This is a genomic window from Gaetbulibacter aestuarii (assembly GCF_039537665.1).
Classification (GTDB): Bacteria; Bacteroidota; Bacteroidia; order Flavobacteriales; family Flavobacteriaceae; genus Gaetbulibacter_A; species Gaetbulibacter_A aestuarii.
This window is the reverse complement of the sequence record NZ_BAABAY010000001.1, coordinates 1,441,789-1,499,099: the sequence shown is the minus strand read 5'-3', so window position 1 is coordinate 1,499,099 and position 57,311 is coordinate 1,441,789. Positions and strand designations below refer to the sequence as shown.

Below are 57,311 nucleotides of genomic sequence, written 5' to 3'. Positions count from 1 at the left end.
CTTTCGTGGTCATTTCTTCCCAGATCTTTGCCCCTTTGGAGTTCATCTGCATAGAAACCTCCGGCTTATTGGTTTGACCAAAAGCTTGACGAGCATCGACAATTACAGAACCACTTAATTCAGGAACATCATCACGATTTCCAACTAAAGCATATAAATTGATAAGTTCGCTGTCATCTTGTGCTTTTCCAAAAGCAAATTTAGTATAGCGTTGTTCCGGAGGCAATAAAGAACGGATCTGCGGCATATTTAAATAACGCTTCACCTTATCTTTATCCTTCTCGTTGATCATTGCTATGGCAGCTGGATTTGGCGTTTGGAACAATAAACTTGTTAGCGGATTGCTTTCGGGTTTTACAGCTGTAGAATCTGTAGCTGCTTCACCTAAAAGATCATCAATAGTTGAATCTTGTCCGGCATCCTCAGCATCCTGTGACTTTTTCGCTTTTTCTTCATCCTGATTGCCTACAATATCTTTTAAAGCTTCGTTAGCCTGTGATAAGAATGTATAAATTGCCTGACTTTTATTTACCTCCCAAAATTCTAATTGGGCAGTATTTTGTAATAAACGTATGGCACGCTCCTTATCCTTCACTCCAGGTAATTCTACAAGAATTCGACCTGAAGTTCCTAAACGCTGAATAGTTGGTTGGGTAACACCAAATTCATCAATACGCTTACGTAATACCTCAAAAGCAGAAACGATAGATTCATCAACTTTTTTCTCGATGATCGTTTTCACCTCATCATCAGTCATGGTTCCGTTAATTTCACCATCCAAAGCTTTGGTATAAAAAATATCAGGTGAAGCTAATTTGGTATCTCCTTTAATTTTGTCAAAAGCTATAAAGAAATCCTCTAAATAGGTATTCTGACTGTTCTTTTGCATTTCGCTAGCGTCATCCAAGGCTTTATTAAAAACCGGATTTTTAGAATGGTTTGCCAGACCTAGCAAAATATCTTTCACCGAAATCTGCAGCGTTACACTTACACCACCTTTAAGGTCTAAACCTAACGGCATAGCCTTTTCTTTAACTTGATTATAAGTAAACTTAGCGATTCCGATGTTAAATACGGTATCGTTGGCGATGGAATCTAAGTACCGGGCCTCTTCCTTACTTCGCAATTCGCGATAATTGGCTTCGGAAGCAGGAATTTTATTGATGGCTACATTCTCAGCCTCATTTTCTATAGCACTATTTTTGAAGGTAAATGATAATTGGTAGATACTTACCAAACCAAACAAAATAGCAAATAGTCTTACTAATCCTTTGTTTTGCATTGTTTTATATTTTGTGTCAAATTTTTTTAGAAACGCGCAAATATATAGTTTACGCTACGATTTGACAATAATTATTTTGTAATTAATGATTCGTTGTTTTTTGTACTGAAGTCGTTGCTTAAGAAAGTCTATTTAGAAAATTTTCAATACGAATTTTCAAGAGAGACCTTGTTATTAGCAATTAGGTCCGGCGCGAACCTGAGGTGTTCTTTGTGAAACGTGGCGCTTTAACTTAGCGCTATAATCAGCCGGTTTCGGCGTATTTTTGTTGAAATATGATAGTTGGTAAGGATCATCAAAATGACAAGTCAATACTTTATTTGGTTCAAAAAAATGTTCTGTTTTTAATTTTAGAACAGGTACAGACACACCATTTAAATCCAGATGATTTGGATCTTGCTTTTGAATCTCAAAAATATCAAGCTTATAGGATAAGGTATGATCATTTACGGGCGATTGTGGAGCCTCTTGATTTTCTGCAGATGCGGTAACATCAACATCTAAGGCCTCATCTTCAGAAAAAGTTTTCCTTACATCAGCAATGGCCTTTTCGCTATGGTAACAAATGTGAAGCGTTCCATTTTCCTGATCCTTGATTTTAATATTGGTAACGCCTAAATGTTCCAGCTGCGCCTTAATACCTGCAATGGTACTTTGGGCGGCATCTGAATGAATAGCTACGTCATGAAATTGAATGACAATCTCTTGATTAGGCGCCTGATTTTTGTGCAGAGATAGCACGCCTAGAACCGCCAATAAAACAATTAGAATGTAGCTTTTTAATCGCATGGGCCAAATATAAAAAAATAAAGACTGTATTTCTACAGTCTTTAGTTAAATATTATGAAGGGTTTTAGTGCTTATTAAACATCTAATAAACCATTTGTTTTTCGAACGCCTTCTGCACTTGTTTGCATGTGTTCTTTCTCTGCATCACTTAATGGCACATCAACAATTTTTTCAATACCATCTCTACCTAAAATCACAGGAACACCAATACAAATGTCATTCAAACCGTATTCACCTTCCAGTAAGGTAGAACAAGGGAACATTTTCTTCTGGTCGCAGGCAATAGCTTGTACCAAACCACTTACGGCAGCTCCGGGAGCATACCAGGCAGAAGTTCCTAAAAGTTTAGTTAAAGTAGCACCTCCTACTTTAGTATCTTCAGCTACCTGATTTAAGCGTTCTTCACTTAAAAACTCGGAAACTTTAATACTATTTCTTGTGGCATGTGAGGTTAAAGGAACCATTCCTGTATCACTGTGACCTCCAATTACCATACCGTCTACATCGCTAATCGGAGCATCCAAAGCTTCTGCTAAACGATATTTAAAACGAGCTGAATCCAAGGCACCACCCATTCCAATAATTTTGTTCTTTGGTAAATTGGACGTTTTGTGTACCAAATAGGTCATGGTATCCATAGGGTTACTCACTACAATAATCACCGCATTTGGAGAGTTCTTGATCAAATTAGAAGATACATCTTTAACAATGCCTGCATTAATTCCGATAAGTTCTTCCCGTGTCATCCCTGGTTTTCTTGGAATCCCGGAGGTAATAACACAAATATCACTATCAGCTGTTTTACTGTAATCGTTGGTTACGCCGGTAATTTTAGTATCAAATCCGTTTAAAGAAGCACATTGCATTAAATCCATGGCCTTTCCTTCGGCATAGCCTTCTTTAATGTCTAATAATACGACTTCGGATGCAAAATTCTTCAATGCAATATATTCTGCACAACTGGCACCAACAGCACCGGCACCTACAACTGTAACTTTCATAAAATGTATTTTTATATGTTTTGATTAATATACGTTTAATTGGCGACTTTTGCATTGCTTAAAAACCGCTGAAGCAGCGCCATGTAAAACAACGAAAGTCATGCAAAATTACGAATTAATAAGCGTTAAATAAAAAAAGGCACAAGATAAAAATCCTGTACCTTTTAATAAGTAACAATAACTAAACTAACTAAAACTAATAATCATTATTCATGAAAATTAAAACTAAATATTTTATCTAAAACCGAAGTGTAATCCAACGGAAACCGCATCGAAATCAGAGATGTGATATTCTGCGTTTATTCTGAATACACTCAGCTTTAATTTTACGCCTACCGTGCCCCGAACATCTGATACTTTACTTGATACGGAAAACGGATCGGTCGTGCTTGTTGGTATGCCCAAAATAGGGTCGTTAAATGTATACGTACCTAATAAATCAGTATTTGACTTACCTGAAATATATCCAAGACCACCATAAACATTAAATACAGGCAACTTGGTTGAGGCAATTAATTCTAATAACACCGTATTAGTACCTGTTTCTAAACGCTGGTTATTACCGCTAACTCCTGATGACTCGGTGATATCATACTTGCCATCTAAATGCGTATAGGCCACCAAACCTGAAATAGCCACAGGCAATATTTTATCAGCCGGTAACCATTTGGTAAATTCCATTTGCAAGCCAGCACCATACATACTAATATCTGTATCCTTGGTTTTTATTTTTGGTAAAAAACGGGCTTTTACTTCAATACCTTTAATTAAACCTACAGCACCTTGAATAAAGGCAGTAGGCAAAAGTTTACCTGTACTGTTTCCAATACCATCCGGAAGGGTAATTGTTTCTGTTCGGCTAAGGCCTGTGTTGGAATCGGTGTATGTAACTTCAATATCAACATCAGGATTATTTTCTCCTAAAGCTGTGGACACCATTTTTGTACTGGAACCATCTGCAAAGGCTACGGTATAATCTTGATTTGGATTATTATAATCTGCTATATCCATTAAAAAGGATTTATGCTTGTCCTTATACAGAGCAGCATTGGTAATAATAGAAATCTCAAATCCACCCAGGGGTTTAGCATCAGCAGTATTAAACCAGTTGGCATTCATACTGTGAATAAGCCCATTTGTAGCAGGGGCCAAATAATCGTTCGCAAATCGAGCGGCATTTTCCTTTCCGGCAGTTAATAACTCATCAAAATTTTGAGCTTTTACAGAAAGTGTTGCTAAAATCAGCAACGAGAACAAACATAACTTTTTCATTTATAACATAGATTTGGAGATACAAACATAGTAAAAATTTCTTTCAAAACAACATTTTATCGAAAAAAATTGCGTTTTACCGATGTTTTTATCAGATTAAACATAAAATTTGACTAGTCAAGTCATTTTCGGCGAAAGCCTTTTTAAGGTATTTGTAGGTTAAATTTTTATTGATAAGCCAAAAATATAATAGTTTTCAAAATACTTACATACCTTTAGGCGTTTTATATTTACATTTTAAAACCTCAATCGCGAAAATTGCGTAAATGTTACGGATTGAAACAGTAACCTGCCAAGCAGAGAGCTGTTTGTAATATTTAAACCCGAACCAAAATGAAACGTAAACTCTTTGTTCTTTTTTTAGTTCTTACTGTATTTTACAGTTGTTCTAAAGATGAGCCAATTAGTAGTCAGGGTGGGACCACCGTTGTTAATAAGGCCATCAATAGACAAACCACCGGGAGTTCTGCCCACGACTTGTTATCTGACGATAAATTTACCAGCATGGTTGTTGAATTGGTTTATGTAGAGGGTTATGAGCCCAGCACGACAACCGAGACCAATTTTTTAAACTTTTTGCAACAACATACTTATAAACCCTCAGGAATTACAGTTAAAAAACGTTCCATTCCTTCACCGGGACAAGAGGTTTACACCATTGACGATATCGCCCAGATTGAACGGGATAATCGTCTTTATTATAATTCTGATAAAACTGTAGCGGTTTGGGCCTATTTTTCTGATGGCAAATCCGATAAGGATGCCGCCGATGGAAGTACCGTTATTCTAGGAACAGCCTACTGGAATACCTCTTATGTTATTTACGAAAAAACAGTTAAAAGTTTAAGTGGGGGACCCTTTGCTCCCAGCCAATCCTTATTGGAATCTACTGTTATTTTCCACGAATTTGGTCATCTTTTTGGTTTAGTGAACCTCGGATCTCCTATGCAAACCGATCATGAGGATGTTCCAAATCATCCGCATCATTGTACAGACCAATCCTGTTTGATGTATTGGGCTACAGAATCCTCAATAGGTATTTCGAACATAAGTAATACCCCTCCGGATTTTGATTCTCAATGTTTAGCTGATATACAAGCTAACGGAGGTAAATAAAATTTAATAAGATAAATCACATCTCATTATCATAAAAAAGGCTATCATTTCTGATAGCCTTTTGTCTTTGTAATTATCCTTGATCTCTATACATCAATATTCGCATAAATAGCATTTTTCTCAATAAAATCACGACGCGGTGGTACCTCATCACCCATGAGCATGGAGAAAATTCTATCAGCCTCGGTACCGTTATCGATATTCACCTGACGTAGTGTTCTAAATTCAGGGTTCATCGTAGTATCCCACAATTGCTCTGCGTTCATCTCACCAAGACCTTTGTAACGTTGGATACCGGCGCTTCCACCAAATTCCTGATTGATCTGGTCGCGTTCCTTATCACTCCATGCATATTGTTTTTTCGAGCCTTTTTTAATTAAGTATAGAGGCGGTGTTGCAATATACACGTGGCCGGCTTCAATAAGCTCTTTCATATATCTGAAGAAGAAAGTTAAAATTAAAGTAGCAATATGCGATCCATCAATATCGGCGTCACACATGATCACGATTTTATGATAACGTAGCTTCGATAAATTCAGTGCTTTGCTGTCATCTTCCGTTCCGATCGTTACGCCCAGTGCCGTGAAAATATTTTTAATTTCTTCATTTTCAAAAACCTTATGGGTCATGGCTTTTTCAACATTCAGGATTTTTCCACGAAGTGGAAGAATGGCCTGGAATTTACGGTCCCGTCCTTGCTTAGCTGTTCCGCCTGCAGAATCACCCTCTACAAGAAACACTTCACATTGTGCAGGATCTTGTTCTGAACAGTCACTTAATTTCCCGGGTAAACCACCGATGCTCATAACGGTTTTACGCTGTACCATTTCACGAGCTTTCTGAGCCGCATGACGCGCCTGAGCCGCTAAGATTACTTTTTGTACTATAATTTTAGCATCATCCGGATGCTCTTCCAAATAATCTGTAAGCATTTCGGAAACAGCCTGACTGACAGAAGCAGATACCTCACGGTTTCCTAATTTTGTTTTAGTCTGGCCTTCAAATTGTGGTTCGGCAACTTTTACGGATACGATCGCTGTGAGCCCTTCACGGAAGTCATCACCCGCAATGTCGAACTTCAGTTTATCCAACATCCCGGATTCATCCGCATATTTTTTAAGGGTATGTGTTAATCCACGACGGAAACCTGATAAATGCGTTCCTCCTTCGTGGGTATTAATATTGTTCACATACGAGTGTAAGTTTTCAGCGTAAGAGGTATTGTAAACCATAGCTACCTCAACAGGAACCCCATTTTTCTCTCCTTCAAAGGCAATCACATCACGCATTAAAGGCTCACGGTTGCCATCAAGATATTTGATAAATTCTTTAAGACCTTCTTCCGAATAAAATATTTCTCCCTCAAAAGAACCATCTTCTTTTTTCGAACGTCTGTCAATGAGTTCAATTTTGATGCCTTTATTTAAATATGCTAATTCACGCATTCTACTCGCGAGGGTGTCATAGCTGTATTCTAAAGTTTGGGTAAAAATCGTTGGGTCTGGTTTAAAGGTTACTACCGTTCCGCGAAGATCAGTATCACCAATAGGTTTCACAGGATATAATGGTTTCCCGCGTTCGTATTCCTGCTCCCAGATCTTTCCATTTCTATAAACCGTGGCTTTTAAATGTTCAGACAGCGCGTTCACACAACTCACACCAACGCCATGCAATCCACCGGACACTTTATAGGAATCTTTGTCGAATTTACCACCGGCACCAATTTTTGTCATGACAACCTCGAGTGCTGAAACGCCTTCTTTCTTGTGAAGGTCAACAGGAATTCCACGACCATCATCTTCCGTGGTAATGGAATTGTCTTCATTGATGGTAACCGAGATTTTATTACAATGGCCTGCTAAAGCTTCGTCTATGGAGTTATCTACAACTTCATACACAAGATGGTGCAATCCGCGTACACCTACATCACCAATATACATGGAAGGACGCATACGTACATGCTCCATTCCTTCTAAAGCCTGAATACTATCAGCAGAATAATTATGCTTATTAAACTCTTCTTTTGGTTCGCTCATCTTTTATAATTTATCTTTATTTTAGTTTGTCTTTTTTCAAAAAAAAAGATGCTGCTCAGCATCCTTTTGAATACAAACAAATATAAGAAATTATCCTGCTTTTTTAAAGCTTTTTATCGCTTCTTAAATATAATTATCAACATTTGTTAATTACTTAAAAGTGTCTTAAATCGCTTAAAAAGTGGCTTAAAATGGATTTTGTTTGATTTTATGGGTTTTGTCACCGTGTGCTTTTTAGTAAATCGCTTAGATCTCTTCTAAGCCATTTTCAAACCTTTTAAAAGCAGTCTGAAATCATCAAATATTGTCAAAAACATTCGGTTTTTAAAAGGCTTTTATTACGAAGGATTTTTATTCAGGTTTTAATAAATTATTAAAAATAGGGTAAACGATAAAATTCTTAAGTATTCCCCATTAAAATTCATAATAATGTAACTATTTGTAATTCATATTCAAAAGACCATAATCTGTTTTATTTTTAAATGTGATAAGTTGTTTACTCCTTAAAAACTTTCGTAATTTTACCCTCTTAATTAAGTTTAGAATCTAACACAGAAAAAAGACATGAGTAAGATGATGACCGTCGACGTTTTGTCGAGTATTAAAGGAGCGAAGCCCAGCGCGGCTGTAAACAAATTATTTGAAGTGATTAAAAATGCACAAACAAATAATAATCCCTCTTTTAATAATAATCAGAATAATCATGTATCCGTAAATGCCTTGAGATCTGATATGGTTGTTGAGAGTTCTGAACTTGAAAAAGCGATCATTAAAGAGAACTTTCCAAAAGAGAAAGATGGTTATTTAGTTGTTTCAAAAGTTATTGAAGAATAATCATGGAATCTCAAATATTGAAAATTCATCAACAATTGATGAATAAGGAATTGTCCTGTACCGCATTGGTCCAGAACAAATTAGATGCACTTGCTGCCAACACCCATCATACTGTAAATAGTTTATTACCGGATTACGCTTTAGAACGTGCAGCCCAAGTAGACGCTAAAATCTCAAATGGAGAACCTATCGGAATTTTGGAAGGTATCCCTTTTGGAATAAAAGATGTTTACATGCTGCAAGGAACATACACTACCGCAAGTTCCAAATTATTACAAAACTATAAATCAGCGTACACCGCAACTGCCATTCAAAAACTTTTAGATGCCGGGGCAATACCAGTTGTTAAGGAAAACTGCGACAGTTTTGGTCATGGTTCTTCCAGTGAGAATACCATTTTTGGTGCCGTTAACAATGCTCGGAATCCGGAGTTAGTTGGCGGTGGTTCCAGTGGCGGTTCTGCAGTTAATGTGGCTTTAGGTTATACGGTATTTTCTATTGGTGGTGATACCGGAGGTTCCATTCGGCAACCTGCGGGATACAATGGCGTTTATGGCTTGAAACCAACTTACGGACGAATTTCCCGTTATGGTTTGATGGCCTATGCTTCCTCAACGGACTGTGTTGGACCTATCGCGAAATCAGTTGAAGATATTCGATTGGTACTCAACGTTATGAGCGGAAAAGATGTTAAAGACCAAACGAGTTACGACGCCACAGAAATTTCCAAAGAAAGTATTCAGGACACCAAAGCAGTAAAATCTGTTGGCTATTTTAAAAACTTTATCGATAGCGAGGCGATCAACCCAAAGATTAAAGCTGATTTTTTAAAAGTTGTTGATACTTTAAAAGAAAACCATATTGAAGTTAAAGCTCTGGATTTCTTTGATTCCGAAACTTTAGTTTCAACCTATTATACGCTGGCCATGGCGGAGACGGCCTCTAACCTATCGCGCCTGGACGGTACCAACTACGGCAATCGTATTGAAGCCGAATCGCTTAAAGAATCCTATGCGGTAACCCGTTCTGAAAATTTTTCAGAAGAAAGTAAACGTCGTATTGTTGGAGGCAACCAGGTGTTATCTCAAGGTTTTAGTGATGCCATTTATTTGAAAGGTCTAGCCCTGCGCGATGCTATTGCGAACAACTTTGAAGAAGATTTTAAAGCCGTTGATATTATTCTTTCGCCCGTAACACCAAATACACCGCCTAAAATCGGTGATAGTTTGAAGGATCCATTGGCCATGTATCTATCGGATGCCTATACCGTTGGTTTTAGCCTTGGGCAATTACCAACTCTTACGGTGCCTCAAGGTCCTGAAACCGGTTTACAGATCACAGCCGCCAAAACAAAAGACACCCTTGTTTTGCAATTTGCTAACACATTAAAAACACTATTGTAATGGAGTTAGAAGCAATTGACAAGGCATTGAAAGCCCACGACCTGGAACTCGTTATCGGTTTGGAAACCCATGTGCGCCTGAACACGAAAACAAAATTATTCTGCTCTTGCGCCAACACGGAAACCGAAATTCCAAACACGAATATTTGTTCGGTTTGCACAGGGCAAATGGGTGTTTTACCAGCTATTAACAAAGAAGCGATTATTAAAGCCATTTATTTTGGAAAGGCCGTAAAATCCTCGTTCGAAAATGATGTGATCTCCTGGGACAGGAAACATTATGAGTATCCGGACAACCCAAAAAATATACAGATAACGCAGTTTCACAACCCGATCATCCCGGACGGACAGGTTTCTTGTTTCCGAAATGATGGTTCACAATTTACGGTGAATTTAACGCAGGTTCACATCGAAGAAGATGCTGCGAAGTTGCTGCATGAGAAGAAATTTTCTTTGGTGGATTTCAACAAAGCCGGTGTGCCTTTAATTGAGATCGTAACCGAACCTTGTATTCGTCATATTGAAGACGCTTCTATTTACGCACAGTATATTCAACGTATCGTCCAGAATCTGGGCGTTTCTGAGGCGAATCTTGAAAAGGGAGAGTTCAAATCTGATGTGTCGGTTTCCCTTCGAAAAAAACACAGTTACAGTTTAAATCCGCGGACGGAAATAAAAAACCTAAACTCTTTCAAGTTTATGATCGAGGCTTTAAAAGAGGAAGTTGAGAAACAACTCAACTATTACTTTGAGCATAAGGAATTCAGACCGGATCAAACCACCGTATTGTTCGATGCAGAATTGAAACAAACCCGAACGATGCGTAAAAAAGAATTCGAAGCAGATTATCGCTTTATCAGTGAACCGGATCTGCCATTTGTTTCCATCAAAGAAGCTGTGGAAGCTATCCATGTTGATAATTCAGCCCTACCCTTTGCTGTAGAATCTATTCTTATTAAAGGCGGCGTTTTACCGCAAGACGCTAAGTTCTTTACTGCCGACGCTTTACGTTCTAAAACGTTTATGACGCTTAACGATGCTATTCAAGATCCTTCTTTTGTAGCGAAAACGCTGGCCAATAATATCAAACCGGAGGATTATGATAAGATCCAAAATCCTAATGATTTCATCGCCATATTTAAAAGTTTTAAAGACGAAGAAGTTACTGCCGTTTTGGTGCAACATGCGCTTAGCGAATTATTAAAAGATCCGGATTTTGATTATCAGACTTATTTTGAAGAACATAGTATTTCTGAAACTAAAATTCAGGAAGCTATTCAAAAAGTGATCACTGAAAATAAAGAGATTGCAGATGATATCGCTTCAGGAAATCATGGTAAAGCAGGAATTCTTGTAGGTAAAGTTATTGGCATTATTGGTAAAGGCGCTCCTGGAAAGATCATTCGTGAACGTATTATAGCAAATTTATCCGGAGATAAAACTGCGGAAACTACAAGTCAGATTTCAGAAGAAAAACCAAAAAGTAAAAGCCCCAAGGCGACTTCAAAACCTGAAGAAAGCTTACCTGAAATACCTTTGGTTATCAAAGATAGTTATCGCACGCACCTGGCCTCCCAACTTTCAGAGGAAAGTATCGGACAGAAAGTTACCTTATCCGGCTGGGTATCCAGTGTTCGAGATCACGGTGAACTTATTTTTATTGATCTACGTGATTCCAGTACTGAAATTTTTCAAGTGTGCTTACGCCGGGAATCCTTTCCAAATTTAGACGAATTAGTAAAGCTAAAACCGGAGTCGGTTATCATGGTTTCAGGAACGATAGTGCAACGTGAAGCTGATGATTATAACAAAGCGCTTCGTACAGGAACCATTGAATTGGAAGCGGTAAGTTTAGACATATTAAACTTATCCCGCACCTTGCCTTTTGAAATTAAACGCGCCACCAAAACTAATGAAAATACACGTTTTCAATATAAGTTTTTAGATCACAGAAACGACGATGTGCGTCGTGCTATTGTGAATCGTCATAAAGTGATCAAATTGCTTCGTGATATTTTGGATAACGAGGATTTTCTGGAAATTGAAACGCCTATTTTAAGTGCAGGAACTGATGAAGGTGCTCGGGAATTTATTGTGCCTACCCGCAAACAGGCCGGAGCATTTTACACGCTTCCACAAGCCCCGCAGCAGTTCAAACAAATGCTAATGGTTAGTGGTTATGAAAAATATTTCCAGATTGCACGCTGTTTTAGAGACGAGGATTCCCGGGGTGATCGACAGCCGGAATTTACCCAGTTAGATCTTGAAATGGCGTTTGCCAGTATGCAGCAGATCATAGATTTGAACACTAAAATGTTCAATGAGGTTGTTACTAGAATTTACGGAAAAAAATGGCAACTGAAGCCCTTTGAGATCCTAACGTATCAGGAAGCTATGGATCATTACGGCTGCGACCGTCCGGATCTGCGTTTTGGGTTGAAACTTCAGGACATTACTGATATTGTTAAAGACACAAGCTTTCAGGTATTTAGTAAACCAATCGATGAAGGCGGTATTGTAAAATGCATAAAGGTAACAGCTGAAGAACAAGGTAAAAAACGCTTATCAAAGGGTCAGATCGAGAAACTTACAAGCATTGCACAGCACCATGGTTTAGGTGGTTTAGCTTATATTATTGTAAACCCCAATGATTTACAATCGCCAATCATTAAGTTTTTAGGCGAAGACATTGCCGCCGGAATCATAGAAAGAACTAAAGCTGAAGTAGGCGATATTGTATTTTTCTCTGCTGCGGATTACGGCACAGCGAACAAAGCTTTGGATGCCGTCCGACAGGAACTTGGTGCCATGCTTAAATTGATCAATCCTAAAGAATTGCGACCTGCCTGGGTAATTGATTTTCCAATGTTTGAAAAAACGGAAGAAGGCCGTTGGACCTTTACACACAACCCCTTCTCCATGCCTGCGGTACAGGATATCGAAAAACACATGAATGGTAAGGATGACGAAATAGGAAGCATCATTGCCCAGCAATACGATCTTATTTTGAATGGTTACGAAATTGGAGGCGGCTCTATTCGGGCTCATAAACCGGAAATTTTGGAAGCCACTTATCGCAATATGGGCTATTCGAAAGAAGACATGTTAAAAAGTGTCGGGACCATGTATAAGGCCTTTCATTATGGCGCACCACCACACGGGGGTATCGCCTGGGGAATTGACCGGTTGTTGATGATCCTGGAGAAAAAAGTTTCGATTAGGGAGGTCATGGCATTTCCAAAAACAGGAACCAGTGAAGATCTTTTATTTGGCGCACCATCACAACTTTCACTCAAAAAAATTGAGGAAATGAATGTTACTATCAAGAAACCAAAATAATTTTCAAAAACTTTTAAGACCTTATAAAGCTTCAGTAAAAACTGAAGCTTTTTTATTTGATTTTCAACCGTGTACTTCCAAACTTTAACAGTATAACGTAACTTTTATAAAAACTTTAAGAAAAATAACATTTAATTTTAGACCAACTAAAAAATCAATTCTTATGAAAAAAACAAAACTAATTACCACGATCACCATGGTATTTGCCATGTTAACAGCCTTAAATGTTCAGGCTCAGGATTTTCCTAAATTAGATGCAAGTCCTATGGATGCTGCTGCTTTTCCTTCCAGTTACAAGGAATCCAATAAACTGATTAAAATTATTTACAGTAGACCACAATTGAAGGACCGTGATATAAATAAACTTGCACCAGCTGGAAAAGTATGGAGAACCGGAGCAAACGAAGCTGACCAGCTTACGCTTTATACCGATATGAAATTAGGTGACACCACTATTAAAGCCGGTACTTATACTTTTTATACTATTCCGGGAGAAGATGAATGGACCGCTATTGTGAATACCGATTTAAACACCTGGGGTTCTTATTTTTATGATGAATCAAAAGACGTGGCTCGAATTAAAATTCCTGTTACAACGAGTGATGATTCTGTTGAAGCTTTAGGAATTATGTTTACAGCTTCGGACAACGGTGTTGATATGCATATTGGTTGGGGTAAAAAACGAATCACAGTTCCTTTTACTAAGGCATAAACAAAATATAGAAACTAAAAAAGGTTCAAATGAATTACTCATTTGAACCTTTTTTTATTTGTGCTATACACACTAAGGGATATTCAAATACTTGTGTGTTTGAAGTGATACTTTCCATTTTGGATGTTTCATCACATAATCAACAATCTCAGGAATCACCTTATCACGTTTACTCCACTCCGGTTGCATGTATAAAATACAGTCCTTATTCACCTTGGCAGCTTGTTCTTCCGCGAAGCGAAAATCATCTTTGTTGTATATAATCACTTTCAGTTCATTTGCTTTGGCGTAAACTTCTTCCGTAGGTAATTTTAGTTTTTTAGGCGATAAACAGATCCAATCCCAGGTTCCGGTAAGCGGATAGGCTCCGGAGGTTTCAATATGCACTTTCAATTGCTTTTCCTTGAGCAAATTGGTAAGTAAGGTCATGTCCCACATGAGAGGTTCTCCTCCGGTAACCACAATAGTATCACTGTATTTTTCAGCATTTTCCACAATATCCTTCGCGGCTGTTGGTGGGTGCAGATCTGCGTTCCAACTTTCCTTAACATCGCACCAATGGCAACCTACATCACAACCTCCCAAACGAATAAAATACGCCGCTGTACCCTTGTAATATCCTTCACCCTGAATGGTGTAAAATTCCTCCATCAAAGGCAGCATTTCGCCTTTATCTACCTGTATTTGCATTGCTTTATTCATAGGGCGCAAAGATACGGTATTGCCCTGAATTTATTCAAAGTTTTACATATCTTGTTCCTACGAATTCAAGGAGAATAGTTATTTTTATAAAAAAATTAACCAATGCCAAATACTGAGGACTTTTTTAAGTACATCACCGAGGGCTATACCTTTAAAGGTGAGTACATTCCAGTGGGTGCAGCCATGTTAGACGGTGAAACCATTACCGGAGCCCACGTTAAGATTCCATTAAAAACCATGAACCGTCATGGTCTTATTGCCGGCGCTACAGGTACGGGAAAAACAAAATCATTGCAGGTTTTAGCTGAAAATCTCAGTGATCGCGGTGTTCCTGTTTTACTTATGGACATTAAAGGTGATTTGAGTGGTTTGGCAGAACCGAGTCCGGGACATCCAAAAATTGATGAACGCCATGAAAAGATCGGTTTGCCTTTTGAAGCTAAAAAGTTCCCCGTAGAAATATTAACGCTTTCTGAGCAGAACGGTGTACGTTTACGCGCCACAGTAAGCGAATTTGGTCCCGTATTATTATCGCGCATTTTAGACTTAAGTGATGTTCAGACAGGGATTGTTGCCGTTATTTTTCAGTATTGTGATGATAATAAATTACCCATTCTAGACCTTAAGGATTTTAAAAAAATATTACAGTACGCTACTGATGAAGGCAAAGAAGCATTTGAAAAATCGTACGGACGAATTTCAACAGCCTCAACCGGAGCCATCCTAAGAAAAGTTGTTGAACTGGAACAACAAGGAGCCGATCTCTTTTTTGGAGAAACCTCATTTGAAGTAAATGATCTTCAGCGTATTGATGAGAATGGCAGAGGGTATATTAATATCATTCGATTGACAGACATACAAGATCGGCCAAAACTCTTTTCAACCTTTATGTTGAGTTTATTAGCTGAAATTTATTCGACCTTTCCGGAGCAAGGCGATAGTGATCGTCCTGAATTGGTAATATTTATTGATGAAGCGCATTTAATTTTCAGTGAAGCCTCCAAAGCCTTACTTGATCAAATTGAAAGTATCGTTAAACTCATCCGTAGTAAAGGTGTTGGATTGTATTTTGTAACCCAGAACCCCACAGATGTTCCAGAAGATGTTTTAGGTCAATTAGGTTTAAAAGTGCAACACGCCTTGAGAGCCTTTACGGCGAATGATAGAAAAGCGATCAAAATGACCGCACAAAACTATCCGGATTCCGATTATTACGATACTACAGAAGTTTTAACTTCTCTAGGAATTGGCGAAGCTTTGGTATCGGCCTTGGATGAAAAAGGCAGACCAACACCTTTGGCAGCAACCATGATGCGAGCACCTATGAGCCGTATGGATGTACTTACAGATTCTGAATTGAAAAACCTCTTGTCTGAATCGAGTTTGGTAAAAAAATACAACGAAACCATCGACCGTGAAAGTGCTTATGAATTACTAAATGAAAAAATAGCTAAAGCTGATGCTGAGGAAGCGAAAGCCAAGGCTAAGAAAGAACAGGAAGAACTTGATCGAACTTCGTCACGTTCTACAAGTCGTTCGAGGAGTCAATATCAACGAATGAATCCTGTTGTAAAAGTACTTACCAGTGCCACTTTTATCCGCAGTGTTTTTGGTATTTTAACCAAAGTGATGAAAAAATAACTTAAAGAATAATTAATTATATAAAACTATTTATGCGACAATCCATTTATGGCATTATCCTTATTGCCTTAGTAACTATTAGTTGTAAACGAGAACAAGATCCTTTTGAAATTGGTAAACACCATGTTGGCTTGCTTACAGACTCTACCCAGGTAAAAGACCTGAAGGCTGTTTTTCCTAACGACTCGATAGTGACCCACACCGGTGGTGATGAATTTATGGGCGCCAAGAATGATTATTATATTTTTGAAAAAGGCGGAAAAAAACTACTGGTATTAACACCGAAAAATGCTTTAGATTCGACATCCGTTATTGAGAATGTTCAAATCATCGATCCTCGTTATAAAACAGTTTCAAACATTACAACGCAGAGTACTTTTAGGAGTATAAGGTCATACTATAAAATTTCAAAAATCAATAACATGATCAACACCATACTGGTGAGTGTTAATGAATTGAATGCCACGTTTTCTATTGATAAAAAAGAACTTCCGGCAAATCTGAGATTTGATATGAACCTAAATATTGAGGAAACACATATCCCGGACGACGCTAAAATAAAATACTTTTTTATAAACTGGAACAACTAAAAGCTATGGCAAAATATACCATACAGAAAAACCCTTTTGTAGTGCCCACCAACGATGGTAAAGTCATCGAGGAACATTTTGGTTTGGCTTCAGATGGAAATTCTCAAATAAGTATTGCTCATATGATTGCTCCCGCAGGTTGGAGTGAGCCTTTTCAAATTCCGGAATTTGATGAATATACCTTCATCATAAAAGGTAAAAAACAATTTATTATTGAAGGTGAGACGATCGTTCTGGAAGCCGGTCAATCAATCAAAATTGAAAAAAACACCCGAGTTCAATATTCAAACCCTTTCACAGAGCCTTGCGAGTATTTGGCGGTTTGCACTCCGGCTTTTTCTATGGATCTGGTAAACCGAGAGGACTAAATGAAACCCTATCTTCCTAAAATTATTGGCTTCATCATTAATGTCATCGGTATTTTTTCCAAATCATTAGCAGCACGATTGGCCATAAAACTTTTTGGCACACCGCTTAAAGGGAGGTTTAGTGAAGATGAGCAAGCTTTTTTAAAAGAAGCAAAATACGACACTTTTGATTGTCGGGGTTTTGATATTCAAACCTATAAATGGCAAGGAACCGGAGACACCGTTATTTTAGCTCATGGTTGGGAAAGCAATACGTACCGATGGCGGGATTTGATCCATGCACTCACTGCTCTGGACTTTACCGTAATTTCTTTGGATGGTCCTGCCCATGGTAATTCTTCAGGAAAACGTTTTAATACTCTGGATTACAGCGCTTGTTTGGCTGAAGTGGCTAAAAAGCATAAGGCCGACAGCATCATTGGGCATTCCGTAGGTGGTATGGCAACCGTTTTCAGTATTTCTTTTCATAAGGTTTCAGGACTGAAAAAAATTGTTTTACTGGGAGCTCCATCCAATTTCACCGGAATTTTAAAACGTTATGGGCAAATGATGGATTATTCCTCCAGAGTCATGAAAGCTATCACGACCAACATAGAAAAGGAATTTAAACATCCTCCGGAATTTTTCAATGCGTTTGAATTTTCAAAAGACATTTCCGCCGAAGGCCTCATCATTCACGATCAAAAAGATCCTATCATTCCTTTTAGTGATGCTAACGATTATAAAACACATATGTTGAATGCCAAACTCATTGAAACCAAAGGTTTGGGACATGGTCTAAAAAGTGAAGCGGTTTATAAGCATATTACCGAGTTTTTAATGGCTTAAGTTTGTTGTACTTTTGTGAATACTTATGGGTGATCAAGAACTAACACGAATAAATAAATTTTTGAGTGAAGCGGGCTATTGCTCTCGCCGCAAAGCGGATAAGCTCATCGAAGAAGGCCGGGTGACCATTAACGGCGTTGTTCCTGAAATGGGAACAAAGATCGCCGTTGGTGATGTTGTGGCCGTTGATGGTGAAATTATTAAAAACACTACGGACGCCTTTGTTTATCTTGCATTTAACAAGCCGGTTGGTATTGTATGCACTACCGACACGCGTGTTGAAAAAGATAATATCATCGATTACATCAACTATCCAAAACGAATCTTCCCTGTGGGGCGATTGGATAAAATGAGTGAAGGCTTGATCTTTCTGACGGATGATGGCGATATTGTAAATAAAATTCTAAGAGCCAGCAATAATCACGAAAAAGAATATATTGTTACTGTAGATAAACCAATATCTCAAACGTTTATTATGAGAATGCGTGGTGGTATTTACCTGGAAGATTTAAAGCAAAAAACGAAAAAATGTAAGGTTGAAAAATTAGACAGCTTTACTTTTAAGATCGTACTCACCCAGGGATTGAATCGTCAAATACGACGCATGTGTTCCTATTTGAATTATGAAGTACAAAGTCTGAAGCGTGTGCGCATTATGAATGTGACCCTGGATGTTCCTGTTGGGAAATATCGTGAGCTCACAAAAACAGAACTTCAAGAATTACAAAATCTGATCAGCGATTCATCAAAAACACATATTCCAAAAAAACCTAAAAAATAACGCTATGAAAACCACGCTTTCCCCCTTTCATTTAGCTATACCTGTTCATGATTTAGCAGCATGCAGAACTTTTTATCGCGATGTACTTGGTTGTGAAGAAGGTCGCAGTGATGACCATTGGGTGGATTTCAATTTTTTCGGTCACCAGATGGTGATCCATTATAAACCAAAGGCTAATGATTCAACGCTTCACACAAATCCAGTTGACGGACATGATGTTCCGGTACCGCATTTCGGTGTAATTTTAGACTGGGATGTTTTTCACACCTTCGCGGAAGACTTAAAATCGAAAAATATTGAATTTGTGATTGCTCCTTATATCCGATTTAAGGGAAAACCGGGAGAACAAGCTACCATGTTCTTTTATGACCCTTCAGGAAACGCTCTGGAATTTAAAGCGTTTAAGGATATGAGTATGATTTTCGCTAAGTAAGATGATTTACTAGGAATGACGTTCTCTGGCGAGCAGCGTATTCTTTAATAGCATAGCCCGTGTCATAGGGCCTACACCTCCGGGAACGGGTGTGATATAACTTGCTTTTTTGCTTACGCTCTCAAAATCGACATCTCCGGCTAAACGGTAACCGCGTTTTTTAGTATCATCAGGAACGCGTGTTATACCAACATCAATAACCACAACTCCATCTTTTACCATATCTGCAGTAAGGAATTCTGAAATTCCAATGGCAGCTACAATAATATCCGCTTGTTTGGTGATCTCCTTTAAATTAGTAGTTCTGGAGTGAACCACTGTAACGGTAGCATTACCGGCTTTGCGCTTCTGGCTCAGCAAAATACTCATAGGACGTCCAACGATATGACTTCTCCCCATAACGACCACGTGTTTTCCGGAAGTTTCAATCTCATAACGCTCCAGTAATTCCATAATACCAAAGGGCGTTGCTGAAATGAAGGTTGGCAAGCCAAGGGTCATTTTCCCAACATTGGTAGGGTGAAAACCATCCACATCCTTATCCGGGTTAATGGCCATTAAAACTTTTTGTTCGTCGATATGTTTTGGTAAGGGCAACTGCACGATGAATCCATCAACATCGTCATCCGTGTTTAGATCATGAACGATCTGCAATAATTTTTCCTCCGAAGTTTCTTCCGGAAGATCAATTAAAGTCGATTTGAAACCAACCATTTCACAATCTTTGACCTTGGAATTTACATACGTCATACTCGCCCCATCAGTACCTACAAGAACCGCTGCCAAATGCGGCACTTTTTCACCTTTCGCCTTCATTCGCTCTACCTGGGCGGCAATTTCATTTTTAATATCCTTGCTGGTCTTGTTTCCGTCTAAAATTGTCATGTTATGTTGGATCATTTAGAATTTTTTAAAATGAAGGCTTAGCGCATGTTCTGCATCATTTGCATCATCTTTTTACCGCCACCACCTTGCATCATCTTCATCATTTTACTCATTTGATTGAATTGCTTCAATAATTGATTAACTTGTTGTACGGAGGTTCCGGAACCTTTGGCGATACGTTTTTTTCTACTGGCATCAAAAATACCGGGATTAGCACGTTCTTTTGGTGTCATGGAATGTATAATAGCTTCGATCCCTTTGAAGGCATCATCATCAATATCCACATTCTTCATCATTTTTCCGACTCCGGGAATCATTCCCATCAGGTCTTTCATATTCCCCATTTTTTTGATCTGCTGAATCTGATTCAGGAAATCATCAAAACCGAACTGATTTTTAGCGATCTTCTTCTGAAGTTTCCTGGCTTCAGCTTCGTCGTATTGTTCCTGGGCACGTTCCACTAGGGAAACCACATCACCCATACCTAGAATTCGATCCGCCATACGTGATGGGTAGAACACATCTATAGCTTCCATTTTTTCTCCGGTACCGATAAATTTGATCGGTTTATTAACCACAGATTTAATGGAAAGTGCCGCACCACCTCGTGTATCACCATCTAATTTGGTAAGAATAACACCATCAAAATTCAAGATATCGTTAAAAGCTTTAGCAGTATTTACAGCATCCTGACCGGTCATGGCATCTACCACAAATAATGTTTCCTGTGGTTTGATCGCTTTATGGATATTCGAGATCTCATTCATCATGGTCTCATCCACAGCTAAACGACCAGCGGTATCAATGATTACCACATTATGACCATTAGCCTTGGCATGAGCAATACCCGCTTTGGCGATCGCAACGGGATCTTGATTTCCTTTATCACTAAACACCTCTACATGGATCTGATCACCAACAACATGTAACTGATCGATCGCCGCCGGACGATACACATCACAGGCAACCAATAGAGGCTTTTTGGTTTTTTTATTTTTAAGATAATTGGCCAGTTTACCGGAAAAGGTTGTTTTACCTGAACCTTGTAAACCCGACATCAAAATGACACTAGGATTTCCTGAAAGGTCAATGCCCTCGGCATCACCACCCATAAGTTCGGTAAGTTCGTCTTTAACGATCTTTACCATCAGCTGTCCGGGTTGCAGGGTCGTTAATACGTTTTGCCCCAACGCTTTTTCCTTAACAGTATTGGTAAACTCCTTGGCTGTTTTAAAGTTCACATCGGCATCCAGTAAGGCACGTCGTACCTCTTTTAAAGTCTCTGCTACATTAACCTCCGTGATACTTCCATGCCCTTTCAGTAAGTGTAAGGCACTATCTAATTTTTCGCTTAAATTATTAAACATATTACGCTCTGAATTTTAAGAAGTGCAAAGTTAAGGATTTGAAAGTTATTTATAAAGACTGACCCGGCAAAGTGCATAAAAAAAAGGCTGCCATATGCACATGACAGCCTTTAAAAAGGAAACTACTTAGTAATTAACCTAACCTACTTAAATATGAACGTTTCCTTTTCACCAAAAACAATCTTTATACTTTTATTTCAAGGACTAAAATACGTTCCACGTTTCCGTTAGTATCTAGATCGTGTAATTCGATTCGGGTCTCGGAAACCTGAGCAATCTTCCAGCGGTGGTTGAGCACTTGAAAAGGGGGTTCTATGCCGTAATTCATGCCCAGGTACAGGCCTTCATTTCTGTAAGCCAACCAAGATCCGTCGATTAATCCATTATTAGGATCAGTAACTTTAATGTAGCCACTTTCCAAAAATTCAATATTATAGCCCAGGTAATTTTCTGTATTGTTCACCTCACCATCAACGATATAGTATTTAGCTACTTCCCAGGTACTGGAAATAAGGACATCGTTAATATAGTTTATATCAGCATCGTCCATAGGACAAAAACGTCTCAATACCATTTCGCTGTTGGTTTGACCAAGAGCTTCTAATTTAATACGATCGGCTTCAAGTACCGTTACAAACCATTCTAATTGTAGGTTTGGACGACCATCGAGTGTGATCTGTAAAACAAAACCATTGTTGGCAGGTACAACTTGATACGTCCCTTGCACGAACTCACCGTTCACACGAATCTTAACTATATTGTCTGCAAAGAATTTCAATGGCGTTCCAATATAATCAGCTTCATTATCGGTACCATCAACTTCTAAGCGCGCAACACGCCACAAGCATTCCTGTAAATAATTTTCAATTCGCTCTTTTGTGATATCAAAGATGATATCGCAGTTTTTCTTCAATATAATGCGGTTTCCGCCTTCCTGGAAGAGTTTAATGCGTCCGTCATCCAGATCATAAACATGCCATTGCAGGTTAAAATCTGTAAGCATATCAAATTGCAGACTAATCAAAGCGCCTGTATCGGTAACTTCAGAAGTCCAGGTTCCGGTATACATATCGCCGTTTCTGGCTTTAACTTTTACAACACCATCTTCTTTGAAAACGATGGCATATTCATGATAAACCTCGATTAAGTCGTCTTGATTTCTTTCAAATTCATATACCACCCAGGGGCAAGATGTTAAAACGGTATTTAATCGTTCTAATGTGAAATCGTCATCACCGTAATCATTATCATCATCTTCATCACAGGCATTTTTTGCATCCTCAATGGTTTGTTGTAATTGGGCATTACTATTTACAACGATCTCTGTACCATCGGCGAGTTTCATCGTTACCGGAAAATTCAAACTTGCAAAAACTTCTGATTTTTTAACACGTTGAATAAAGCGATATAACTGTGTATCATTCTCAATATTTACCGTTTCAATAACCTGAAAATCGGCATTGTAAATAGAAAATGTCAAGGGATATACAAAATCGATACATTCGATATCTTCATCAGGTTCATTTTCACCATTACACTCCTGAGCTAACGCTCGTAGTGCTTCCATATTTTCAATCACCACTTCGTCGTGATTTGCTTTTATTATGGTAATAGGGAAAACGATATCCAGAACATCTTCATCGTTATCGAATTCTTTAAAGATGCGTTCGATAACTTTAAAATCTTCCGGGGAATCAATGTGGATTTCCAACCCATGAACGATCACCGTAATTGGTAACTCTACAGAAAGACAACTTGCATGATCGATAATATTATCGTACGAGCCATCCATGATCGCGGTGGCGTTAATATCTTCAGTTAACTGCGATTCTGCCAACAAAGCTTCAGAGGCGTTTGGAGGCGTAATGTCAGTGACATCATTCTGACACGAGGTCAAAATAAATAGGGCAAAAAAAGGAACAAAAAATAAGCGTTTCAAATGTGTTCTCATGGTTTTTTGGATTTGTTAAACATAGCGTTTTGTTAATGAAACAGCTAAACTTTAAAAATTCCTACCCCGTACCTGCTTTTTTTTTATTTTAGTACACAGAACCACACGATAAATGGAAAAAAAACTATATGACAATGTTTGTGAAGAGCAGCTCTTTTCTTCCATTTTTAATAAACATTCCGAAAATTTATTTCAATTCCTGTATTATAAGTTTGGTTCCTTGTTAAACCCCAGAGATAAAGTTCAGGAAGCCTTTATAAAACTTTGGCAAAATTGCTCGAAAGTTCCCCCTGAAAAAGCCAGGAGTTTTTTGTTTACTACCGCGAATAATTTAATGCTGAATGAAGTAGCACATCAAAAGGTCGTTTTAAAACATCAGCAAGAAAAACCGAAAAACTATACACATGAGAACCCTGAATTTTTGATGCAGGAGCAGGAATATCATGAAAAACTCCAAAAAGCACTTTCGAACTTAACCGAAGCCCAACGTGTTGCCTTTTTGATGAATCGCGTGGAAGGCAAACGCTTTAAAGAAATAGCTGAGATCTTGGATATTTCAACAAAGGCTGTAGAAAAACGCATTTACGGTGCCCTGGAAAAACTCCGTAAAGACATTAAAGAATTATAGTTCCATATTTTTTTACCACGAGGTAGGAAAAATGAAAAGTTAATTGTTATATAGTTGTATTAGAATATCATGGATAGAGAAACACTCATATTAAAATGGTTGAATAACGACCTGAATGATCAAGAGCTCAACGCTTTTAAAGCGCTTGATGACTATGATGATTTGATGAAGTTACAGCAAAACCTACAAGGTTTTAAAGCTGAAACCTACAATACATCTGAAGAATATGATGCTTTAAATAAAGCACTACAAAATAAAAAAGCTCAAAGATCAAAATCGTCCTGGGTCAATCCGTTTTTCCGAGTTGCGGCTATTTTAGCCCTATGCTTTGGTCTTTATTATTATACAACAACCCTCGATACCACGGTTACCACGGCCATGGCGCAGAGAACTTCCATTGAACTACCCGATAATTCCAGTGTGGAACTTAATGCCGGCTCTGTTTTAGCTTTCAATAAAAGTCACTGGAAAAAAGAACGTGATGTTAAATTACAAGGTGAAGCCTTTTTTAAAGTATCTAAAGGATCCACTTTTAAGGTTATTACCAGTAACGGTACGGTAACCGTTTACGGAACACAATTCAATGTAAAACAACGTAACAATTACTTTGAGGTTATTTGCTACGAAGGCTTAGTGGGCGTAACTTACGATACCCTAGAAACAAAATTAAAACCCGGTGACCGATTTTTAATTATCGATGGGAAAATGATTGCTAAAGAAAAAGAATTACGCTCAAAGCCTTCGTGGATAAATCATGAGAGTACATTTGAAAGTATGCCGTATAGTAGGGTAATTGCAGAATTTGAGCGTCAATACGCTGTTTCTGTGAAACTTGAAAATGTAGACGCTACGCAATTGTTTACAGGGAGTTTTACCCACGACGATATTAATTTAGCCTTAAAATCCATTACCTTACCTTTGAACGTAACTTATAATAAATCAAACGATAAGATTACAATAAAAGGTGATTAGAAAAGGGTGGTTTCCTGGTATTATTCTTATTTTTCTTTTGAGCTCCGGATGCCTGATCGCCCAGGAAACTCGAATGGAAAAACAACCCCTTTCTCTTATTTTAAAACAACTTGAAAAAACCTTTGGTGTTAGCTTTTCTTTTGTTGATGCTACCATTGAAAATAAAGTTGCCACGATTCCTGATCCTGAATTAGGTTTAGAAGAAGCCCTGGAATTCTTAACATTGGAGACTCATTTAGAATTTCAATTTCTGGACAATCGTTTTATTGTCATTAAAAAAGAAAATAAAAAACGTCGGCCATTTGTAAGGACACAACGTCTTAATGAAGTTACTGTAACCAATTATTTAACTTCGGGTATCAATAAGCTGAACAGTGGATCTATTACAATAAAACCTGAAAAATTTGGAATTTTACCGGGATTGATCGAGCCTGATGTTCTTCAAACCATTCAAGCCCTTCCCGGAGTAATCAGCTCAGATGAAACCGTATCGAATATTAATGTGCGCGGTGGTACTCATGATCAGAATTTAATTCTTTGGGACGGAATTAAAATGTATCAATCTGGCCATTTTTTCGGACTTATTTCCGCGTTTAACCCGTTTATAGCCAGTTCGATCAAAATGTATAAAAATGGTACACCGGCAAAATACGGTGATGGTATTTCCAGCATTATTGATATGCAATTGCCTGATGATATTGATGGTGAATTTCACGGTGGCGCAGGCTTTAACCTCATCAATGCTGTAGGTTATGCTAAAATTCCAATTTCTGATCATACCGAACTTCAAGTATCTTCCCGACGCTCCCTTACAGATTTTTTAAATACACCGCCTTTTGAACAATATTCCAAAAGAATTTTTCAGGATTCTGATTTTACGAATGCCCAAAAGAACGGTAATTCCATTTCACAGAATGAAACCTTCTTTTTCTATGATGTTACCGCTAAGTTTTTATGGGATATTACTGAAAAGGACAAAATCCGTATACATTTCTTCAATGTTTTTAATGATTTGAATTATGATGAGCAGTCAACCATTAACAATCGGGACGAAGTATTAAACAGTAAACTTACACAACGCAATGGTGCGATTGGCTTGAGTTATACTCGAGATTGGACCGATAATTTATCCACCAAAGTACAGGCGTACGTTACCAATTACGATCTGGATGCTCTAAATTATGATGTTTTAAATAATCAGCGATTGATTCAAGCCAATGAAATTTATGACGGATCCTTGAAGTTTGATCTTAATTATAATGCCAACGATCTGTTTAAATTTAATGCCGGTTACCAATTCAAGGAAGTAGGCATCAGTAATTTGGAGGACGTTAACAATCCAAGATTCAGAAGTTATCTTAAGGATGTTGTTAGAACGCATGCCTTGTTTGGTGAATACGACTATACCTCCTATGATTCCCGAACAAAATTGATCGCCGGAACTCGAATTAATTACATCCCGAAGTTTGACATGGTTTTAGTTGAACCTCGTGTCACTTTTAGTCAGCGGTTTTGGAATTATTTCCGTTTTGAAGCCCAGGGCGAACTTAAAAGTCAAACGGCGTCTCAGATCATCGATCTTCAAAATGATTTTCTTGGTATTGAAAATAGGCGTTGGGTAAATGCTAATAATAATACCGAAGTCATTACGATCAATGGAAAAAACATTTATCCGGTACCGGTGATTAAAAGTAAGCAGGTATCAGCTGGTATACATTTTAATAAAAACGGCTTTTTAGCGGGTGTAGAAGGCTTTGCTAAAAAAGTAACCGGAATTACCACGCGAAGTCAGGGCTTTCAGAACCAATATCAGTTTATAAATGCCATCGGAGATTACACGATCACCGGTGTTGAAGCCCTTTTGAACAAGCAATTTGGAACGGTTTTTAGCACCTGGGTGTCCTATACCTATAGTAATAACAATTATACTTTTGATTCCTTGAATAATGGTGCATCTTTCCCTAATAATATCGATATCCGCCATGCGTTAACCTTTGCAGGCACCTACACTTATAATAATTTAAAATTAGCTTTAGGGTTGAATTGGCATAGCGGTATTCCTGATACGCCACCTGCGACAAATGATGATCCTAATGATAATGAAATCGCATATTCCAGCCCGAATAGTGCGAACCTTAAAGATTACCTCCGCACTGATTTTTCAGCACGTTATCGTTTTCAAATTTCGGATACAGTAGAAGGAAATTTTGGAGCTTCCATATGGAATTTATTGAACAATAAGAACATTATTAAAACCTATTATGTTTTAGATGATAATAATAATGTCAATAAGGTTGAAAATGAATCTTTAGGCTTTACACCCAATATAAGTTTCATGGTGAAATTTTAATACTACATGCGTTCAGGCACTTCAATACCTAAAACCTTAAAAGCATTTTTGATCGTATTCGCCACACTGTTTGCCAATTGTACTCTGAAAAGTTTTTCATTGGCGGTGTCGGCTCCCAAAATGGATACATTTTGATAAAAAGAATTGAACTCTTTCACCAGATCATACGTGTAATTCGCAATTACAGCCGGGCTGTGTTGTGCTGCTGCCTGCTGAATAGTTTCAGGGAATAATTGCAGTTGCTTTAATAATTCTCGCTCTTTCTCGTGAAGCTCAAATCCTGTTGAAGAAACACTATCTTTTAAATTGACATCTGCCTTTCTTAAAATAGATTGAATTCGGGCGTAGGTATATTGAATAAAAGGCCCGGTATTTCCTTGAAAATCGATAGATTCTTTTGGATCGAACAATATGCGTTTTCTAGGATCAACCTTCAAAATAAAATATTTAAGTGCTCCGAGACCAATAGTGTGATACAAGGCCTGCTTTTCAGCTTCCGAATAACCATCTAATTTCCCTAGTTCTTCTGAAATTTCTCCTGCCGTTTCGGCCATTTCCCGGATCAGGTCGTCAGCATCTACTACGGTACCTTCTCTACTCTTCATTTTTCCACTCGGTAGATCAACCATACCATAACTTAAGTGGTATAAATTGTCGGCCCAATCAAAGCCTAATTTTTTCAGAATCAGGAATAAGACCTTGAAATGATAATCCTGTTCATTCCCAACGGTGTAAACCATACCGCCAACATCCGGAAAATCCTGGATCCGTTGTATCGCGGTACCAATATCCTGAGTCATATACACGGCCGTACCATCAGCCCGTTGTACGATTTTTTTATCTAAACCATCTTCGGTAAGATCGCACCAAACGGAACCATCATCTTCTTTATGAAAAACGCCTTTTTTAAGCCCTTCTTCAACAAAGGATTTTCCCAATAAATAGGTATTACTTTCGTAGTACAGTTTATCAAAATCAACCCCTAGAGTTTCATAAGTTTCATTGAAGCCTTCATAAACCCAGCCATTCATTTTTTCCCAAAGCGCTACCACATCAGGATCACCTGCTTCCCATTTCCGTAGCATGGCCTGCGCTTCTAAAAGAAGCGGAGCTTCTTTCTTTGCAGTTTCCTCTGAAACACCTTCTTTCACAAGGCTTTCCACTTCCTTTTTATATTCCTGATCGAATTTAACGTAATAATTCCCAACCAGTTTATCACCCTTTAAACCTGTACTTTCCGGAGTTTCGCCATCACCAAATTTCTGCCAGGCCAGCATACTTTTACAAATATGTATTCCGCGATCATTAATAATCTGTGTTTTGTAAACCTTTTTACCGGAAGCTTTTAAAATTTCAGCCACACTGTAACCCAATAAATTGTTACGAATATGTCCTAAATGAAGTGGCTTATTCGTGTTTGGCGATGAATATTCTACCATAATAGCCTTCTCATTTGGAGAGATTGGCTTGAAACCATAAGTAGCTTCATCTTTTATTTCGTTAAAGAAATTTAAATAATAAGAATCACTGATCTCGATATTCAAAAACCCTTTAACTACATTAAAACCCTTCACCTCGGCAACTTGATCTACTAAAAAATTTCCTATTTGTTCGCCAATGGCCACCGGATTTCCTTTTATGAAGCGCAGTAAAGGAAAAACAACTACAGTAATATCCCCGGCAAATTCCTTCCTTGTGGCCTGAAATTCAACAGAGGGTATGGCCACCTCAAAGCTATCGGCAACAGCCTGTTTTATATGTTTTTCAAGGGTTTCCTGAAGATTCATAAATCAAATGGTTTTAAGAGTGCAAAGATAAAACTTTTATTGAAGCGCAAAGCGATATTTTCGGCTCAAATAAGCGGACGAATTATCTCAATTATGTATGATAAATCCAACAAATTAAATCCATTTCCAACCCTAAAAATGGTTATCATAAAAACGTGCATTTCATCGATAGAAGTGCCTTTTTTCTATGATATCTGCCGTTCGTCTATTCGTCGATTTTTTGCCAAATTTTTGGCTCGCGTTTCGTCTAATATTTTGGTAGAAAAACCTGAAAATTAGATTATGATGCTGCTTTTTGCAACTTTTGTTAAGTAAAGCTATTAATATGTCCAAAGCAATTTGGAATACTAACTAACAAATCACAACGAAATAAAGCTTTCTTTTTTCCCTCAACTAAGACAAGTTTTACTGGTTTTTAATGTCAAGTTGTGATACTATGTTATATGAGGAGAATAATTACTTTGATCATCCTTTTCTGTTCTATTCTAGGTTTTAGTCAAACTAAAGAGATAGACAGTCTTGCCGTTGAGTTGGCCTTTCAAAATCAGGACAGCGCCAAGGTAGATACCTCATTGAAATTAATAAAATCACTTTATAATATTGGAGAATACGACAAGGCTCTCACTTACATCATTCAAAGTGAAAAACTGGCCAACGCTCTCAATTATCCTAAGCCAAGAGCAGAAATCATGTTTTATAAGGCACTTGTGTACGCCCAAAAAGATGATTATATCAATGCTATTAACGGGTATACGAAATCAAAAGATCTTTTCCAGCAACTAAGAGATACGCTGAACGTTGCTAAAGTGAATAATAGTATTGGCTTAATTGAAATTAAACGTGGTAATTATGCCAAAGGTTTACAATATTGTTTAGCCGCTATAAAGAGCCTGGAACATAAGCATTTAACAAGCGAGTTAAATTTAGCCTATGCAAGTTTAGCGAATGCCTACTATGAAATAAATGCATTTGATAAAGCTATTGAATATTACCTGAAAGCCTTAGAAATTCAGGAACAGGTAAATGATAAACAAGGCATTATTGCATCAAATTCCAAATTAGCCGAATTATATTCCATGAAAAAGGAGTATCGGAAGGCTATTGATTATTACGAAATCGTTTTGAGCTATGTTAATACCGACTCTATTAAAGGTGTTATTTACCCGAAACTTGGTGGTGAATATTTGAAATTTAACGATTACGATAAAGCTCAGGATTATTTAGTAAAAGCCTACAATATTAATTACCGAGCTGATGACAAGTCTAATTTATTGGTAACCTTAAATAATCTTGGAAAACTTAATCTAAAGGAAGACCGATTAAAAATTGCTGAAAAACAATTGATCGAAGCCGGAGAAATAGCAGAATCTTTAAACCATAAGCAAGAGCTGCTTATCAATTATAATTTAAGAAAGGTCCTAGATTCTACAGAACGAAAATTTGAGCAAGCGTTTGAGTGGCAGCGGAAATATTACACCTTAAAAAATCAAATTGAAAAAGCGAGTAATTCTCCATTAAAATCGAATGCCAATCAAGTGATGCTTGAGTTAGATCCCAATTTTGACAAAGACATCAATACAGTAAACCAAACGACGGTTACAGATTCCGGATCTGCTTTGGATAAGGACGAATTCAATAAATATAAAATCATTTTCTACGCTTTAGTAGGGGCCCTTGTTTTTGTAATCATTCTTATCGTTCTGCTTTATTTAAAACGTACCGACAATATCAGGTATACACAGGAATTAGAAGAAAAAAATATAAAATTACAGTTACAGAATGATGCTTTTAAAGAACAAACCAAACACCTTGAAAGCGTTAATAATGTAAAAGATAAATTATTTTCCATTGTTTCTCACGATTTAAAAGACTCATTATCTTCTATTAATGGCTTTATTGATTTACTAAAGGATGGGTCTTTATCTCGTGAGGAGTTTGATAATCTGATTCCGGAATTAAGTGAAAATGCCAATAACGCATCGTTATTGTTATTTAACTTGTTGAATTGGTCTAAATCACAAATGCAGTCTTTAGAGCCCAAACCAAGTTTATTTGACATTCAGGAGGTTTTTGAAGCCAAAACAAAATTAATTGAACAACGTCTGGAAAGTAAAGGTATTTCTTTGATCGACCACTCTTTGCGGGATTTCGCTTATGCTGACAGGAGTATGATCGAGATCGTAATTCAGAACTTATTGGCTAATGCATTAAAATTCTGTAAGAACGGCGACACGATTACCATTTCAAATCACATCAGTAATGGTAGCTGCGTAATAAGCGTGGCAGATACCGGTGTTGGTATTTCTAAAGAGAATCTTCAAAAACTATTTAAGAACAACACCTTTACTACGATGGGTACCGATAATGAAAAAGGAACCGGTTTAGGACTTTCAATTTGTAAAGAGCTTGTAGAATTAAATAATGGAAAAATCTGGGTAGAAAGCACGTTGAATGTAGGAACAACGTTCTATGTTGAATTACCTAAATCCAGACCAAGCGGCGATAAATAATATCAGGCTTTTGGTAAAAACACCTCAGCCATCATACATCGCGCACTACCCCCACCACAAGTTTCAATAGTATCCAAAGAACTGGACATGATCTTCGTGTGTTTTTCTAGTGTTTTTATTTGCTGCGGCGTTAAAGAATCATAAGCAGCTTGACTCATAATAAGATAAGGTGTATCGTTGGCACCCAAAACCTGAAGCATATTCCCGGCAAAATGATTTACTTGTTCTTCCGTTATAGGAATGATTTCCTTGCCATCGCTTTTTAAATGCTTCACCACGTTCTTTCGCTCCTTTTTATCATCAATACTATCCAGACAAATTACCGCAAAAGTATCACCAATACACATCATCACATTCGTATGATATATGGCCTTGCGTTCCCCTTCTACTGTTTGATTCGCTGTAAAAATTACAGGAGTATATTCAAAGTCCTCGCAAAATTCAATAAAAAGATCTTCGTCAGCACGGGGCGACAAAGCACAGTAGGCCTTGTGATTAACACGATCTAATGCGATACTTCCAGTACCCTCTAAAAATAAAGCCTCTGCTTCAGCACTGGTATAATCCACTATATGCGTTATCTTATAACCTAGCTCCTCAATTTTAAGAAAAATATCTTCGCGGCGCTCAAAACGACGGTTTACTGCAAACATGGGATACACTCCCACCACACCGTTCTCATGGAAGGATACCCAGTTATTTGGAAAAATAGAATCGGGTGTATCGAATTCCTCAGTATCCTGAACCACAATAACATTAACCCCTATACCCCGTAATTTCTCAACGTAAGTATCAAACTCTTCCTGAGCTTTTTTATTGATAGTTTCAGGAAGCATATCTTCAATGGAATGCTGGTAATAGTTATTAACCGCCGTTTGTTCGTTCATCCGGAAGTGAATCGGACGAATCATCAAGATGGTATTGGTATATTGTTGTCGCATATAAATTTAATCGCGTATTAATGGCATGGTTGAACAGCGCAAGAGGCCTTCCTGTTTTCCTATTTCATGATAAGGTACTTCCTCAACCGTAAAACCTTGTTCACGAAGCCACTGATTTAACCGTGTAAAATTCTTCTCCGAAATGATCACGTTCTCTGAGATTGAAAAAACATTACTAAACATTTGATACATTTCATTTTTGGTTATTTCGAAAACATTGTCTTTTCCAAAGAAATTTACCAACCACTCATAATCCGCTTCATGTAAGAATCCGTTTTTATGAATAATGGCTTTATTTTTCCCAATAGGGTTGAAACAACAATCGAGATGCAAAGCATTTTCCTTTGGATCAGTGTTTGATTTTCTTAATTCGAAAGCCTTAACCGTTTTATTAGGAAAAAGGTCTTTGATCGCTTCTACAGCCTTTTTATTGGTTCTTGCGGTAATAAAATCAGCATAATCCTCACCGTAATAAGTGCCAATAAAAATATGATCGTTCCAAGGCATTACGTCACCACCTTCTACATGACAATCTTCCGGAAGGATAATCCGTTTTGAAGGATCTACCTGCTCCCAAATATAATCTATGGCAGCAACCTCCTCCTCACGATGCGGCAGAATGTTAGCTTTAATTATTTTATCTTCAATAACGAAGGCGATATCGCGGGAAAATATTTGATTACAGTCCTTAATAATTTCCGGTCTGAAAACCTGAACATCATATTTTTTAAAAACGGCAGCTACGGCTTCCATTTCCTGAACCATATCAGATTCAGTAGGATAAGTTCCCGCCTTAATATGTTCGATACTTTTTGGGTCGTAACAATCCTCAATTTTAGGAATTGGACCATTACTTTCGGCAGTACCCAGCACCACAGCACGAAGGCGTGCGGTTTCATTAATAACATGTAATTGCAATTGACTCAAACCTAATTTTTTTGAATTTTTTCCTGTCAAAACTAGTGATTATTGAACACATTTTTCAAGGAATCAAAAAAAATAATTTACCTAAAAACAAAAGCTTCATGCCATGGGCATGAAGCTTTGAAAAAATATATTATTAAAGGAAAGCTTAGCGTTTTTCGATAGTAACAAATTTACGCTCAGTTTCACCGATATACAATTGTCTGGGACGGCCAATTGGCTCCTTACGCATACGCATTTCACGCCATTGAGCGATCCAGCCCGGTAAACGTCCTAAAGCGAACATTACGGTGAACATGTCTGTTGGGATTCCCATACCTCTGTAAATAATTCCTGAATAAAAATCCACGTTAGGATATAATTTTCTATCTACAAAATAAGAATCTTCCAGGGCTTGTTTTTCAAGACCTTTAGCGATATCTAAAATAGGATCCTCAATGCCCAGATCACTTAAAACCTCATCGGCGGCCTTTTTAATAATCTTGGCTCTTGGATCAAAGTTCTTATAAACACGGTGTCCAAAGCCCATTAAACGGAAAGGATCGTTTTTATCTTTTGCTTTTTCCATGTATTTTGCCGTATCTCCACCATCTGCTTTAATGGCCTCAAGCATTTCCAATACGGCCTGGTTTGCACCACCGTGAAGTGGCCCCCAAAGTGCCGAAATACCTGCAGATAGCGACGCAAATAATCCGGCGTGGGATGATCCCACAATTCTAACCGTTGAAGTCGAACAATTTTGTTCGTGATCTGCGTGTAGAATAAGTAATTTATCTAAAGCATTAACCAAGATAGGATTTTGCACATATTTATCCTGGTTAGGTTGTTTAAACATCATTTTCAAAATATTTTCCACATACCCCAGAGAGTCGTCTCCATAATACAATGGTAAACCATTTTTCTTGCGCATGGTCCAAGCCACCAAAATTGGGAACTTACCTAAAATACGCACAATGGCATTATACATATCCTCTACAGAATCTACATTTACGCACGATGGATTAAAGGCTGTTAACGCACTCGTTAATGAAGCCAATACACCCATAGGATGTGCAGCCTTCGGAAAGGCATCTAATATTTTCTTTACATCATCATCAACAAACGAATGTTTCTTTATATCCGAATGAAATTTCTCTAATTGTTCTATGGTAGGTAATTCTCCAAAAATCAAAAGGTAAGCCACTTCAAGAAAATCAGCTTTTTCGGCTAATTCCTCAATGGAATATCCACGGTAGCGCAAAATACCTTTTTCACCGTCCAGGAAAGTTATTGCACTTTCGCAAGACCCGGTATTTTTAAATCCAGAATCCAGGGTAATCACGCCTTTTGTGGAACCTCGTAATTTGGAAATATCAATAGCAACTTCATTTTCTGTACCCGTTACTACAGGGAATTCATATTTTACTCCGTCTATCTCAATTGTAGCAGTTTCAGCCATATGTTTAATTGGTTTTTATATTATATTTTGCGGAACGCTAAGTTACGAAATAAAGCCCTATTTGTAAAGGCATCTAGCAAAGATTTAACCAATAACTCTATTGCCAAAACCAATAAAAAAAAGCGACTATCCTTTAGGATAATCGCTTTTAAAATTATAAGCGTTTTTCTTATTTAATTTTGAAGGCTTTTTCCTGAGGAAAATAAGCCACGGCACCCAATTCTTCTTCAATACGAAGCAATTGGTTATATTTTGCCATACGATCACTTCTGGAAGCCGAACCGGTTTTAATTTGTCCGGTATTTAAAGCGACAGCCAGATCTGCAATGGTATTATCTTCCGTTTCGCCGGAACGGTGCGACATCACGCAAGTGTAGCCTGCATTTTGTGCCATATTAACCGCTGCAATGGTTTCCGTTAAAGTTCCAATCTGATTTACTTTGATCAAAATGGAATTCGCAATACCGTTTTCGATTCCGCGAGATAAACGCTCTACATTCGTTACAAAAAGATCATCACCAACCAATTGAACCTTATCTCCAATTAATTCAGTAAGGTATTTCCATCCTTCCCAATCGTTTTCATCCATACCATCTTCAATCGATACAATGGGGTATTTATCTACTAATTGTGCCAGGTAATCGGCTTGTTCTTTAGAAGTTCTAACCTCGCCTGAGTCCCCTTCGAATTTCTTGTAGTTATATTTTCCATCTTCGTAAAATTCAGCTGAAGCACAATCCAAAGCGATTTTTACTTCATCACCAAATTTATAACCTGCGTTCTCCACGGCCTTAGCTATAGTTTCTAAAGCATCTTCAGTTCCTCCGGCCAAATTCGGTGCAAAACCACCTTCATCACCCACAGCGGTACTAAGATCTCTGTCGTGTAATACTTTTTTCAGATTATGGAAAATCTCTGTTCCCATTTGCATTGCATGAGTAAAACTTTCTGCCTTAACAGGCATGATCATAAACTCCTGAAATGCGATTGGCGCATCACTATGTGAACCACCATTGATAATGTTCATCATTGGTACGGGTAAGGTATTAGCAGAAACCCCACCTACATAACGGTAAAGCGGTAAGCCCAATTCGTTCGCAGCGGCTTTGGAAACGGCCAATGACACCCCTAAAATGGCGTTAGCGCCTAATTTTGATTTGTTTGGTGTTCCATCTAAATCTATCATGATCTGATCGATCAGGTTTTGTTCAAAAACGGATACCCCTAATAATTCCTGGGCAATAATATTGTTAACGTTATCCACAGCTTTGGATACGCCTTTACCCATGTATGCTTTGCCACCATCACGTAACTCTACTGCCTCATGTTCTCCGGTTGATGCTCCTGATGGTACAGCAGCACGGCCTAAGGTTTCACTTTCAGTAACGACGTCAACTTCGATGGTAGGATTTCCTCTTGAATCTAAAATTTGTCTCGCGTGAATATCTATAATTACACTCATAATGGTTTGTTTTATACTTTTTTATCCCTCAAATTTACGGCTTATTCTTGTTTATTTTAAGATGTTCTTCAAGAAAAACTTAAAATTAGGGCTATAACGTTTTAGTTTAAACCAGGGCCTTTTGTTTTTTGATATTTTCTATGAATTGATCAAAAAGATATGATGAATCATGTGGCCCAGGGCTGGCTTCCGGATGGTATTGTACCGAGAAACAATTTTTATTTTTCATGCGGATACCGGCAACCGTATCATCATTTAAATGAACATGTGTGATCTCCAGATCAGGATGCGCCTCTGCTTCTTCTCTATTAATGGCGAAACCGTGGTTTTGAGAGGTCATTTCTCCTTTTCCGGTAATTATATTTTTCACCGGGTGATTGATGCCGCGGTGTCCGTTATACATTTTATAGGTTGAAATACCGTTTGCCAAAGCAATAATTTGATGTCCTAAACAAATTCCAAATAACGGCAGATCGCGCTTGATTATTTCTTTTGCCACATTTTGGGCGCTCTTTAAAGGTTCCGGGTCTCCGGGGCCGTTGGATAAGAAATAACCATCCGGATCAAAACCTGCAAGGTCTTCAAAACTGGCATCGTATGGAAACACTTTAATATAGGCATCGCGCTTTGCCAGGTTTCGTAAAATATTCTTTTTTATCCCAATATCTAAGGCAGAAATTTTATAGGTCGCATTTTCATTACCATAGAAATACGGTTCTTTAGTCGACACTTTTGAAGCCAACTCAAGACCCACCATGTTAGGCACTTCTGCTAATTGTTGTTTTAGACCTTCGATGTTGTCAACTTCCGTAGAAATAACAGCATTCATGGCACCGTGATCGCGAATGTAGCTCACCAATGCGCGTGTGTCGACATCTGAAATGGCCAATAAATTATTTTTATCTAAAAACGCTTCTAAAGAACTATCGGCTGCTGGTCTGGAATAATCATAACTAAAATTTTTAACCACTAAACCGGCAATTTTTACAGAATCAGATTCCACCTCATCTTCGTTAGTACCGTAATTTCCAATATGTGCATTGGTAGCTACCATAATCTGACCGAAGTACGAAGGATCAGTGAAAATCTCTTGATACCCTGTCATACCGGTATTGAAGCATACCTCTCCAAATGAAGTGCCTTGTTTATTACCAACTGCTTTTCCGTAAAAAATAGTACCATCCGCTAGAAGAATGATGGCTTTTTGTCGTTTTTGATATTTCATTTGTTAATTTATAGGTCTTAGATAGTGGGCAAAATGAGCCGTATCTATCTTAGAAAAGTTTCACAAAATTGCATAAAAAAAAGGATAAACTAAAATAGTTTATCCTTTATATTTCAAATGCTTATTAACATTTATTCTTCTTCGTTTGAAGCTTCTTTCTTTTCAGTTGAAGCCGCTGCTGCAGGCTTAGAACTACCTGAACCACCACGTCTACTTCTTCTTGTAGATTTCTTAGATTTCTTACCAGCGTTATAGATTTCGTTGTAATCAACTAATTCTATCATCGCCATATCGGCATTATCACCTAATCGGTTACCCAATTTAATGATTCGGGTATAACCTCCCGGTCTGTCGGCTACTTTCACAGCAACTTCTCTGAACAATTCAGTTACCGCATCTTTTTGTCTTAAACGCGACATTACAATACGTCTGTTGTGTGTCGTATCTTCCTTAGATTTTGTAATCATAGGCTCAACAAACTGCTTTAAAGCTTTTGCTTTAGCTACAGTTGTGTTAATACGTTTGTGCTCAATTAAGGAACACGCCATATTAGCCAACATTGATTTTCTGTGCGCAGTTTTTCTGCCTAAATGATTTGTTTTCTTTCCGTGTCTCATGACCTTTGATTTAGACCTTTATCTTGCTGCAACTCTTCTGAGGAGCAAATTATAAAAGCCGGTTTTTAGTAATTAATCTTTATCTAATTTGTATTTGCTTAAATCCATTCCAAAATTCAAACCTTTAACATTTACAAGCTCTTCAAGCTCAGTTAATGATTTTTTACCGAAGTTACGGAACTTCATTAGATCGTTTTTATTGAATGATACCAAGTCGCCTAAAGTATCAACTTCAGCTGCTTTCAAACAATTCAAGGCACGAACAGATAGGTCCATGTCGATCAATTTTGTTTTAAGCAACTGTCTCATGTGAAGTGATTCTTCATCATAAGTTTCTGTTTGAGCGATCTCATCAGCTTCTAAAGTGATACGCTCATCAGAGAATAACATGAAGTGGTGAATTAAAGTTTTCGCTGCTTCAGTTAAAGCGTCTTGTGGTGTAATTGAACCATCAGTAATGATCTCAAAAACCAATTTTTCGTAATCGGTTTTTTGCTCTACACGATAGTTCTCAATACTATACTTAACGTTTTTTATTGGCGTATAAATAGAATCTGTAAAGATTGTACCCATTGGTGCAGAAGCTTTTTTATTTTCTTCAGCAGGAACATATCCACGTCCTTTTTCAATAGTGATTTCTATATTGAAATTCACTTTAGGATCTAAGTTACAAATTACCAACTCGGTGTTCAATACTTGAAATCCGGAAATGAATTTCTGGAAATCGCCGGCGGTAATACGCTCTTGACCTGAGATTGAGATGGAAACAGATTCGTTATCAATATCGTCAATTTGACGCTTGAAACGTACTTGTTTTAGGTTTAAGATGATTTCTGTAACATCTTCAACTACACCTGAAATTGCAGAGAATTCGTGGTCTACACCTTCTATTCTAACCGATGTAATAGCAAACCCTTCTAATGAAGAGAGTAAAACTCTACGTAATGCGTTACCTACTGTTAATCCGTAACCGGGTTCTAAAGGACGAAATTCGAATTTGCCTTCATAATCGGTTGAATCAATCATGATTACTTTATCGGGCTTCTGAAAATTAAATACTGCCATAATTTTTATTTCTTCGTTTTAATTGTTATTTGGTTGCGCGGTTTATAAGTTTGAAGAAGAACAAATAAACCCTTTGGCCAAATACCAATATGGTTAATTTATAATTATTTAGAGTACAATTCGACGATGAACTGCTCATTAATGTTTTCTGGAATTTGAATTCTTGCAGGCACAGAAACATACGTTCCTTCCTTAGTTTCATCGTTCCAGGTAATCCATTCGTATACGTGACTTGAATTTGAAAGTGATTTATCAATAGCTTCAAGTGATTTTGATTTTTCACGTACCGCAACAACATCACCAGCTTTTAATTGGTAGGATGGGATGTTTACCAAATTTCCGTTTACAGTAATATGTCTGTGAGAAACGAGTTGTCTTGCAGCACTTCTTGTTGGGGCAATCCCCATACGGAATACTACGTTGTCTAAACGAGATTCACAAAGTTGTAACAACACTTCACCTGTGATTCCTTGAGAAGCACGTGCTTTTTTAAATAATCCGCGGAATTGTCTTTCTAAAATACCGTAAGTATATTTAGCTTTTTGCTTTTCCATTAATTGGATCGCATATTCAGACTTTTTACCACGACGTCTGTTGTTACCATGTTGACCTGGAGGATAATTTCTTTTCTCAAAAGATTTATCATCTCCGAAAATAGCTTCGCCAAATTTACGAGCTATCTTAGTTTTAGGACCAGTATATCTTGCCATTTCTAAATTGTTGTTTTAATGAGAGCAACTATGAATTAAGGTCTTAGTCTTATCCTTCGATAGTTGGTTCTATCTCTCGTTGATACTTGTTATTATTAAATTTGATTAAACGCGTCTACGTTTTGGAGGACGACATCCATTATGTGGTAATGGCGTAACATCGATGATTTCAGTTACTTCGATACCTGCATTGTGAATAGATCGGATGGCAGATTCTCTACCATTACCAGGTCCTTTAACGTAAACCTTTACTTTCTTTAAACCAGCTTCTGATGCTACACCTGCAGCATCTTCAGCAGCTAATTGTGCTGCGTAAGGTGTATTCTTTTTAGACCCTCTGAATCCCATTTTTCCAGCTGAAGACCATGAAATTACATCGCCTTTTTTGTTGGTTAATGAGATAATGATGTTGTTAAAAGAAGCGGTAACATGTGCTTCTCCTACAGAGTCAACATTAACTTTACGTTTTTTTGTGCTTGTTTTTGCCATATTTTCTAGTGCTTAGTTGTTTAGTGATAGTCGCTAGAATCCTAAACCGTAAAATTTCAAACAGATTCCTTCCAACGTCTAAATACTAAAGACTAAATTGTTAATTATTATTTCGTTGCTTTCTTCTTGTTAGCAACAGTTTTTCTTCTACCTTTTCTGGTTCTAGAATTGTTTTTCGTACGCTGACCTCTTAAAGGTAAGCCTGCTCTATGACGAATACCTCTGTAGCATCCAATGTCCATTAAACGTTTAATGTTCATTTGTTGTTCAGAACGTAATTCACCTTCGATAGTATACGTACCGACCGCTTCACGGATGGCACCTATTTCATCGTCAGTCCAATCTTGAACTTTTGTACTTTCGTCAACTTTAGCAGCGGCTAAAATTTCTTGTGCTCTACTTTTACCTATCCCATAGATATAAGTTAAAGCAATAACTCCTCTTTTGTTTTTCGGTATGTCTACACCTGCAATTCTTGCCATAATTTACCCTTGTCTTTGTTTAAATCTAGGATTCTTTTTGTTTATCACGTAAAGTCTACCTTTTCTACGTACGATTTTACAATCTGCACTTCTTTTCTTAATAGATGCTCTTACTTTCATCTTGTTGTTGTTTTTTATATTACCATTACGTTGTCTTTCGGACTCGTACTTAGTATCTATAAGTTATACGAGCCTTCGTTAAATCGTAAGGACTCATTTCTAATTTCACTTTATCACCCGGCAACAATTTAATGTAATGCATACGCATTTTACCGGAAATATGCGCTGTCACGATGTGACCGTTTTCTAATTCAACACGAAACATCGCATTTGATAATGCTTCAATGATGGTTCCGTCTTGTTCTATTGCTGCTTGTTTTGCCATAGTATTTTATATATTAAGCTACTGCTTTTCTATTTTTACCTGTTTTCATCAAGCCGTCATAATGTCTGTTCAACAAGTATGAATTTACTTGTTGCATGGTATCGATTGCAACTCCAACCATAATCAGTAGTGAAGTTCCTCCAAAGAACAACGCCCATCCTTGTTGTACATCCATGATCTTTACAATGAACGCCGGGAATACAGCTATTAATGCTAAGAATATAGATCCCGGTAAGGTGATCTGAGACATGATCTTATCTAAATATTCAGAGGTTTCGGTTCCCGGACGAATGCCTGGGATAAAACCACCACTACGTTTCAAATCGTCTGCCATCTTGTTGGTAGGCACGGTAATCGCTGTATAAAAATAGGTGAATACTATAATTAATAAGGCGAATACTAAATTGTACCAGAATCCAAAGATATCAGAGAAATTAGATTGAATCCACTGCCCTGCGGCACTGGCACTACCTAATGACTTTCCTATTAAATTAGGCACAAACATAATAGCTTGTGCAAAGATAATAGGCATTACCCCTGAAGCATTAAGCTTTAATGGGATATATTGTCTGGATCCGGCCATAGCATTTCTTTCATAACCACCTGATGCCGTACGTCTGGCATATTGCACTGCGATCTTACGAACACCCATGGTTAACATTACGGCTGCAAGAATAATAACAAACCAGATCACCAATTCAAAAAGAATTAGCATCACATTATTTCCTTCCAGACGCGTTACGGCGTTTTGCAAGAATACTTTTGGCATTCTGGCCAGGATACCTACCATAATTAAAAGGGAGATACCATTACCAATACCTTTATCTGTTATTTTCTCTCCAAGCCACATCGCGAAGATGGTACCTGTTACCAAAATGGAAACAGAAGAGAAATAGAATAAAGGTCCTGTACCTAATAAAAAGGCGCTTTGTGGAATACCTAAGGCAGGTAAACTAGCTAAATAACCAGGTGCCTGCAACAAACAAATAGCGATGGTTAACCAACGGGTAATTTGTGTTATTTTCTTTTGCCCACTCGCTCCTTCTTTTTGTAATTTTTGAAGGTACGGAATTGCAATACCCATTAACTGAACAACAATAGAAGCAGAAATGTAAGGCATAATACCCAGGGCAAACACAGAAGCTTTTGCAAAAGCACCACCAGTAAATGCGTTAAGTAGTCCTAAAAGGCCAGAGTCTGTACTCTTTGCTAAACCTTCTAACTGAGCTACATCAACGCCTGGTAATACTACCTGTGCGCCAAATCGATATACCAAAAGAAGACCTAAGGTTAAGATGATTCTATCTCTTAATTCTTCTATTTTCCAAACATTCTTTATTGATTCTATAATTTTCATATAAATCCGGCTTATAAAGTTATTGCTTCTCCTCCTGCAGCTTCAATAGCAGCTTTTGCTGAAGCACTAAACTTATGAGCAGATACTTTTAATTTTGCTTTTAATTCACCACGACCTAAAACTTTAACCAGATCATTTTTTCCAGCCAAACGATTTGTCATGAGCACATCTAAATCAATTGTATCTTTTACCTTTTTCTCATCTACCAATGCTTGTAAAGTATCGAGATTAATACCTTGATACGCCACACGGTTAATATTGGTAAATCCAAACTTAGGAACACGTCTTTGAAGCGGCATTTGACCACCTTCAAAACCTATTTTCTTAGAATAACCTGAACGTGATTTTGCTCCTTTGTGGCCACGAGTAGCCGTACCACCTTTACCGGAACCTTGTCCACGTCCAACGCGTTTTCCATCATGTTTTACTGAACCTTCTGCAGGTTTTAAATTACTTAAATCCATTTTTCAGTTTAAATTATTTTGCTTCCTCTACAGAAACTAAATGTTTAACTTTAGCAATCATCCCAAGAATGTTAGGTGTTGCCTCGTGTTCTTTTACCTGACCAATCTTATTAAGACCAAGAGCTTCTAAAGTTCTTTTTTGTCTTTGTGTACGATTGATTGCGCTTTTAACTTTGGTTACTTTAATCTTTGCCATCTCTGTACGTATTAAGCGTTAAAAACTTGTTCAAGTGATAATCCTCTGTCACGTGCAATAGTGTTCGCATCTCTTAACTGTAATAAAGCATCAAATGTTGCTTTTACCACGTTGTGTGGGTTTGAAGACCCTTGAGATTTTGATAATACATCGTGCACACCTACGGCTTCTAATACTGTTCTTACAGCACCACCGGCAATTACTCCTGTACCTGGAGCAGCTGGAATAATGTTAACGCGAGCGCCACCATATTTACCTTTTTGCTCATGAGGAACAGTTCCTTTAATAATAGGAATACGAACTAAGTTTTTCTTAGCATCTTCAACAGCCTTAGCAATAGCGCTGGCCACATCTTTAGATTTTCCTAAACCTTGTCCAACAACACCATTTTCGTTACCTACTACAACAATGGCTGAAAAACCAAATGCTCTACCACCTTTTGTTACTTTGGTAACACGTTGTACACCAACTAAACGATCTTTAAGATCTAATCCACCTGGTTTTACTAATTCTGCGCTTTTATATTTTTGAAACATAATATTTTAAAATTTTAGTCCGCCTTCTCTAGCACCTTCGGCTAACGATTTAACTCTTCCGTGATATAAGTAACCACCTCTATCGAAAGCGATTGTTTCTACACCTGCTTTTAAAGCTTTCTCAGCAACAGCCTTACCCACCAAAGCAGCAACTTCGGTTTTATTAGCTTTAGCAGTCTTGATCTCTTTATCTCTTGAAGATGCAGCAGCGATAGTATTACCGGTATTGTCATCTACAACTTGAGCATAAATTTCTTTATTACTTCTAAAAACAGTCAATCTTGGTCTGGCTTCTGTACCAGAAACAATCTTGCGAATTCTGTTTTTAATTCTTATTCTTCTTTGATTCTTTGTTAATGCCATAACTAATTTATTAAGCTGATTTACCTGCTTTTCTTCTTATTTGTTCACCAACAAACTTAATTCCTTTTCCTTTGTAAGGCTCTGGTTTTCTAAAACCACGAATTTTCGCTGCTACCTGACCCACTAATTGTTTGTCGAAAGAGGTTAATTTCACGATTGGATTTTTACCTTTTTCTGTAACAGTTTCTACTTTGATCTCAGGAGCGATATCCATAACGATGTTGTGTGAAAATCCGATAGCTAAATCTAATTTCTGGCCTTGATTTGAGGCTCTGTAACCTACACCAACCAATTCCAATTCTTTAGTCCATCCTTTAGATACACCTTCAATCATATTCTTCATTAAAGCTCTGTATAATCCGTGTTTTGCTTTTTGATCTTTAGAATCGTCAGCACGTTTTACGAACACATTTCCTTCTTCCACTTTAATTTCAACAGAATCGTAATTTTGAGTTAGCTCACCTAATTTTCCTTTTACAGTAACAACGTTGTCTTTTACATCTACTGTAACACCTTCTGGAATGGCTACTGGATTGTTTCCTATTCTTGACATTTCTTTCTGGCTTTTAAATTAGTATACGTAACATAAAACTTCGCCACCTACATTATCTCTTTTGGCCTGTTTGCCTGTCATCACTCCGTGAGAAGTGGAAACGATAGCAATACCAAGACCATTTAAGATACGTGGTAATTCATCAGCACCGGCGTACTTACGTAAACCTGGTCTACTGATTCTTTGAAGTTTCTTAATTACTGGTTCTTTTGTTTCTTTGTTGTACTTAAGCGCTATTTTAATAGTGCCTTGCACAGAGGAATCATCAAATTTGTAACTTAAAATATATCCTTGTTCGAATAATATTTTAGTGATGTCCTTTTTTAAATTAGATGCCGGTATCTCTACCACTCTGTGGTTAGCACGTACTGCGTTTCTAATTCTTGTCAAATAATCCGCAATTGGATCTGAGTACATAATGAATTGATTTTGTGGTTTTGGTTTTCGAGCAAGACTCAAACCTGAAACCTGATTATTTAAATAATATTACCAACTTGCTTTTCTTACTCCAGGAATCAGACCTTTATTGGCCATTTCTCTAAACATCACACGAGAAATACCAAAATCTCTCATATAACCTTTAGGTCGTCCTGTTAATTTACATCTATTATGCATACGAATTGGAGACGCATTTTTAGGCAACTTTTGTAATGCTTCATAATCGCCTGCTTCCTTTAAAGCTTTGCGTTTTGCTGCATACTTAGCTACTGTTTTTGCTCTTTTTACCTCACGGGCTTTCATTGATTCTTTAGCCATATCTTAATTCTTTTTAAAAGGTAATCCTAATTCGGATAATAATGATTTTGCTTCTTTATCTGTTTCAGCAGAGGTTACAAATGTAATATCCATACCGGTGATCTTATTTACCTTATCGATATTGATTTCCGGAAAGATAATTTGCTCAGTAATTCCTAGATTGTAATTTCCACGACCATCAAAACCAGTAGCTTTGATACCGTTAAAATCTCTTACACGTGGTAAGGCGGTAGTTACTAAACGATCTAAAAACTCGTACATTCTTTCACCACGTAAAGTTACTTTTGCTCCAATGGGCATTCCTTTACGCAATTTGAAAGATGCAACGTCTTTTTTAGACATGGTTGCAACAGCTCTTTGACCTGAGATTGCAGTTAATTCTTCAATTGCATGGTCAATTAGCTTTTTATCTGCCACAGCGGCTCCTACACCTTTAGATATTACTATCTTTTTTAGTTTAGGCACTTGCATTACGTTCTCGTAACCGAACTCTTCGGTTAACGCTGCAATAACCCTGCTTTTATAATCTTCTTTAAGTCTTGGTGAATATGCCATAACTATATTACTTCATTAGATTTTACTGAAAATCTTACTTTTTTATCACCTTCCATTCTGTATCCAACTCGTGTTGTTTCGCCTTTTTTGGTTAACAATGATAAATTAGACACGTGAATAGGTGCTTCTTTCTCAACGATTCCTCCTTGAGGGTTTTGAGTACTTGGCTTCGTGTGTTTCTTAACCAAATTAATTCCCTCAACGATCGCTTTGTTTTTCGCTGTGAGTACCTCAAGAACTTTACCTTCAGATCCTTTGTGATCTCCAGCAATAACTCTTACAGTATCTCCAGTTTTTATTTTAAACTTTGTCATCTTATAATGTATTAAAGCACTTCAGGTGCTAATGATACAATTTTCATGAATTGTTTATCACGAAGTTCTCTAGCTACAGGACCAAATACACGTGTACCTCTCATTTCCCCGGTAGGGTTCAATAATACACAGGCATTATCATCGAAACGGATGTATGATCCGTCTGGTCGTCTAACTTCTTTTTTAGTACGCACAACAACTGCGGTAGAAACAGCACCTTTTTTAATGTTTCCATTAGGTGTTGCATCTTTAACAGAAACAACGATTTTGTCTCCTACAGAGGCATATCTCTTTTTTGTTCCACCAAGTACGCGAATGGTTAAAACCTCTTTCGCTCCGGTGTTATCTGCTACTCTTAATCTTGATTCTTGCTGTACCATAATTATTTAGCTCTTTCAATGATTTCTACTAATCTCCAACATTTAGATTTACTTAAAGGTCGTGTTTCCATGATCTTTACAGTATCTCCAATGTTACAATCATTTGTTTCGTCGTGTGCAACGTATTTTTTCGTTTTCAACACGAACTTACCATACATAGGGTGCTTTACTTTTTTAACCTCTGCAACAACAATAGATTTTTGCATCTTGTTACTAGTAACTACTCCTATACGTTCTTTTCTTAATTTTCTTGTTTCCATCTTCAGCAAAATTATTGTTCTCTTTTAGTTAATTCGGTTGCAATCCTTGCTACAGTACGTCTTAAACCACGTAACTGAATTGGATTTTCTAAAGGAGAAATTGCATGAGCTAATTTTAGATCTGAATAACTCTTTTTTACCTCACCAAGTTTTTCTTGCAACTCAGCTACAGATAATTCTTTAATTTCTGATTGTTTCATAATATCAAATAAATTATGCTTCATAATCTCTAGCAATTATAAACTTAGTTTTAACCGGTAATTTTTGAGCTGCTAAACGCAATGCTTCTTTAGCAATTTCTAAAGACACACCACCAACTTCAAATAAAATACGTCCTGGTAATACAGGCGCTACCCAATACTCAACAGCACCTTTACCTTTACCCATACGTACTTCAAGAGGTTTCTTAGTGATAGGCTTGTCCGGATAAATTTTAATCCAAAGTTGCCCTTCTCTTTTCATGTAACGTGTAGCGGCAATACGTGCGGCTTCAATTTGACGCGCTGTAATAAAGTTCGTGTCTAACGCTTTTATTCCAAAAGTTCCGTTTGAAAGTTGATGCCCTCTTCCGGCAATCCCCTTCATACGTCCTTTTTGCTGCTTACGAAATTTTGTTCTTTTAGGCTGTAACATTTTTCTTTACTTTATAAAAAATTACTTTCTACGACGAGGTCCTTTGGTTCCTCTTCCTCCACCTTTTCCTTGCTTCTTAGATAAACCAACAAGTGGAGAAAGTTCTCTTTTACCATACACTTCACCTTTCATGATCCATACTTTAACCCCTAATCTACCGTAAGTAGTGTGGGCTTCAACTAAAGCATAATCAATATCGGCTCTGAAGGTTGATAATGGAATACGTCCTTCTTTATAGTGTTCGCTACGTGCCATTTCAGCACCGTTTAAACGACCACTAATTTCAATTTTTATTCCCTCAGCGTTCATGCGCATTGTTGCAGCAATAGCCATTTTAATGGCACGACGGTATGAAATTCTGTTTTCAATTTGACGTGCAATACTCGCTGCTACTAAATGTGCATCAAGTTCAGGTCTCTTTATTTCAAAGATGTTGATCTGAACTTCTTTTCCTGTAATCTTCTTAAGTTCTTCTTTTAACTTGTCTACCTCCTGGCCACCTTTACCAATAATGATACCTGGTCTGGCCGTAGTGATAGTAACGGTTACAAGCTTTAAAGTTCTTTCGATAATTACTCTACTTACACTAGCTTTAGATAAACGCGCGTGAACGTATTTTCTAATCTTATCGTCTTCGGCAAGTTTATCGCCATAATCGTTTCCTCCGTACCAGTTAGATTCCCATCCTCTGATAATTCCTAAGCGATTTCCGATTGGATTTGTCTTTTGTCCCATACTTCTATCTTAGCTTTGTGTGTTATTATTAGCTCCTACCACTAATGTAACGTGGTTTGAACGTTTTCTTATTCTGTGAGCGCGACCCTGAGGTGCCGGACGTAATCTTTTTAACATAGATCCGCCATCCACTCTGATCTCTTTTACAATAAGGTCTGCAGATTCTACATCAGCATCCTCATTTTTTGATTGCCAATTCGCGATAGCTGACAATAATAACTTTTCTAAACGACCAGAAGCTTCCTTTTGGTTGAATTTTAAGATATTAAGAGCATCCTGTACCTTTTCACCTCTTACTAAATCGGCTACTAAGCGCATTTTTCTTGGTGACGTAGGACAATTATTAAGCTTTGCAAAAGCCACATGCTTTTTTGCTTCCTTAATAGCGTCTGCCATTTCTTTTTTACGACTTCCCATAGCTTACTACTTTTTACCTTTATTTTTAGCACCGGCATGTCCACGGAATGAACGCGTTGGTGAAAATTCTCCTAATTTATGACCTACCATGTTTTCAGTAACATATACTGGAACGAATTGACGGCCATTGTGCACTGCGATCGTTTGTCCAACAAAATCAGGAGTAATCATACTGGCTCTTGACCAGGTTTTAATTACTGTCTTTTTGTTGTTCTCAACATTAGCAGCAACTTTTCTTTCTAATTTATAATGAACGTAAGGTCCTTTTTTTAATGATCTTGCCATGTCTTATTTCTTTCTACGTTCTACAATGTATTTGTTACTATATTTTGTTTTAGAACGGGTTCTGTATCCTTTCGCAGGGATGCCCTTTCTAGAACGTGGGTGACCACCTGAAGCGCGACCTTCACCACCACCCATTGGGTGATCGATTGGGTTCATCACTACTGGTCTGGTTCTTGGTCGTCTTCCTAACCATCGTGTTCTACCGGCTTTACCACCAACTAATAACTGATGATCAGAGTTTGATACAACACCTACAGTTGCCATACAAGCACTAAGAATCAATCTGGTTTCACCTGAAGGCAATTTAATGGTTGTGAACTTTCCTTCTCGTGCCATAATTTGAGCAAATGCTCCAGCACTACGCGCCATAACAGCACCTTGTCCCGGACGTAACTCTACACAAGAAATAATAGTCCCTAAAGGAATTTGACTTAATGGCATTGCATTTCCTATTTCAGGAGCAACACCTTCATAACCAGATACCACATTTTGCCCAACTTGTAAACCATTTTGAGCTATGATATAACTTTTTTCACCATCTTGATAATTCAATAAAGCGATAAAAGCGGTTCTGTTCGGATCGTATTCAATAGATTTAACTTCCGCCGGAATACCAACTTTGTTTCTTTTAAAATCTATTAAACGGTATCTTTTCTTATGACCACCACCAATGTAGCGCATGGTCATTTTACCTTGACTGTTTCTACCACCAGACTTTTTATTCGGAACGAGCAAGCTCTTCTCCGGCTTATCAGTAGTCACGGCGTCATACCCGTTTACTACTCTAAAACGCTGTCCTGGTGTGATCGGTTTTAATTTTCTTACTGACATAGTTGTCTTAATTACAGATTACTGTATAAATCAATCATTTCACCTTCCGCCAGCTGTACAATTGCTTTTTTAACAGCATTTGTTTTACCATGTTGAATACCATTTTTTGTGTATTTGGTACTTCTTTCTGGACGGACATTTATAGTACGAACTTTTTCAACAGAAACCCCATAAGCCTCTTCAACGGCTTTTTTAATTTCTATCTTGTTCGCCTTTGAGTTCACTGCAAACGTATAGCGGTTTCTTAACTCGCTATCGCCGGTTGCTTTTTCTGTGATTATCGGTTTAATTAAGATATTCATGGTTTCTATTTACTTAAATTTAATTCAATACCTTCTAGCGCACCTTCTAAAAGGATTACTTGATTTGCGTTTAAAATTTTGTAAGTGCTTAATTCTGAGCTAGTTATAACCACAGAGCCTTTCAAATTACGCGATGACAAATATACGTTATTATTGTTACCGCCCAACACAAACAAAGACTTTTTGTTTTCTAGTTCTAAAGCCTTTAAAACTGCAGTAAAGTTTTTTGTTTTAGGTTCATCAAAATTGAAGTCCTCTAAAACAGTAATTGCTTTCTCTCCAGCTTTTATACTTAAGGCTGATTTACGAGCCAAACGCTTTAGGTTTTTATTCAATTTGAAACTGTAGTTTCTTGGTCTTGGACCAAACATACGTCCGCCACCTTTGAAAACACCAGATTTGATGCTACCTGCTCTCGCAGTACCAGTTCCTTTTTGCTTTTTAATTTTACGTGTACTACCAGCGATCTCAGCACGTTCTTTAGCTTTGTGAGTTCCCTGACGTTGGTTTGCTAAATATTGTTTAACATCCAAATATACAGCGTGATTATTAGGCTCAATAGCATACACATCTTGAGAAAGGTCTGCCTTTCTTCCGGTGTCTTTTCCGTTTATATCTAAAACTGCTACTTTCATTACTTTCTAATAATTACATAAGCGTTTTTGTGACCTGGCACACAGCCTTTCACAACAAGTAGATTCTTTTCAGGCACTACTTTTAAAACTCTTAAATTTTGAACTTTTACTTTTTCACCACCCATACGGCCTGCCATTTTCATGCCTTTAAAAACACGAGCAGGATATGATGCAGCTCCAATAGAACCAGGTGCTCTTAAACGGTTATGCTGACCGTGAGTCGCTTGACCTACACCACCAAAACCATGACGTTTTACAACCCCCTGGAATCCTTTTCCTTTAGACGTTCCTGCGATGTCCACAAACTCACCTTCGTTGAAATGCTCAACAGTGATGGCATCACCTAATTTGTACTCCTTATCAAAACCTTTGAATTCAACGACCTTGCGTTTTACAGAAGTACCAGCCTTTTTAAAGTGACCTTGATCAGCTTTAGTAGTGCTTTTTTCTGTCGCGTCATCGAAACCAACCTGAATGGCTTTATAGCCATCAACTTCTTCGGTTCTGACTTGGGTAACGATACATGGACCTGCTTCGATTACTGTACAAGGAATGTTCTTTCCGTTGTCATCGAATAAGCTGGTCATACCGATTTTTTTTCCAATTAACCCAGACATATTTATTAATTATTAATGTTACTACTTGTTGAAATTTAATTCAACCTCTTTTTCTTATTTAAAAAATTTCAGGGACAAAATACCTTTCGTCCCTGAAATGTATTTATCCGTTTTTCCCGCGACCGCATCGGTGGGACATGTTAGTTCGATAGCTAGTATCGCCCTATAATTATACTTTAATCTCTACTTCAACTCCACTTGGCAATTCAAGCTTCATTAACGCATCAATGGTTTTTGATGAAGACGAGTAGATGTCCAAAAGTCTTTTAAATGAACTTAATTGGAACTGCTCTCTCGACTTTTTGTTAACGTGTGGAGAACGTAATACAGTGAAAATTTTCTTGTGCGTTGGTAATGGAATTGGTCCGGTTACCACAGCCCCTGTACTTTTTACTGTTTTTACAATCTTATCAGCAGACTTGTCTACTAAGTTGTGATCGTAGGATTTTAATTTTATTCTAATTTTTTGACTCATTTTCTTAGATTTTAAGCTTCCACGCCTTTAGCTGCCTTAATTACTTCTTCAGATATATTAGAAGGAGTTTCGGCATAATGTGAAAATTCCATTGTTGAAGTTGCACGACCTGATGACAGGGTTCTCAATGTGGTTACATAACCAAACATTTCTGAAAGCGGCACTAAAGCTTTTACAGTTTTAGCTCCTGCACGATCACCCATATTGTTCACCTGACCACGTCTTCTATTTAAATCACCTACAATGTCACCCATGTTTTCTTCAGGAGTAATTACCTCAAGTTTCATGATGGGTTCCATGATTACGGCTTTTGCAGCTTTGGCAGCATTTTTAAATCCAATTTTAGCAGCCAATTCGAACGATAACTGATCCGAATCCACATCATGGTAAGATCCATCAGTTAAGGTTACTTTCATCGCGTCAATTTCATATCCGGCTAAAGGTCCGTTTTGCATCGCCATTTGGAATCCTTTCTCAATGGATGGAATAAATTCCTTAGGAACGTTACCACCTTTAATTTCAGAAACAAATTCTAAACCATGCTTACCTTCTTCAGCTGGCTCAAGGGTAAATACAATATCAGCAAATTTACCACGTCCACCGGATTGTTTCTTGTATACTTCTCTGTGGTTTGCACGCTGTGTAATAGCTTCTTTGTACTCAACCTGAGGTTGACCTTGATTTACTTCAACCTTAAATTCGCGACGTAAACGATCAACGATAATATCTAAGTGAAGCTCACCCATTCCTGATATAATTGTTTGTCCTGAAGCCTCATCTGTTCTTGCTGTAAATGTTGGATCTTCTTCAGCTAATTTAGCTAAAGCCATACCTAATTTATCAACATCAGCTTTGGTTTTAGGCTCAACAGCAATACCGATTACAGGATCTGGGAAATCCATAGATTCTAATACAATCGGGTGTTTTTCATCAGATAGGGTATCTCCGGTTTTAATATCTTTAAATCCAACAGCTGCTCCAATATCTCCGGCATTGATAAAATCAATAGCGTTTTGTTTGTTTGAGTGCATTTGGTAGATACGTGAAATACGTTCTTTTTTACCTGAACGGTTATTCAATACATAAGAACCGGCATCCAGGTGACCTGAGTACGCTCTAAAGAATGCTAAACGTCCTACGAAAGGATCGGTAGCAATTTTAAATGCCAATGCAGAAAACGGTGCATCAATACTTGGTCTACGTGATTCTTTCTCACCAGTTTCCGGATTCGTTCCTACGATGTTATCTCTATCTAACGGAGATGGTAAGTAACGACAAACGGCATCTAATAAGAATTGAACACCTTTATTTTTAAACGCAGAACCGCAGATCATTGGGATGATAGCCATATCCATTACTGCTGCTCTAAGTGCGGCATGCACTTCATCTTCAGTAATTGAATCTTCATCTTCCATGAATTTCTCAAGAAGATTTTCATCATAAGTAGCTACTTCCTCAATTAATAAGGCTCTGTATTTTTTTGCTTCAGCTTTTAATTCGTCCGGAATTTCGATAACATCAAAAGTTGCCCCTTGCGTTTCATCATGCCAAACGATAGCTCTGTTCTTTACTAAATCGATAATACCTTTAAAGTCGATCTCGTCACCAATATTCAATACGATTGGCACCGCGTTAGACTTCAACATATCTTTAACTTGCTGACAAACTCCTAAAAAGTTAGATCCCTGACGGTCCATTTTATTAACGAAACCAATACGAGGTACTTTATAGTTATCAGCCAATCTCCAGTTTGTTTCTGATTGAGGCTCTACACCATCAACCGCACTAAATAAGAACACCAAACCATCAAGAACACGTAAGGAACGGTTTACCTCAACGGTAAAATCCACGTGGCCCGGAGTGTCAATAATATTAAAGTGGTAATCTTTAGTGTCAGGAGTAGGTTGTGCATTTTCCATTGGGAACTTCCAGGAACAGGTTGTAGCCGCAGAGGTAATGGTAATACCACGCTCTTGCTCTTGCTCCATCCAGTCCATAGTTGCAGCACCATCGTGAACCTCACCAATTTTGTGAGATACTCCCGTATAGTAAAGAATACGTTCTGTAGTCGTTGTTTTTCCTGCATCAATATGTGCAGCAATACCTATATTTCTAGTATATTTTAAATCTCTTGCCATTATATTTTAAAATCTAAAGTGAGAGAATGCTTTATTAGCTTCTGCCATTTTATGCGTATCAATACGTTTTTTAACTGCTGCTCCTTCTTCTTTAGCGGCTGCTAAAATTTCTGAAGCCAAGCGTAACGCCATGGATTTTTCATTTCTTTTACGTGAGTAACTAATTAACCATTTCATGGCTGTAGATACTTTACGGTCCGGACGAATTTGCATTGGAATCTGGAAGGTTGCACCACCAACACGACGACTACGTACTTCTACGTGAGGCATCACATTCGATAAAGCATCTTTCCAAAGATCTAAGGCTGTTTTTTCTTCGTCAGTCTTTTTTGAGTCTACAATATCAATTGCATCGTAGAATACTTTAAAAGCTACAGACTTCTTTCCATCCCACATCATCATATTAACGAATCGCGTTACAAGCTGATCGTTAAAACGTGGATCCGGTAGAAGCGGTCTCTTTTTTGCTGCTCTTTTTCTCATGTCTTCTTCTTAAAGTGTTAATTACTTTTTAGGGCGTTTTGCACCATACTTAGATCTACGTTGTGTTCTACCTGCAACACCTGCTGTGTCTAAGGCACCACGAACGATGTGATATCTAACTCCTGGTAAATCCTTTACCCTTCCACCTCTAACCAATACTATCGAGTGCTCTTGTAAATTGTGACCTTCACCACCGATGTATGCGTTAACCTCGTTTCCGTTTGTTAAACGAACCCTTGCTACCTTACGCATTGCTGAGTTAGGTTTCTTAGGCGTTGTTGTATAAACACGAGTACACACACCACGTCTCTGAGGACACGAATTTAAAGCAGCCGATTTACTCTTCTTGGTTATTTTGGCTCTTCCTTTTCGTACTAATTGTGAAATTGTTGGCATATATAATTCCTATAAATTTTAAAATCCCTTGATTAAAGGGCTGCAAAGGTAGAAATTTAAATTAATTATTCAAATCCTAAAACATTAATTTTTAAGAGTTTTAAAAAATAAAATTTCCATCCATATTAAAACTGTTCTTTTTCCGTTAGATTTACAACCTAAAGGCGTGATATAAACCGTGCAAAAATACTACTTTTTTTACCTTATTATATGTGGTGTGTTTTCAACAGGTATTTCGGCTCAAAATCTTCATTTAAAAATTGAAGGAGAGTCTGAAAGAGACACAACAGTTTTGGAGGTTCTTAATTACAGAAACATATTTGAGGATGTTTCGGGAATTTATCGGGAAGTAGATTCCGTTCAAAACATCATATATAAAATGGGGTATATTGAATCTCAACATTCAGCCTTAACCAAGGAAAATGATTCCACTTATTTTGTAAGTTTTAAACTGGGTAAAAAGTTTGAAACCATTAAAATACGATATGATAATAAGGAATGGCTTACCTCTGCTCTATTGAGTTTGATATCATCTCAGGTTACAGACAACTATTTTGAGATACCTTTCAGTAGTTTAGAATCGGCATTACATTTTCTCAGTTCAAAAATTTCAGAGCAGGGTATCCCTTTCAGTAAAATTCAACTTAAAAATCTTGAAATCGAAGGAGATGATTTAACTGCTGATCTTACGTTGATTCCCGACGAACAAATAAGACATATTGATGCGATTGAAATTAAGGGCTATGAAAAGTTTCCAAAAAGCTTTCTTCGCTATTTCTTAAATATTAAAAAAGGACAGTTATTCAATCTATCGGAAATCAAAGAGAAAACTGGACAACTTCGTAATTTAAATTTCGCAAGTCAACTCAAATCACCGGAAGTCCTTTTTACAAAAGATTCAACAACCCTTTACCTCTATCTGGAAAAAAGGAAAAGTAATACTTTTGACGGTTTTTTAGGTTTTGGCACCAATGAGACCACTAATAAAATTCAATTTAACGGTTATTTGAATTTGAACCTGGTTAACACGTTAAATTATGGTGAAAGCTTCCGGATATTTTACAAGAGTGATGAAACCGACCAGCAACAATTTGAGGTTAATATCGACATGCCTTATTTATTTAACTCTCCGCTCGGAGCAGAGTTAGCGTTACGCTTGTTCAGGCGAGATTCATCATTTACTACGGTTGACCAATCTTTTAAAACCAATTATCAAATGTCTTCGAAGCATCGCATTGCCTTGGGAATAACCTCGAGAACATCCAATAATTTATTAAACAACGCTACAACTTCGAATTTAGCAAACTATGCAACGCGTTTTTTTTCAGGCAGTTATCACTTTAGAAATCCGCAATTCAGCAATCTACTCTTTCCATTTAAATCTAGTTTTTATTTTGAAGGTAACTTAGGTTCCAGAAAGAGCGATGGTATGACAACGAAACAATCCTTTCTTATAGTAGATGCCATGCACATTTTCAATTTAAATATTAAAAACAGCATTTACTTTCGTGGGCATGTTGAATCCTTAGTCTCTGATACTTTATTTGAAAATGAATTACTGCGTTTTGGTGGCATCAATTCCATAAGAGGGTTTCAGGAAAATAGTTTACTGGCAAATAGCTATGGGATTTTGAATACAGAATACCGATTGTCCTTAAGCAACAATTTATATGTTCATTCCATTACAGATTTGGGGTATTTCGAAAATAAAATTTCGAATATGAAAAAAAAGCTATTTAGTTACGGAATTGGCCTGGGAATTATAACAAAAGCAGGACTGTTTAAGTTGAACTACGCAGCGGCTAAAATTGAGAATGAACCGTTTAAGGTATCAAATTCGAAAGTACACGTTAGTCTCACCACCAACTTTTGAGTAATTACAATTTTTGAGCACTTTTCTTTCATATCCTTTAAATTTAGATGCCAAAAGCAAAATTTAACCGTTATTTATTGTTTAATTAACTTTTTATTATGATTTTTGGCATTGACTAATTCAAATAATTATAAAATGAAAACAAAGTTTAGTGGAATTCTAACGCTATTACTAGCGTTTGTCGTGCAACTAACATTTGCACAAGAAAAGACAGTTTCAGGAACGGTGACCGATGCTTCGGGCTTACCACTTCCTGGTGCCACTGTTTTAGTAAAAGGTACAGCTAATGGTACCTCAACAGATTTCGACGGTAATTATTCTATTCAAACAAGTCAAGGTTCTACCTTGGTTTTTAGTTTTGTAGGGTATACAACCAAAGAAGTTGTTGTAGGGGCCTCCAGTACCATTAACGTTCAGATGTCTGAGGATGCTGAAGCCCTTGA

General features: G+C 37.5%; 64 protein-coding genes (2 of these 64 only partly in view). 17 read left to right on the top strand and 47 right to left on the bottom strand.

Annotation, left to right across the window (positions count from 1 at the left end; translation table 11 throughout):
• From secDF to ABD682_RS06680, 4 genes are all read right to left on the bottom strand, one after another.
• Positions 1–1,282, bottom strand: partial view of a protein translocase subunit SecDF gene (secDF, locus tag ABD682_RS06695; protein ID WP_344740322.1) — the 5' portion only. Its footprint begins 1,694 nt before the window's first position; 1,282 of the gene's 2,976 nt are visible here — the first part of the coding sequence; its start codon is at positions 1,280–1,282; the stop codon falls past the left edge of the window.
• A 174-nt stretch (positions 1,283–1,456) separates the two neighbouring features.
• Positions 1,457–2,071: a hypothetical protein gene (locus ABD682_RS06690; protein ID WP_344740321.1), complete on the bottom strand. Its 615-nt coding sequence runs from the start codon at positions 2,069–2,071 to the stop codon at positions 1,457–1,459.
• A 74-nt stretch (positions 2,072–2,145) separates the two neighbouring features.
• Positions 2,146–3,072 carry a malate dehydrogenase gene (mdh, locus tag ABD682_RS06685; RefSeq protein ID WP_344740320.1) on the bottom strand — a complete coding sequence of 309 codons (927 nt, stop codon included), beginning with the start codon at positions 3,070–3,072 and terminating at the stop codon, positions 2,146–2,148.
• A gap of 234 nt (positions 3,073–3,306) precedes the next feature.
• On the bottom strand, positions 3,307–4,344 hold the full coding sequence (locus ABD682_RS06680; RefSeq protein ID WP_344740319.1) for a DUF6588 family protein: 1,038 nt from the start codon (positions 4,342–4,344) through the stop codon (positions 3,307–3,309).
• Positions 4,345–4,677: 333 nt separating this feature from the next.
• Here ABD682_RS06680 and ABD682_RS06675 point away from each other — a divergent pair, with 333 nt between their 5' ends.
• Entirely contained in the window at positions 4,678–5,460 is a 783-nt protein-coding gene (locus tag ABD682_RS06675; RefSeq protein WP_344740318.1) for a zinc metalloprotease, read from the top strand.
• A gap of 86 nt (positions 5,461–5,546) precedes the next feature.
• Here the strand turns inward: ABD682_RS06675 and gyrB are convergent, their stop codons facing one another.
• The gene (gene gyrB, locus ABD682_RS06670; RefSeq protein WP_344740317.1) at positions 5,547–7,496 is read right to left on the bottom strand and encodes a DNA topoisomerase (ATP-hydrolyzing) subunit B; all 1,950 of its coding nucleotides are present in this window, start codon (positions 7,494–7,496) and stop codon (positions 5,547–5,549) included.
• Between the two features lie 573 nt (positions 7,497–8,069).
• Here gyrB and ABD682_RS06665 point away from each other — a divergent pair.
• The 4 genes from ABD682_RS06665 to ABD682_RS06650 all read left to right on the top strand — a co-directional run bounded on the left by ABD682_RS06665 (position 8,070) and on the right by ABD682_RS06650 (position 13,783).
• Complete coding sequence (locus ABD682_RS06665) at positions 8,070–8,330, top strand: hypothetical protein (protein ID WP_344740316.1); 261 nt, start codon at positions 8,070–8,072, stop codon at positions 8,328–8,330.
• 2 nt (positions 8,331–8,332) lie between these two features.
• Positions 8,333–9,733 carry an amidase family protein gene (locus ABD682_RS06660; RefSeq protein ID WP_344740315.1) on the top strand — a complete coding sequence of 467 codons (1,401 nt, stop codon included), beginning with the start codon at positions 8,333–8,335 and terminating at the stop codon, positions 9,731–9,733.
• Entirely contained in the window at positions 9,733–13,071 is a 3,339-nt protein-coding gene (gene gatB/aspS / locus ABD682_RS06655; protein ID WP_344740314.1) for a bifunctional amidotransferase subunit GatB/aspartate--tRNA ligase AspS, read from the top strand. Before ABD682_RS06660 ends, gatB/aspS begins: the two co-directional genes overlap by 1 nt.
• Before the next feature lie 163 nt (positions 13,072–13,234).
• Complete coding sequence (locus ABD682_RS06650) at positions 13,235–13,783, top strand: DUF2911 domain-containing protein (protein ID WP_344740313.1); 549 nt, start codon at positions 13,235–13,237, stop codon at positions 13,781–13,783.
• A 72-nt stretch (positions 13,784–13,855) separates the two neighbouring features.
• Here ABD682_RS06650 and ABD682_RS06645 read toward each other — a convergent pair whose 3' ends face one another.
• Complete coding sequence (locus ABD682_RS06645) at positions 13,856–14,473, bottom strand: 7-carboxy-7-deazaguanine synthase QueE (RefSeq protein WP_425552789.1); 618 nt, start codon at positions 14,471–14,473, stop codon at positions 13,856–13,858.
• 114 nt (positions 14,474–14,587) lie between these two features.
• Here ABD682_RS06645 and ABD682_RS06640 point away from each other — a divergent pair, with 114 nt between their 5' ends.
• From ABD682_RS06640 to ABD682_RS06615, 6 genes are read left to right on the top strand one after another with little or no spacing between them, the layout of a single operon-like run.
• Positions 14,588–16,126, top strand: coding sequence for a helicase HerA-like domain-containing protein (locus tag ABD682_RS06640; protein ID WP_344740311.1), 1,539 nt, complete (start codon positions 14,588–14,590; stop codon positions 16,124–16,126).
• A 32-nt stretch (positions 16,127–16,158) separates the two neighbouring features.
• Entirely contained in the window at positions 16,159–16,716 is a 558-nt protein-coding gene (locus ABD682_RS06635) for a hypothetical protein (RefSeq protein ID WP_344740310.1), read from the top strand.
• Positions 16,717–16,721: 5 nt separating this feature from the next.
• Positions 16,722–17,084, top strand: coding sequence for a cupin domain-containing protein (locus ABD682_RS06630; RefSeq protein ID WP_344740309.1), 363 nt, complete (start codon positions 16,722–16,724; stop codon positions 17,082–17,084).
• Positions 17,085–17,912, top strand: a complete 828-nt coding sequence (locus ABD682_RS06625) for an alpha/beta fold hydrolase (protein ID WP_344740308.1) — start codon at positions 17,085–17,087, stop codon at positions 17,910–17,912.
• Between the two features lie 25 nt (positions 17,913–17,937).
• Positions 17,938–18,693, top strand: a complete 756-nt coding sequence (gene rluF, locus ABD682_RS06620; protein ID WP_344740307.1) for a 23S rRNA pseudouridine(2604) synthase RluF — start codon at positions 17,938–17,940, stop codon at positions 18,691–18,693.
• A 4-nt stretch (positions 18,694–18,697) separates the two neighbouring features.
• On the top strand, positions 18,698–19,126 hold the full coding sequence (locus tag ABD682_RS06615) for a VOC family protein (protein WP_344740306.1): 429 nt from the start codon (positions 18,698–18,700) through the stop codon (positions 19,124–19,126).
• Positions 19,127–19,135: 9 nt separating this feature from the next.
• Here the strand turns inward: ABD682_RS06615 and folD are convergent, their stop codons facing one another.
• The 3 genes from folD to ABD682_RS06600 form a co-directional block, all read right to left on the bottom strand.
• Positions 19,136–20,011 carry a bifunctional methylenetetrahydrofolate dehydrogenase/methenyltetrahydrofolate cyclohydrolase FolD gene (gene folD / locus ABD682_RS06610; protein ID WP_344740305.1) on the bottom strand — a complete coding sequence of 292 codons (876 nt, stop codon included), beginning with the start codon at positions 20,009–20,011 and terminating at the stop codon, positions 19,136–19,138.
• Between the two features lie 38 nt (positions 20,012–20,049).
• Positions 20,050–21,378 carry a signal recognition particle protein gene (ffh, locus tag ABD682_RS06605; protein ID WP_344740304.1) on the bottom strand — a complete coding sequence of 443 codons (1,329 nt, stop codon included), beginning with the start codon at positions 21,376–21,378 and terminating at the stop codon, positions 20,050–20,052.
• Between the two features lie 184 nt (positions 21,379–21,562).
• On the bottom strand, positions 21,563–23,329 hold the full coding sequence (locus ABD682_RS06600) for a hypothetical protein (protein ID WP_344740303.1): 1,767 nt from the start codon (positions 23,327–23,329) through the stop codon (positions 21,563–21,565).
• A gap of 112 nt (positions 23,330–23,441) precedes the next feature.
• On the opposite strand from ABD682_RS06600, the gene ABD682_RS06595 reads away from it, so the two are divergent.
• The 3 genes from ABD682_RS06595 (at position 23,442) to ABD682_RS06585 (ending at position 27,279) form a co-directional block, all read left to right on the top strand.
• A complete protein-coding gene (locus ABD682_RS06595; RefSeq protein ID WP_344740301.1) occupies positions 23,442–23,957 on the top strand; it encodes an RNA polymerase sigma factor in 516 nt (171 codons plus the stop codon).
• A gap of 69 nt (positions 23,958–24,026) precedes the next feature.
• Positions 24,027–24,929, top strand: coding sequence for a FecR family protein (locus ABD682_RS06590; protein ID WP_344740300.1), 903 nt, complete (start codon positions 24,027–24,029; stop codon positions 24,927–24,929).
• Between the two features lie 73 nt (positions 24,930–25,002).
• On the top strand, positions 25,003–27,279 hold the full coding sequence (locus tag ABD682_RS06585) for a TonB-dependent receptor plug domain-containing protein (protein ID WP_344740299.1): 2,277 nt from the start codon (positions 25,003–25,005) through the stop codon (positions 27,277–27,279).
• Between the two features lie 2 nt (positions 27,280–27,281).
• On the opposite strand, the gene argS is transcribed toward ABD682_RS06585, so the two are convergent.
• A complete protein-coding gene (gene argS / locus ABD682_RS06580) occupies positions 27,282–29,066 on the bottom strand; it encodes an arginine--tRNA ligase (protein ID WP_344740298.1) in 1,785 nt (594 codons plus the stop codon).
• Between the two features lie 443 nt (positions 29,067–29,509).
• Between argS and ABD682_RS06575 the strand changes: the two genes are divergently transcribed.
• Entirely contained in the window at positions 29,510–31,576 is a 2,067-nt protein-coding gene (locus ABD682_RS06575; protein WP_344740297.1) for a tetratricopeptide repeat-containing sensor histidine kinase, read from the top strand.
• Between the two features lie 2 nt (positions 31,577–31,578).
• Here ABD682_RS06575 and ctlX read toward each other — a convergent pair whose 3' ends face one another.
• From ctlX to rpsL, 37 genes are all read right to left on the bottom strand, one after another.
• Positions 31,579–32,517 carry a citrulline utilization hydrolase CtlX gene (gene ctlX, locus ABD682_RS06570; RefSeq protein WP_344740295.1) on the bottom strand — a complete coding sequence of 313 codons (939 nt, stop codon included), beginning with the start codon at positions 32,515–32,517 and terminating at the stop codon, positions 31,579–31,581.
• A 6-nt stretch (positions 32,518–32,523) separates the two neighbouring features.
• Entirely contained in the window at positions 32,524–33,474 is a 951-nt protein-coding gene (locus ABD682_RS06565) for a dimethylarginine dimethylaminohydrolase family protein (protein ID WP_344740294.1), read from the bottom strand.
• A 115-nt stretch (positions 33,475–33,589) separates the two neighbouring features.
• Positions 33,590–34,879, bottom strand: coding sequence for a citrate synthase (locus ABD682_RS06560; protein WP_344740292.1), 1,290 nt, complete (start codon positions 34,877–34,879; stop codon positions 33,590–33,592).
• A gap of 169 nt (positions 34,880–35,048) precedes the next feature.
• Positions 35,049–36,341: a phosphopyruvate hydratase gene (gene eno / locus ABD682_RS06555; protein ID WP_344740291.1), complete on the bottom strand. Its 1,293-nt coding sequence runs from the start codon at positions 36,339–36,341 to the stop codon at positions 35,049–35,051.
• A gap of 106 nt (positions 36,342–36,447) precedes the next feature.
• On the bottom strand, positions 36,448–37,566 hold the full coding sequence (carA, locus tag ABD682_RS06550; RefSeq protein ID WP_344740290.1) for a glutamine-hydrolyzing carbamoyl-phosphate synthase small subunit: 1,119 nt from the start codon (positions 37,564–37,566) through the stop codon (positions 36,448–36,450).
• A 131-nt stretch (positions 37,567–37,697) separates the two neighbouring features.
• On the bottom strand, positions 37,698–38,183 hold the full coding sequence (rplQ, locus tag ABD682_RS06545) for a 50S ribosomal protein L17 (RefSeq protein ID WP_344740289.1): 486 nt from the start codon (positions 38,181–38,183) through the stop codon (positions 37,698–37,700).
• A 72-nt stretch (positions 38,184–38,255) separates the two neighbouring features.
• Positions 38,256–39,248, bottom strand: a complete 993-nt coding sequence (locus tag ABD682_RS06540; RefSeq protein ID WP_344740288.1) for a DNA-directed RNA polymerase subunit alpha — start codon at positions 39,246–39,248, stop codon at positions 38,256–38,258.
• 104 nt (positions 39,249–39,352) lie between these two features.
• Entirely contained in the window at positions 39,353–39,958 is a 606-nt protein-coding gene (gene rpsD / locus ABD682_RS06535) for a 30S ribosomal protein S4 (protein WP_344740287.1), read from the bottom strand.
• A gap of 105 nt (positions 39,959–40,063) precedes the next feature.
• Entirely contained in the window at positions 40,064–40,447 is a 384-nt protein-coding gene (rpsK, locus tag ABD682_RS06530; RefSeq protein ID WP_344740286.1) for a 30S ribosomal protein S11, read from the bottom strand.
• 107 nt (positions 40,448–40,554) lie between these two features.
• Positions 40,555–40,929: a 30S ribosomal protein S13 gene (rpsM, locus tag ABD682_RS06525; RefSeq protein ID WP_344740285.1), complete on the bottom strand. Its 375-nt coding sequence runs from the start codon at positions 40,927–40,929 to the stop codon at positions 40,555–40,557.
• Positions 40,930–40,932: 3 nt separating this feature from the next.
• Positions 40,933–41,049, bottom strand: coding sequence for a type B 50S ribosomal protein L36 (ykgO, locus tag ABD682_RS06520; protein ID WP_010519235.1), 117 nt, complete (start codon positions 41,047–41,049; stop codon positions 40,933–40,935).
• Between the two features lie 49 nt (positions 41,050–41,098).
• The gene (gene infA / locus ABD682_RS06515) at positions 41,099–41,314 is read right to left on the bottom strand and encodes a translation initiation factor IF-1 (RefSeq protein WP_007094967.1); all 216 of its coding nucleotides are present in this window, start codon (positions 41,312–41,314) and stop codon (positions 41,099–41,101) included.
• 13 nt (positions 41,315–41,327) lie between these two features.
• Positions 41,328–42,671: a preprotein translocase subunit SecY gene (secY, locus tag ABD682_RS06510; protein ID WP_344740284.1), complete on the bottom strand. Its 1,344-nt coding sequence runs from the start codon at positions 42,669–42,671 to the stop codon at positions 41,328–41,330.
• Between the two features lie 11 nt (positions 42,672–42,682).
• The gene (rplO, locus tag ABD682_RS06505; RefSeq protein ID WP_344740283.1) at positions 42,683–43,135 is read right to left on the bottom strand and encodes a 50S ribosomal protein L15; all 453 of its coding nucleotides are present in this window, start codon (positions 43,133–43,135) and stop codon (positions 42,683–42,685) included.
• Between the two features lie 13 nt (positions 43,136–43,148).
• The gene (gene rpmD / locus ABD682_RS06500; RefSeq protein WP_344740282.1) at positions 43,149–43,331 is read right to left on the bottom strand and encodes a 50S ribosomal protein L30; all 183 of its coding nucleotides are present in this window, start codon (positions 43,329–43,331) and stop codon (positions 43,149–43,151) included.
• Between the two features lie 11 nt (positions 43,332–43,342).
• On the bottom strand, positions 43,343–43,867 hold the full coding sequence (rpsE, locus tag ABD682_RS06495) for a 30S ribosomal protein S5 (RefSeq protein WP_344740281.1): 525 nt from the start codon (positions 43,865–43,867) through the stop codon (positions 43,343–43,345).
• Positions 43,868–43,873: 6 nt separating this feature from the next.
• Complete coding sequence (gene rplR, locus ABD682_RS06490) at positions 43,874–44,230, bottom strand: 50S ribosomal protein L18 (RefSeq protein ID WP_344740280.1); 357 nt, start codon at positions 44,228–44,230, stop codon at positions 43,874–43,876.
• A 10-nt stretch (positions 44,231–44,240) separates the two neighbouring features.
• Entirely contained in the window at positions 44,241–44,783 is a 543-nt protein-coding gene (gene rplF, locus ABD682_RS06485; protein WP_344740279.1) for a 50S ribosomal protein L6, read from the bottom strand.
• 18 nt (positions 44,784–44,801) lie between these two features.
• Complete coding sequence (gene rpsH, locus ABD682_RS06480) at positions 44,802–45,200, bottom strand: 30S ribosomal protein S8 (protein WP_344740278.1); 399 nt, start codon at positions 45,198–45,200, stop codon at positions 44,802–44,804.
• A 69-nt stretch (positions 45,201–45,269) separates the two neighbouring features.
• On the bottom strand, positions 45,270–45,539 hold the full coding sequence (gene rpsN / locus ABD682_RS06475; RefSeq protein WP_076698025.1) for a 30S ribosomal protein S14: 270 nt from the start codon (positions 45,537–45,539) through the stop codon (positions 45,270–45,272).
• A gap of 3 nt (positions 45,540–45,542) precedes the next feature.
• Positions 45,543–46,094: a 50S ribosomal protein L5 gene (gene rplE / locus ABD682_RS06470; RefSeq protein ID WP_344740275.1), complete on the bottom strand. Its 552-nt coding sequence runs from the start codon at positions 46,092–46,094 to the stop codon at positions 45,543–45,545.
• A 2-nt stretch (positions 46,095–46,096) separates the two neighbouring features.
• A complete protein-coding gene (gene rplX, locus ABD682_RS06465) occupies positions 46,097–46,408 on the bottom strand; it encodes a 50S ribosomal protein L24 (protein ID WP_344740273.1) in 312 nt (103 codons plus the stop codon).
• 11 nt (positions 46,409–46,419) lie between these two features.
• Positions 46,420–46,788: a 50S ribosomal protein L14 gene (rplN, locus tag ABD682_RS06460; protein ID WP_344740271.1), complete on the bottom strand. Its 369-nt coding sequence runs from the start codon at positions 46,786–46,788 to the stop codon at positions 46,420–46,422.
• Between the two features lie 2 nt (positions 46,789–46,790).
• Complete coding sequence (rpsQ, locus tag ABD682_RS06455) at positions 46,791–47,048, bottom strand: 30S ribosomal protein S17 (protein WP_344740269.1); 258 nt, start codon at positions 47,046–47,048, stop codon at positions 46,791–46,793.
• 11 nt (positions 47,049–47,059) lie between these two features.
• Positions 47,060–47,248, bottom strand: a complete 189-nt coding sequence (gene rpmC, locus ABD682_RS06450) for a 50S ribosomal protein L29 (protein ID WP_344740812.1) — start codon at positions 47,246–47,248, stop codon at positions 47,060–47,062.
• A 13-nt stretch (positions 47,249–47,261) separates the two neighbouring features.
• Positions 47,262–47,681, bottom strand: coding sequence for a 50S ribosomal protein L16 (gene rplP, locus ABD682_RS06445; protein ID WP_344740267.1), 420 nt, complete (start codon positions 47,679–47,681; stop codon positions 47,262–47,264).
• Positions 47,682–47,702: 21 nt separating this feature from the next.
• Entirely contained in the window at positions 47,703–48,416 is a 714-nt protein-coding gene (rpsC, locus tag ABD682_RS06440; RefSeq protein WP_344740265.1) for a 30S ribosomal protein S3, read from the bottom strand.
• Positions 48,417–48,425: 9 nt separating this feature from the next.
• Positions 48,426–48,833, bottom strand: a complete 408-nt coding sequence (gene rplV, locus ABD682_RS06435; RefSeq protein WP_344740263.1) for a 50S ribosomal protein L22 — start codon at positions 48,831–48,833, stop codon at positions 48,426–48,428.
• Positions 48,834–48,839: 6 nt separating this feature from the next.
• Positions 48,840–49,118: a 30S ribosomal protein S19 gene (gene rpsS, locus ABD682_RS06430; RefSeq protein WP_042245192.1), complete on the bottom strand. Its 279-nt coding sequence runs from the start codon at positions 49,116–49,118 to the stop codon at positions 48,840–48,842.
• Between the two features lie 3 nt (positions 49,119–49,121).
• Positions 49,122–49,949, bottom strand: coding sequence for a 50S ribosomal protein L2 (rplB, locus tag ABD682_RS06425; protein ID WP_344740259.1), 828 nt, complete (start codon positions 49,947–49,949; stop codon positions 49,122–49,124).
• Between the two features lie 11 nt (positions 49,950–49,960).
• Positions 49,961–50,251, bottom strand: coding sequence for a 50S ribosomal protein L23 (gene rplW / locus ABD682_RS06420; RefSeq protein ID WP_344740257.1), 291 nt, complete (start codon positions 50,249–50,251; stop codon positions 49,961–49,963).
• 5 nt (positions 50,252–50,256) lie between these two features.
• The gene (gene rplD, locus ABD682_RS06415) at positions 50,257–50,886 is read right to left on the bottom strand and encodes a 50S ribosomal protein L4 (protein ID WP_344740255.1); all 630 of its coding nucleotides are present in this window, start codon (positions 50,884–50,886) and stop codon (positions 50,257–50,259) included.
• Positions 50,886–51,503 (bottom strand): 50S ribosomal protein L3, encoded by a 618-nt coding sequence (rplC, locus tag ABD682_RS06410; protein ID WP_344740253.1) that lies wholly within the window; start codon positions 51,501–51,503, stop codon positions 50,886–50,888. Before rplC ends, rplD begins: the two co-directional genes overlap by 1 nt.
• Before the next feature lie 169 nt (positions 51,504–51,672).
• A complete protein-coding gene (gene rpsJ / locus ABD682_RS06405) occupies positions 51,673–51,978 on the bottom strand; it encodes a 30S ribosomal protein S10 (RefSeq protein ID WP_223549398.1) in 306 nt (101 codons plus the stop codon).
• 11 nt (positions 51,979–51,989) lie between these two features.
• Positions 51,990–54,116 carry an elongation factor G gene (gene fusA, locus ABD682_RS06400; protein WP_344740249.1) on the bottom strand — a complete coding sequence of 709 codons (2,127 nt, stop codon included), beginning with the start codon at positions 54,114–54,116 and terminating at the stop codon, positions 51,990–51,992.
• 6 nt (positions 54,117–54,122) lie between these two features.
• Entirely contained in the window at positions 54,123–54,599 is a 477-nt protein-coding gene (gene rpsG, locus ABD682_RS06395) for a 30S ribosomal protein S7 (RefSeq protein ID WP_344740247.1), read from the bottom strand.
• A 21-nt stretch (positions 54,600–54,620) separates the two neighbouring features.
• Positions 54,621–54,995: a 30S ribosomal protein S12 gene (gene rpsL / locus ABD682_RS06390; RefSeq protein WP_042499114.1), complete on the bottom strand. Its 375-nt coding sequence runs from the start codon at positions 54,993–54,995 to the stop codon at positions 54,621–54,623.
• Positions 54,996–55,173: 178 nt separating this feature from the next.
• Between rpsL and ABD682_RS06385 the strand changes: the two genes are divergently transcribed.
• Both ABD682_RS06385 and ABD682_RS06380 read left to right on the top strand, forming a co-directional pair.
• Entirely contained in the window at positions 55,174–56,868 is a 1,695-nt protein-coding gene (locus ABD682_RS06385; RefSeq protein ID WP_344740244.1) for a POTRA domain-containing protein, read from the top strand.
• 135 nt (positions 56,869–57,003) lie between these two features.
• Positions 57,004–57,311 carry the start of a SusC/RagA family TonB-linked outer membrane protein gene (locus tag ABD682_RS06380; RefSeq protein ID WP_344740242.1) on the top strand. The gene runs 2,953 nt beyond the window's last position, so the window shows 308 of its 3,261 coding nt (coding positions 1–308); the start codon lies at positions 57,004–57,006; its stop codon lies beyond the right edge, outside the window.

Excerpts from the sequence above, each read along its gene's own strand:
- ABD682_RS06640 (WP_344740311.1), top strand. The coding sequence starts at position 14,588 with ATGCCAAATACTGAGGACTTTTTTAAGTACATCACCGAGGGCTATACC.
- rplN (WP_344740271.1), bottom strand. The coding sequence starts at position 46,788 with ATGGTACAGCAAGAATCAAGATTAAGAGTAGCAGATAACACCGGAGCG.
- ABD682_RS06645 (WP_425552789.1), bottom strand. The coding sequence starts at position 14,473 with ATGCAAATACAGGTAGATAAAGGCGAAATGCTGCCTTTGATGGAGGAA.
- rpsJ (WP_223549398.1), bottom strand. The coding sequence starts at position 51,978 with ATGAGTCAAAAAATTAGAATAAAATTAAAATCCTACGATCACAACTTA.
- ABD682_RS06635 (WP_344740310.1), top strand. The coding sequence starts at position 16,159 with ATGCGACAATCCATTTATGGCATTATCCTTATTGCCTTAGTAACTATT.
- rplW (WP_344740257.1), bottom strand. The coding sequence starts at position 50,251 with ATGAATATCTTAATTAAACCGATAATCACAGAAAAAGCAACCGGCGAT.
- secY (WP_344740284.1), bottom strand. The coding sequence starts at position 42,671 with ATGAAAATTATAGAATCAATAAAGAATGTTTGGAAAATAGAAGAATTA.
- ABD682_RS06585 (WP_344740299.1), top strand. The coding sequence starts at position 25,003 with ATGGAAAAACAACCCCTTTCTCTTATTTTAAAACAACTTGAAAAAACC.
- rplO (WP_344740283.1), bottom strand. The coding sequence starts at position 43,135 with ATGGATTTAAGTAATTTAAAACCTGCAGAAGGTTCAGTAAAACATGAT.
- ctlX (WP_344740295.1), bottom strand. The coding sequence starts at position 32,517 with ATGCGACAACAATATACCAATACCATCTTGATGATTCGTCCGATTCAC.
- ABD682_RS06660 (WP_344740315.1), top strand. The coding sequence starts at position 8,333 with ATGGAATCTCAAATATTGAAAATTCATCAACAATTGATGAATAAGGAA.
- ABD682_RS06590 (WP_344740300.1), top strand. The coding sequence starts at position 24,027 with ATGGATAGAGAAACACTCATATTAAAATGGTTGAATAACGACCTGAAT.
- carA (WP_344740290.1), bottom strand. The coding sequence starts at position 37,566 with ATGAAATATCAAAAACGACAAAAAGCCATCATTCTTCTAGCGGATGGT.
- rpsH (WP_344740278.1), bottom strand. The coding sequence starts at position 45,200 with ATGTACTCAGATCCAATTGCGGATTATTTGACAAGAATTAGAAACGCA.
- rplF (WP_344740279.1), bottom strand. The coding sequence starts at position 44,783 with ATGTCAAGAATAGGAAACAATCCAGTAGCCATTCCAGAAGGTGTTACA.
- ABD682_RS06560 (WP_344740292.1), bottom strand. The coding sequence starts at position 34,879 with ATGGCTGAAACTGCTACAATTGAGATAGACGGAGTAAAATATGAATTC.
- rpsG (WP_344740247.1), bottom strand. The coding sequence starts at position 54,599 with ATGAGAAAAAGAGCAGCAAAAAAGAGACCGCTTCTACCGGATCCACGT.
- mdh (WP_344740320.1), bottom strand. The coding sequence starts at position 3,072 with ATGAAAGTTACAGTTGTAGGTGCCGGTGCTGTTGGTGCCAGTTGTGCA.
- rplE (WP_344740275.1), bottom strand. The coding sequence starts at position 46,094 with ATGGCATATTCACCAAGACTTAAAGAAGATTATAAAAGCAGGGTTATT.
- rpmD (WP_344740282.1), bottom strand. The coding sequence starts at position 43,331 with ATGGCAAAGATTAAAGTAACCAAAGTTAAAAGCGCAATCAATCGTACA.
- rpsN (WP_076698025.1), bottom strand. The coding sequence starts at position 45,539 with ATGGCTAAAGAATCAATGAAAGCCCGTGAGGTAAAAAGAGCAAAAACA.
- ABD682_RS06600 (WP_344740303.1), bottom strand. The coding sequence starts at position 23,329 with ATGAGAACACATTTGAAACGCTTATTTTTTGTTCCTTTTTTTGCCCTA.
- rpsQ (WP_344740269.1), bottom strand. The coding sequence starts at position 47,048 with ATGGAAACAAGAAAATTAAGAAAAGAACGTATAGGAGTAGTTACTAGT.
- infA (WP_007094967.1), bottom strand. The coding sequence starts at position 41,314 with ATGGCAAAACAAGCAGCAATAGAACAAGACGGAACCATCATTGAAGCA.
- rplV (WP_344740263.1), bottom strand. The coding sequence starts at position 48,833 with ATGGGAAGTCGTAAAAAAGAAATGGCAGACGCTATTAAGGAAGCAAAA.
- rpsC (WP_344740265.1), bottom strand. The coding sequence starts at position 48,416 with ATGGGACAAAAGACAAATCCAATCGGAAATCGCTTAGGAATTATCAGA.
- rplC (WP_344740253.1), bottom strand. The coding sequence starts at position 51,503 with ATGTCTGGGTTAATTGGAAAAAAAATCGGTATGACCAGCTTATTCGAT.
- ABD682_RS06680 (WP_344740319.1), bottom strand. The coding sequence starts at position 4,344 with ATGAAAAAGTTATGTTTGTTCTCGTTGCTGATTTTAGCAACACTTTCT.
- ABD682_RS06595 (WP_344740301.1), top strand. The coding sequence starts at position 23,442 with ATGGAAAAAAAACTATATGACAATGTTTGTGAAGAGCAGCTCTTTTCT.
- rplD (WP_344740255.1), bottom strand. The coding sequence starts at position 50,886 with ATGAAAGTAGCAGTTTTAGATATAAACGGAAAAGACACCGGAAGAAAG.
- ABD682_RS06630 (WP_344740309.1), top strand. The coding sequence starts at position 16,722 with ATGGCAAAATATACCATACAGAAAAACCCTTTTGTAGTGCCCACCAAC.
- rplB (WP_344740259.1), bottom strand. The coding sequence starts at position 49,949 with ATGTCAGTAAGAAAATTAAAACCGATCACACCAGGACAGCGTTTTAGA.
- gyrB (WP_344740317.1), bottom strand. The coding sequence starts at position 7,496 with ATGAGCGAACCAAAAGAAGAGTTTAATAAGCATAATTATTCTGCTGAT.
- rplX (WP_344740273.1), bottom strand. The coding sequence starts at position 46,408 with ATGACAAAGTTTAAAATAAAAACTGGAGATACTGTAAGAGTTATTGCT.
- folD (WP_344740305.1), bottom strand. The coding sequence starts at position 20,011 with ATGACAATTTTAGACGGAAACAAGACCAGCAAGGATATTAAAAATGAA.
- ffh (WP_344740304.1), bottom strand. The coding sequence starts at position 21,378 with ATGTTTAATAATTTAAGCGAAAAATTAGATAGTGCCTTACACTTACTG.
- ABD682_RS06650 (WP_344740313.1), top strand. The coding sequence starts at position 13,235 with ATGAAAAAAACAAAACTAATTACCACGATCACCATGGTATTTGCCATG.
- gatB/aspS (WP_344740314.1), top strand. The coding sequence starts at position 9,733 with ATGGAGTTAGAAGCAATTGACAAGGCATTGAAAGCCCACGACCTGGAA.
- ABD682_RS06540 (WP_344740288.1), bottom strand. The coding sequence starts at position 39,248 with ATGGCAGTATTTAATTTTCAGAAGCCCGATAAAGTAATCATGATTGAT.
- rpsE (WP_344740281.1), bottom strand. The coding sequence starts at position 43,867 with ATGTTTCAAAAATATAAAAGCGCAGAATTAGTAAAACCAGGTGGATTA.
- eno (WP_344740291.1), bottom strand. The coding sequence starts at position 36,341 with ATGAGTGTAATTATAGATATTCACGCGAGACAAATTTTAGATTCAAGA.
- rplR (WP_344740280.1), bottom strand. The coding sequence starts at position 44,230 with ATGGCATTAACAAAGAATCAAAGAAGAATAAGAATTAAAAACAGAATT.
- ABD682_RS06575 (WP_344740297.1), top strand. The coding sequence starts at position 29,510 with ATGAGGAGAATAATTACTTTGATCATCCTTTTCTGTTCTATTCTAGGT.
- argS (WP_344740298.1), bottom strand. The coding sequence starts at position 29,066 with ATGAATCTTCAGGAAACCCTTGAAAAACATATAAAACAGGCTGTTGCC.
- rpsL (WP_042499114.1), bottom strand. The coding sequence starts at position 54,995 with ATGCCAACAATTTCACAATTAGTACGAAAAGGAAGAGCCAAAATAACC.
- ABD682_RS06625 (WP_344740308.1), top strand. The coding sequence starts at position 17,085 with ATGAAACCCTATCTTCCTAAAATTATTGGCTTCATCATTAATGTCATC.
- rluF (WP_344740307.1), top strand. The coding sequence starts at position 17,938 with ATGGGTGATCAAGAACTAACACGAATAAATAAATTTTTGAGTGAAGCG.
- rpsD (WP_344740287.1), bottom strand. The coding sequence starts at position 39,958 with ATGGCAAGATATACTGGTCCTAAAACTAAGATAGCTCGTAAATTTGGC.
- rplP (WP_344740267.1), bottom strand. The coding sequence starts at position 47,681 with ATGTTACAGCCTAAAAGAACAAAATTTCGTAAGCAGCAAAAAGGACGT.
- rpmC (WP_344740812.1), bottom strand. The coding sequence starts at position 47,248 with ATGAAACAATCAGAAATTAAAGAATTATCTGTAGCTGAGTTGCAAGAA.
- ABD682_RS06615 (WP_344740306.1), top strand. The coding sequence starts at position 18,698 with ATGAAAACCACGCTTTCCCCCTTTCATTTAGCTATACCTGTTCATGAT.
- rplQ (WP_344740289.1), bottom strand. The coding sequence starts at position 38,183 with ATGAGACACGGAAAGAAAACAAATCATTTAGGCAGAAAAACTGCGCAC.
- rpsK (WP_344740286.1), bottom strand. The coding sequence starts at position 40,447 with ATGGCAAAAACAAGCACAAAAAAACGTAAAGTTAATGTTGACTCTGTA.
- rpsM (WP_344740285.1), bottom strand. The coding sequence starts at position 40,929 with ATGGCAAGAATTGCAGGTGTAGACATACCGAAAAACAAAAGAGGAGTT.
- ABD682_RS06690 (WP_344740321.1), bottom strand. The coding sequence starts at position 2,071 with ATGCGATTAAAAAGCTACATTCTAATTGTTTTATTGGCGGTTCTAGGC.
- fusA (WP_344740249.1), bottom strand. The coding sequence starts at position 54,116 with ATGGCAAGAGATTTAAAATATACTAGAAATATAGGTATTGCTGCACAT.
- ykgO (WP_010519235.1), bottom strand. The coding sequence starts at position 41,049 with ATGAAAGTAAGAGCATCTATTAAGAAAAGAAGTGCAGATTGTAAAATC.
- ABD682_RS06675 (WP_344740318.1), top strand. The coding sequence starts at position 4,678 with ATGAAACGTAAACTCTTTGTTCTTTTTTTAGTTCTTACTGTATTTTAC.
- rpsS (WP_042245192.1), bottom strand. The coding sequence starts at position 49,118 with ATGGCAAGATCATTAAAAAAAGGACCTTACGTTCATTATAAATTAGAA.
- ABD682_RS06665 (WP_344740316.1), top strand. The coding sequence starts at position 8,070 with ATGATGACCGTCGACGTTTTGTCGAGTATTAAAGGAGCGAAGCCCAGC.